Source organism: Corynebacterium sp. SCR221107, from assembly GCF_027886475.1.
Taxonomy (GTDB): domain Bacteria; phylum Actinomycetota; class Actinomycetes; order Mycobacteriales; family Mycobacteriaceae; genus Corynebacterium.
Window position 1 is genome coordinate 2,588,725 of sequence record NZ_CP115670.1, and the last position, 56,902, is coordinate 2,645,626.

Annotated in this window: 56 protein-coding genes and 3 pseudogenes (1 of these 59 cut by a window edge); 25 read left to right on the forward strand and 34 right to left on the reverse strand. The window is 61.0% G+C overall.

Annotated features, from left to right (window positions below; genetic code table 11):
- Positions 1 to 460 carry the 3' end of a glycosyltransferase 87 family protein gene (locus tag PAB09_RS11320; protein ID WP_271033750.1) on the forward strand. 827 nt of this gene lie to the left of the window's left edge, so the window shows 460 of its 1,287 coding nt (coding positions 828–1,287); the start codon falls outside the window, past its left edge; the stop codon is at positions 458 to 460.
- A gap of 4 nt (positions 461 to 464) precedes the next feature.
- Here PAB09_RS11320 and PAB09_RS11325 read toward each other — a convergent pair whose 3' ends face one another.
- The 4 genes from PAB09_RS11325 to PAB09_RS11340 form a co-directional block, all read right to left on the reverse strand.
- Positions 465 to 1,589: a glutamate--cysteine ligase gene (locus PAB09_RS11325; protein ID WP_271033751.1), complete on the reverse strand. Its 1,125-nt coding sequence runs from the start codon at positions 1,587 to 1,589 to the stop codon at positions 465 to 467.
- Between the two features lie 237 nt (positions 1,590 to 1,826).
- Positions 1,827 to 2,480, reverse strand: a complete 654-nt coding sequence (locus PAB09_RS11330) for a LytR C-terminal domain-containing protein (RefSeq protein ID WP_442873671.1) — start codon at positions 2,478 to 2,480, stop codon at positions 1,827 to 1,829.
- A gap of 95 nt (positions 2,481 to 2,575) precedes the next feature.
- Positions 2,576 to 2,857: a DUF3263 domain-containing protein gene (locus tag PAB09_RS11335; protein WP_271033752.1), complete on the reverse strand. Its 282-nt coding sequence runs from the start codon at positions 2,855 to 2,857 to the stop codon at positions 2,576 to 2,578.
- 152 nt (positions 2,858 to 3,009) lie between these two features.
- Positions 3,010 to 3,249, reverse strand: coding sequence for a hypothetical protein (locus PAB09_RS11340; protein WP_271033753.1), 240 nt, complete (start codon positions 3,247 to 3,249; stop codon positions 3,010 to 3,012).
- A gap of 422 nt (positions 3,250 to 3,671) precedes the next feature.
- On the opposite strand from PAB09_RS11340, the gene PAB09_RS11345 reads away from it, so the two are divergent.
- The 4 genes from PAB09_RS11345 (at position 3,672) to cls (ending at position 7,688) form a co-directional block, all read left to right on the forward strand.
- A complete protein-coding gene (locus tag PAB09_RS11345) occupies positions 3,672 to 4,319 on the forward strand; it encodes a peptide deformylase (RefSeq protein WP_271033754.1) in 648 nt (215 codons plus the stop codon).
- Positions 4,319 to 5,332, forward strand: coding sequence for an N-acetylglutamate synthase, CG3035 family (locus tag PAB09_RS11350; protein ID WP_271033755.1), 1,014 nt, complete (start codon positions 4,319 to 4,321; stop codon positions 5,330 to 5,332). Before PAB09_RS11345 ends, PAB09_RS11350 begins: the two co-directional genes overlap by 1 nt.
- Before the next feature lie 62 nt (positions 5,333 to 5,394).
- A complete protein-coding gene (locus PAB09_RS11355) occupies positions 5,395 to 6,186 on the forward strand; it encodes an exodeoxyribonuclease III (RefSeq protein ID WP_271033756.1) in 792 nt (263 codons plus the stop codon).
- Positions 6,187 to 6,191: 5 nt separating this feature from the next.
- Positions 6,192 to 7,688, forward strand: a complete 1,497-nt coding sequence (cls, locus tag PAB09_RS11360) for a cardiolipin synthase (protein ID WP_271033757.1) — start codon at positions 6,192 to 6,194, stop codon at positions 7,686 to 7,688.
- Between the two features lie 93 nt (positions 7,689 to 7,781).
- Here cls and PAB09_RS11365 read toward each other — a convergent pair whose 3' ends face one another.
- Entirely contained in the window at positions 7,782 to 8,984 is a 1,203-nt protein-coding gene (locus tag PAB09_RS11365) for a multidrug effflux MFS transporter (protein ID WP_271033758.1), read from the reverse strand.
- Between the two features lie 427 nt (positions 8,985 to 9,411).
- On the opposite strand from PAB09_RS11365, the gene PAB09_RS11370 reads away from it, so the two are divergent.
- Positions 9,412 to 10,635: a hypothetical protein gene (locus tag PAB09_RS11370; RefSeq protein WP_271033759.1), complete on the forward strand. Its 1,224-nt coding sequence runs from the start codon at positions 9,412 to 9,414 to the stop codon at positions 10,633 to 10,635.
- Positions 10,636 to 10,900: 265 nt separating this feature from the next.
- On the opposite strand, the gene PAB09_RS11375 is transcribed toward PAB09_RS11370, so the two are convergent.
- From PAB09_RS11375 to PAB09_RS11385, 3 genes are read right to left on the reverse strand one after another with little or no spacing between them, the layout of a single operon-like run.
- Positions 10,901 to 11,662 carry a multidrug ABC transporter permease gene (locus tag PAB09_RS11375; RefSeq protein WP_271033760.1) on the reverse strand — a complete coding sequence of 254 codons (762 nt, stop codon included), beginning with the start codon at positions 11,660 to 11,662 and terminating at the stop codon, positions 10,901 to 10,903.
- A gap of 29 nt (positions 11,663 to 11,691) precedes the next feature.
- Complete coding sequence (locus tag PAB09_RS11380) at positions 11,692 to 12,633, reverse strand: ABC transporter ATP-binding protein (protein WP_271033761.1); 942 nt, start codon at positions 12,631 to 12,633, stop codon at positions 11,692 to 11,694.
- 52 nt (positions 12,634 to 12,685) lie between these two features.
- A complete protein-coding gene (locus tag PAB09_RS11385) occupies positions 12,686 to 13,213 on the reverse strand; it encodes an NUDIX domain-containing protein (RefSeq protein WP_271033762.1) in 528 nt (175 codons plus the stop codon).
- Positions 13,214 to 13,307: 94 nt separating this feature from the next.
- On the opposite strand from PAB09_RS11385, the gene PAB09_RS11390 reads away from it, so the two are divergent.
- The 5 genes from PAB09_RS11390 to PAB09_RS11410 all read left to right on the forward strand — a co-directional run bounded on the left by PAB09_RS11390 (position 13,308) and on the right by PAB09_RS11410 (position 20,256).
- Positions 13,308 to 14,885 carry a phenol hydroxylase gene (locus tag PAB09_RS11390; RefSeq protein WP_271033763.1) on the forward strand — a complete coding sequence of 526 codons (1,578 nt, stop codon included), beginning with the start codon at positions 13,308 to 13,310 and terminating at the stop codon, positions 14,883 to 14,885.
- Positions 14,885 to 15,916 (forward strand): glutamate ABC transporter substrate-binding protein, encoded by a 1,032-nt coding sequence (locus tag PAB09_RS11395; protein WP_271033764.1) that lies wholly within the window; start codon positions 14,885 to 14,887, stop codon positions 15,914 to 15,916. The genes PAB09_RS11390 and PAB09_RS11395 overlap by 1 nt, the downstream gene beginning before the upstream one ends.
- Before the next feature lie 291 nt (positions 15,917 to 16,207).
- Positions 16,208 to 18,487 carry a serine/threonine protein kinase gene (locus PAB09_RS11400; RefSeq protein WP_271035384.1) on the forward strand — a complete coding sequence of 760 codons (2,280 nt, stop codon included), beginning with the start codon at positions 16,208 to 16,210 and terminating at the stop codon, positions 18,485 to 18,487.
- Positions 18,488 to 18,598: 111 nt separating this feature from the next.
- Positions 18,599 to 19,486: a DNA-processing protein DprA gene (locus PAB09_RS11405; RefSeq protein ID WP_271033765.1), complete on the forward strand. Its 888-nt coding sequence runs from the start codon at positions 18,599 to 18,601 to the stop codon at positions 19,484 to 19,486.
- 17 nt (positions 19,487 to 19,503) lie between these two features.
- Positions 19,504 to 20,256, forward strand: a complete 753-nt coding sequence (locus PAB09_RS11410; RefSeq protein ID WP_271033766.1) for a ComF family protein — start codon at positions 19,504 to 19,506, stop codon at positions 20,254 to 20,256.
- Positions 20,257 to 20,272: 16 nt separating this feature from the next.
- Here the strand turns inward: PAB09_RS11410 and PAB09_RS11420 are convergent.
- The 3 genes and pseudogenes from PAB09_RS11420 to pta form a co-directional block, all read right to left on the reverse strand.
- A pseudogene (locus PAB09_RS11420) lies at positions 20,273 to 21,862 on the reverse strand (cation:proton antiporter domain-containing protein).
- 189 nt (positions 21,863 to 22,051) lie between these two features.
- The gene (locus PAB09_RS11425; RefSeq protein WP_271033769.1) at positions 22,052 to 23,257 is read right to left on the reverse strand and encodes an acetate kinase; all 1,206 of its coding nucleotides are present in this window, start codon (positions 23,255 to 23,257) and stop codon (positions 22,052 to 22,054) included.
- A gap of 1 nt (position 23,258) precedes the next feature.
- Positions 23,259 to 24,653, reverse strand: a complete 1,395-nt coding sequence (gene pta, locus PAB09_RS11430) for a phosphate acetyltransferase (protein WP_271033770.1) — start codon at positions 24,651 to 24,653, stop codon at positions 23,259 to 23,261.
- A gap of 486 nt (positions 24,654 to 25,139) precedes the next feature.
- On the opposite strand from pta, the gene PAB09_RS11435 reads away from it, so the two are divergent.
- Positions 25,140 to 26,504: an FAD-dependent oxidoreductase gene (locus tag PAB09_RS11435; RefSeq protein ID WP_271033771.1), complete on the forward strand. Its 1,365-nt coding sequence runs from the start codon at positions 25,140 to 25,142 to the stop codon at positions 26,502 to 26,504.
- A 136-nt stretch (positions 26,505 to 26,640) separates the two neighbouring features.
- Here PAB09_RS11435 and PAB09_RS11440 read toward each other — a convergent pair whose 3' ends face one another.
- The 3 genes from PAB09_RS11440 to pdxS form a co-directional block, all read right to left on the reverse strand.
- Complete coding sequence (locus PAB09_RS11440; protein WP_271033772.1) at positions 26,641 to 28,095, reverse strand: Abi family protein; 1,455 nt, start codon at positions 28,093 to 28,095, stop codon at positions 26,641 to 26,643.
- Between the two features lie 381 nt (positions 28,096 to 28,476).
- On the reverse strand, positions 28,477 to 29,043 hold the full coding sequence (pdxT, locus tag PAB09_RS11445) for a pyridoxal 5'-phosphate synthase glutaminase subunit PdxT (RefSeq protein ID WP_271033773.1): 567 nt from the start codon (positions 29,041 to 29,043) through the stop codon (positions 28,477 to 28,479).
- Positions 29,043 to 29,945, reverse strand: coding sequence for a pyridoxal 5'-phosphate synthase lyase subunit PdxS (gene pdxS, locus PAB09_RS11450; RefSeq protein WP_442873672.1), 903 nt, complete (start codon positions 29,943 to 29,945; stop codon positions 29,043 to 29,045). The genes pdxT and pdxS overlap by 1 nt, the downstream gene beginning before the upstream one ends.
- 127 nt (positions 29,946 to 30,072) lie before the next feature.
- Between pdxS and pdxR the strand changes: the two genes are divergently transcribed.
- Positions 30,073 to 31,434 (forward strand): MocR-like pyridoxine biosynthesis transcription factor PdxR, encoded by a 1,362-nt coding sequence (pdxR, locus tag PAB09_RS11455; RefSeq protein ID WP_271033775.1) that lies wholly within the window; start codon positions 30,073 to 30,075, stop codon positions 31,432 to 31,434.
- A 90-nt stretch (positions 31,435 to 31,524) separates the two neighbouring features.
- Complete coding sequence (locus tag PAB09_RS11460; RefSeq protein ID WP_271033776.1) at positions 31,525 to 32,055, forward strand: GNAT family N-acetyltransferase; 531 nt, start codon at positions 31,525 to 31,527, stop codon at positions 32,053 to 32,055.
- Between the two features lie 9 nt (positions 32,056 to 32,064).
- Here PAB09_RS11460 and PAB09_RS11465 read toward each other — a convergent pair whose 3' ends face one another.
- Entirely contained in the window at positions 32,065 to 33,183 is a 1,119-nt protein-coding gene (locus PAB09_RS11465) for an ATP-grasp domain-containing protein (protein ID WP_271033777.1), read from the reverse strand.
- The gene (locus PAB09_RS11470) at positions 33,184 to 34,473 is read right to left on the reverse strand and encodes an adenylosuccinate synthase (RefSeq protein WP_271033778.1); all 1,290 of its coding nucleotides are present in this window, start codon (positions 34,471 to 34,473) and stop codon (positions 33,184 to 33,186) included.
- 73 nt (positions 34,474 to 34,546) lie between these two features.
- Between PAB09_RS11470 and PAB09_RS11475 the strand changes: the two genes are divergently transcribed.
- The gene (locus tag PAB09_RS11475) at positions 34,547 to 34,993 is read left to right on the forward strand and encodes a YbjN domain-containing protein (protein WP_271033779.1); all 447 of its coding nucleotides are present in this window, start codon (positions 34,547 to 34,549) and stop codon (positions 34,991 to 34,993) included.
- Positions 34,990 to 35,772, forward strand: coding sequence for a hypothetical protein (locus PAB09_RS11480; RefSeq protein WP_271033780.1), 783 nt, complete (start codon positions 34,990 to 34,992; stop codon positions 35,770 to 35,772). Before PAB09_RS11475 ends, PAB09_RS11480 begins: the two co-directional genes overlap by 4 nt.
- Positions 35,773 to 35,801: 29 nt before the next feature.
- Here PAB09_RS11480 and PAB09_RS11485 read toward each other — a convergent pair whose 3' ends face one another.
- The 9 genes and pseudogenes from PAB09_RS11485 to PAB09_RS11525 form a co-directional block, all read right to left on the reverse strand.
- Positions 35,802 to 36,926, reverse strand: coding sequence for an FUSC family protein (locus PAB09_RS11485; RefSeq protein WP_271033781.1), 1,125 nt, complete (start codon positions 36,924 to 36,926; stop codon positions 35,802 to 35,804).
- 271 nt (positions 36,927 to 37,197) lie between these two features.
- Positions 37,198 to 38,060 (reverse strand): annotated as a pseudogene (locus PAB09_RS11490) (class C sortase).
- Positions 38,061 to 38,166: 106 nt separating this feature from the next.
- The gene (locus PAB09_RS11495) at positions 38,167 to 38,544 is read right to left on the reverse strand and encodes a hypothetical protein (RefSeq protein WP_271033782.1); all 378 of its coding nucleotides are present in this window, start codon (positions 38,542 to 38,544) and stop codon (positions 38,167 to 38,169) included.
- A 17-nt stretch (positions 38,545 to 38,561) separates the two neighbouring features.
- Complete coding sequence (locus PAB09_RS11500; RefSeq protein ID WP_271033783.1) at positions 38,562 to 38,990, reverse strand: hypothetical protein; 429 nt, start codon at positions 38,988 to 38,990, stop codon at positions 38,562 to 38,564.
- A 139-nt stretch (positions 38,991 to 39,129) separates the two neighbouring features.
- A complete protein-coding gene (locus tag PAB09_RS11505; protein ID WP_271033784.1) occupies positions 39,130 to 39,957 on the reverse strand; it encodes a class C sortase in 828 nt (275 codons plus the stop codon).
- A gap of 38 nt (positions 39,958 to 39,995) precedes the next feature.
- Entirely contained in the window at positions 39,996 to 40,490 is a 495-nt protein-coding gene (locus PAB09_RS11510) for a hypothetical protein (protein WP_271033785.1), read from the reverse strand.
- A 2-nt stretch (positions 40,491 to 40,492) separates the two neighbouring features.
- Positions 40,493 to 41,221 (reverse strand): hypothetical protein, encoded by a 729-nt coding sequence (locus PAB09_RS11515; protein WP_271033786.1) that lies wholly within the window; start codon positions 41,219 to 41,221, stop codon positions 40,493 to 40,495.
- Entirely contained in the window at positions 41,214 to 41,384 is a 171-nt protein-coding gene (locus PAB09_RS11520; protein WP_271033787.1) for a hypothetical protein, read from the reverse strand. The genes PAB09_RS11515 and PAB09_RS11520 overlap by 8 nt, the downstream gene beginning before the upstream one ends.
- Positions 41,381 to 41,611 carry a hypothetical protein gene (locus PAB09_RS11525; RefSeq protein WP_271033788.1) on the reverse strand — a complete coding sequence of 77 codons (231 nt, stop codon included), beginning with the start codon at positions 41,609 to 41,611 and terminating at the stop codon, positions 41,381 to 41,383. Before PAB09_RS11525 ends, PAB09_RS11520 begins: the two co-directional genes overlap by 4 nt.
- 243 nt (positions 41,612 to 41,854) lie before the next feature.
- Between PAB09_RS11525 and PAB09_RS11530 the strand changes: the two genes are divergently transcribed.
- Positions 41,855 to 42,283 (forward strand): Hsp20/alpha crystallin family protein, encoded by a 429-nt coding sequence (locus PAB09_RS11530; protein WP_271033789.1) that lies wholly within the window; start codon positions 41,855 to 41,857, stop codon positions 42,281 to 42,283.
- Positions 42,284 to 42,389: 106 nt separating this feature from the next.
- Here the strand turns inward: PAB09_RS11530 and PAB09_RS11535 are convergent.
- From PAB09_RS11535 to PAB09_RS11555, 5 genes and pseudogenes are all read right to left on the reverse strand, one after another.
- Positions 42,390 to 42,509, reverse strand: a pseudogene (locus PAB09_RS11535) (IS6 family transposase); the annotation flags it as partial.
- Positions 42,510 to 42,581: 72 nt separating this feature from the next.
- On the reverse strand, positions 42,582 to 43,568 hold the full coding sequence (locus tag PAB09_RS11540; protein WP_271033790.1) for an LPO_1073/Vpar_1526 family protein: 987 nt from the start codon (positions 43,566 to 43,568) through the stop codon (positions 42,582 to 42,584).
- Positions 43,569 to 44,127: 559 nt separating this feature from the next.
- Positions 44,128 to 44,766 (reverse strand): cadmium resistance transporter, encoded by a 639-nt coding sequence (locus tag PAB09_RS11545; protein WP_271033791.1) that lies wholly within the window; start codon positions 44,764 to 44,766, stop codon positions 44,128 to 44,130.
- A complete protein-coding gene (gene cmtR, locus PAB09_RS11550; protein ID WP_271033792.1) occupies positions 44,724 to 45,083 on the reverse strand; it encodes a Cd(II)/Pb(II)-sensing metalloregulatory transcriptional regulator CmtR in 360 nt (119 codons plus the stop codon). The genes PAB09_RS11545 and cmtR overlap by 43 nt, the downstream gene beginning before the upstream one ends.
- A gap of 347 nt (positions 45,084 to 45,430) precedes the next feature.
- On the reverse strand, positions 45,431 to 46,033 hold the full coding sequence (locus PAB09_RS11555) for a recombinase family protein (RefSeq protein WP_271033793.1): 603 nt from the start codon (positions 46,031 to 46,033) through the stop codon (positions 45,431 to 45,433).
- 376 nt (positions 46,034 to 46,409) lie between these two features.
- On the opposite strand from PAB09_RS11555, the gene PAB09_RS11560 reads away from it, so the two are divergent.
- From PAB09_RS11560 to PAB09_RS13380, 7 genes are all read left to right on the forward strand, one after another.
- The gene (locus PAB09_RS11560; RefSeq protein WP_271033794.1) at positions 46,410 to 46,601 is read left to right on the forward strand and encodes a hypothetical protein; all 192 of its coding nucleotides are present in this window, start codon (positions 46,410 to 46,412) and stop codon (positions 46,599 to 46,601) included.
- Between the two features lie 587 nt (positions 46,602 to 47,188).
- Positions 47,189 to 47,383, forward strand: coding sequence for a hypothetical protein (locus PAB09_RS11565; protein WP_271033795.1), 195 nt, complete (start codon positions 47,189 to 47,191; stop codon positions 47,381 to 47,383).
- A complete protein-coding gene (locus PAB09_RS11570) occupies positions 47,340 to 48,056 on the forward strand; it encodes a Fic/DOC family protein (RefSeq protein ID WP_271033796.1) in 717 nt (238 codons plus the stop codon). Before PAB09_RS11565 ends, PAB09_RS11570 begins: the two co-directional genes overlap by 44 nt.
- Positions 48,057 to 48,549: 493 nt before the next feature.
- Entirely contained in the window at positions 48,550 to 49,131 is a 582-nt protein-coding gene (locus PAB09_RS11575) for an abortive infection family protein (protein WP_271033797.1), read from the forward strand.
- Positions 49,132 to 49,270: 139 nt separating this feature from the next.
- On the forward strand, positions 49,271 to 50,878 hold the full coding sequence (istA, locus tag PAB09_RS11580; RefSeq protein WP_271033410.1) for an IS21 family transposase: 1,608 nt from the start codon (positions 49,271 to 49,273) through the stop codon (positions 50,876 to 50,878).
- 16 nt (positions 50,879 to 50,894) lie between these two features.
- Positions 50,895 to 51,653, forward strand: coding sequence for an ATP-binding protein (locus PAB09_RS11585; RefSeq protein WP_271033409.1), 759 nt, complete (start codon positions 50,895 to 50,897; stop codon positions 51,651 to 51,653).
- A gap of 147 nt (positions 51,654 to 51,800) precedes the next feature.
- Positions 51,801 to 51,932 carry a hypothetical protein gene (locus PAB09_RS13380; RefSeq protein WP_442873756.1) on the forward strand — a complete coding sequence of 44 codons (132 nt, stop codon included), beginning with the start codon at positions 51,801 to 51,803 and terminating at the stop codon, positions 51,930 to 51,932.
- A gap of 85 nt (positions 51,933 to 52,017) precedes the next feature.
- On the opposite strand, the gene PAB09_RS11590 is transcribed toward PAB09_RS13380, so the two are convergent.
- From PAB09_RS11590 to merA, 3 genes are all read right to left on the reverse strand, one after another.
- Positions 52,018 to 52,947 (reverse strand): S-4TM family putative pore-forming effector, encoded by a 930-nt coding sequence (locus tag PAB09_RS11590; protein ID WP_271033798.1) that lies wholly within the window; start codon positions 52,945 to 52,947, stop codon positions 52,018 to 52,020.
- Between the two features lie 9 nt (positions 52,948 to 52,956).
- Positions 52,957 to 53,781, reverse strand: coding sequence for an SMODS domain-containing nucleotidyltransferase (locus PAB09_RS11595; RefSeq protein WP_271033799.1), 825 nt, complete (start codon positions 53,779 to 53,781; stop codon positions 52,957 to 52,959).
- A 454-nt stretch (positions 53,782 to 54,235) separates the two neighbouring features.
- Positions 54,236 to 55,657, reverse strand: a complete 1,422-nt coding sequence (gene merA, locus PAB09_RS11600) for a mercury(II) reductase (protein ID WP_003859023.1) — start codon at positions 55,655 to 55,657, stop codon at positions 54,236 to 54,238.
- A 98-nt stretch (positions 55,658 to 55,755) separates the two neighbouring features.
- Between merA and PAB09_RS11605 the strand changes: the two genes are divergently transcribed.
- Positions 55,756 to 56,145 carry a heavy metal-responsive transcriptional regulator gene (locus PAB09_RS11605; protein ID WP_271033800.1) on the forward strand — a complete coding sequence of 130 codons (390 nt, stop codon included), beginning with the start codon at positions 55,756 to 55,758 and terminating at the stop codon, positions 56,143 to 56,145.
- A 104-nt stretch (positions 56,146 to 56,249) separates the two neighbouring features.
- On the opposite strand, the gene PAB09_RS11610 is transcribed toward PAB09_RS11605, so the two are convergent.
- Entirely contained in the window at positions 56,250 to 56,642 is a 393-nt protein-coding gene (locus tag PAB09_RS11610; protein ID WP_231839041.1) for a hypothetical protein, read from the reverse strand.
- Between the last annotated feature and the right edge of the window lie 260 nt (positions 56,643 to 56,902).

Below are 56,902 nucleotides of genomic sequence, written 5' to 3' on the forward strand. Positions count from 1 at the left end.
GCGCAATCACAGCCCCGGGTGGGCGCTGGGGCTAGGTGGCATAGGTGCGTGCCTGGTCTCGCCTTTTACGTGGTTCCACCATTGGGTGTGGCTGGTGCCGGTGCTGGTGTCCTTGCTGCTTAGCCTCGATGGGCTGGGCAACGCGGTGCTGGGGCGTGCGGGGACCGGGGTGGTATCGGGCACGGCATTATCCCCGCTTGCGCGCGGGTTGTCTCAGCTGGTGGGGCTTTTGGCCCTTGGGGTGTGCGCGGTGGTGGCGTTGCCGCAGGTGACCGCGGCGCTATCCCCCGACTGGAGTTTCTTCGCGCATGCGCAGACCCCCACCGACCCACGCAACGCGCTGTTCGTCGGCGTCGGCGTGGTGCTGTTGGTCGGCTATGTGCTTGCCGACGTCGCCCGCGCCGCACTTCGCCGCGGTACGCAGGCGGCCGCAGCCTCCGCCGTGGCCGGGGCCGTGTGAGTTTTTAAGGCAGCAGCTCATCCATTTCCTGGCAGGTGGCATCCACCGCATCCTCCCAGGAGCCGGTCTCGCGATAGATCGAGCGCTGGCGCTGATAGCCCGCGCCGCGGGCGATGATCTCGTTGACGCGCGCCAGCTCTTTCTCGCAGCCGAATTCGGCCGCCAGCGGCGCAAGCTTGTCCAGCCAGTCCTTGAGATCCTCGGTGACCAGGCGCTCATCGGTGGCGCGGGAGGTAATGACGATGGCCTCGAGGCCGTAGCGAGCCGCGCGCCACTTATTTTCGGCCACGTGCCAGTCCTGCAGGGTAGGCAGGGGCTCGCCCGCATCGATCATGCGGTCGAAGTACACCACGAGCAGGTGTGTCAGCGCCACGATGGCCGAGAGCTCGCGAAGGTTGCTGGTGGCATCGGAGACGCGCACCTCGATGGTGCCCCACTTGCCGGCGGGGCGGATATCGAAGTGCATGCTGCCGGTGTGGTTGATGACCCCTGAGATGTCCTGGTCGCGCATGTAGGACTCCCACTGCTGCCAGTTGTCAAACTGGTAGGGCAGGCCTGCGGTGGGAAGCTGCTGGTAGAGCATGGTGCGGTTGGAGGCATAGCCGGTGTCGATGCCGTCCCAGCCCGGCGAGGAGGCCGACAGCGCCAACAGGTGCGGATACATGGTCAGCATCGCGTTGATGATCGGCCAGACCCGGTCCTTGTCGGAGACGCCGACGTGGACGTGGATGCCCCAGATGAGCATCTGGTTGCCCCAGTACTGGGTGCGCTCGATGATCTCCTTGTAGTGTCCCTTCTCGCTGACCGGCTGGGTGCGGAAATCGGAGAAGGGGTGCGAGCCGGAGGCCCACAGGCGCAGGCCCTTTTCCTCCACGACGGGGCGCAGCGCGTCGATGCAGGTCTCAAGGTAGGCGGTTGCCTCGCCGGCGTTGTGGCACACGGGGGTCACCAGCTCGATCGTGTTGGCCAGGAACTCCCGCTCGAAGTGCAGGTCGGGGTGGGTGGTTGCCACCTCGGAAAGGACCTCCCCCGCGCGCGGGACGAGGTCCCTGGTCTGCGGGTCGATGAGCGCGATTTCCCACTCCACTCCCACGGTGGGGTTGGCGGATGCGTTAAACGGCTGGGTCATGGGGACCACCTTTGGGTGCGGGACGAACGGGCGTTATGAACCGACAAAACCAGTGATGAGCATAACCCCGAGCCGCATGTCAGTGGCCTTGAGCTATACCCTCAAAAGAGAACTTTAGGCCACCCGCTCAGCATCGAACGAGAGGCCGTGGGCAAAACCCTCGACGAGTGCGCAATTAAATTCAGCGCGTATCGAATGTGCGTGGCGCGGCCGACACCTGTGCGATGCCGATCCTGCCTAGTTGACGGTGGTTTCGGTCGCCAGGACCAGCACGAGGGAGTTCGGCGAATCGGTGCCCGCGGGCAGGTCGTCCGGGCGGACAGCGGCAACGCCACCGACGCGGTCGGCCAGTTCACGGGCGGCCTGCTCGGCGGCGGCGTTGCCCGCCGGGAAGTACACGGTGTTTTCCGGGACCACGTCGTCGGCGTAGTTGCCGACCTCGCCCGGGGTGAACCCCTTCGCCTTGAGCTGGTCTGCCACATCGGCCGCCAAACCTTGGACGGTGGAGTTATTGAGCACGTGGACGGTGGTGTAGTCGCTGGCCTGGCCGGCGGTGGCGTTCGGGGCGGCCGCAGCCGGGCTTGCCGACGCCGCCGCGCCGTCAGTGCTTCCTGCCGAAGCGGCCGCGGCGCTAGGCGCTGTGGCCGGGGCTGATGCACTGCCCGTAGCCTGCTGCCCGGCGGCCGGGGTGGCTGCGGCCGGGGTATTGGTGGCGTTGACGGTCACGTCCTGGGCGTTGTCATCACGAGTCATGGAGTAGGCACCCCATGCGGCCAGCAACAAGGCGACGGCGATTAAGATCATCGCCATCCCGCGCAGGGGCAGACCCTGAGCCTGGTCCGGAGTCTGTTCAGGATTTTGGTCAGTCACATCAGTCACACTGGTTATCATAGTGGGTCGCCGCCATGGTTTCGCGCTGCGCCACCTCAAGCATCCCATTGTCTTTTTGTTTAGGGCGCGCACGCTTTACCCAGCGCAATGTAGCGTTACGAGTCCACGCCCCGGTTTTCCCGCGAATCTCGCAACCTGCGCAACCTGGCCGTGAGGTGGGGAAATTGCTCCATCGCCATCGGGTCATCGATGGCCTTGTTGAGCTTTTGATAATAACGAATCGGCGAGATTCCCAATTCGGCGCGGATGAGGTCTTCCTTCGCACCGAGCGCACGCGGGGCGTGCTTCTCGAATCGCAGCAACTGCAGCGCGCTAAGCCGGTCTTCCACAGCGGAGGCCAGCTCCGAGCTGTCATCAAGGTGGCGGGCATCGGTCATGGCTTTCAGCTTAGAGCACCGCCCAGCCCAACCCTGGTCGCTTGTCGTCGCCTACGGCCTCCCGAGCGCACCACCTTTAATTCAGGCGATGACACCAAAGACGCAGAGCCTAGGAATCGATGCAGGCAGCCCCGTCTGCCGACGTAGCTCATCTAAGGCGGTGACCCACTCCCAGTCCTCGGCCAGATGCCGGGGCAGCGGGGCAGGTGGTGTCCCGTTGGTTTTCCGGCGGTCACCCCGATGACCCCGGAGTCGTAGATCGGGTGGATGTGCAGCGTCTTTTGGGAAATCAGTGTGGTGGCGGTGACGGCCCCGATGACGGGAATCTCGCGCAGCACGGCCTCGGGCGGCAGGGGTGCGATGCGCTGATGATCGGACGGGCCCTTTCTCACTACTGGGTGAGGTCAATGCACCATCGACCTCACCCGGCCAGAAGTAGAGCGCGCATTCTTCGTATCAACGGGCAAGCAGTTCGCTTAGCTGTGTGGCGCTGGTGTAGCAGCTGACGCATTGCCTGCGATGGGACGGAAAATGCTAGGCAGGCTCGCTGCCACGATGTCTTTCATCCCACAGTGTGGCTTACCGACGAATCTGCAGTAGGTCGCCCCAGCGATTACGGGAGGTGCCGACGAAAGACGAGCCCTGGCTGCCTCAGCGAGCGGCATCATAGCGGCGCCAAACTCATCGCCTTTGCGCCGCTCGCGTTCGTGTGAGGCGGGAATAGACACGCTCATGCGCACCGCTGTCGTGCCTATTCTGTTTAAGTCGGGCACCGTGGTCGTCGGAAAGCAAGCGCGGTGCTTACACTGTCATTATGACCGTTCGTCCCATCGTCATTTACGGCGACCCAGTACTGCACAATCCCACCGAACCCGTCACCGAGCCGGTTTCCGAGCTGCGCGAGCTCATCGACGACATGTACGAGACCATGGACGTCGCCAACGGCGTGGGCCTAGCCGCCAACCAGGTCGGCGTGAATAAGCGCCTGTTCGTGTTCAGTTGCCCCGATGTCGAGGGCCCGAACGGCGAGCCGCTGCCCGAAGACCAGCAGGTCATCCGCCGCGGCTGCGTCATCAACCCGGTGCTGGAAACCTCCGAGATCCCAGAGACCATGCCCCGCGTCGACGGCTCCGACGAGGAAGGCTGCCTGTCCCTGCCCGGCCTGGGCTTTCCCACCTCCCGCGCCGACTGGGCGCGCGTTGTCGGCCTCGACGAAAACGGCAACGAGGTCTCCGTGGAGGGCTACGGCTTCTTCGCCCGCTGCCTGCAGCACGAGGTCGGCCATCTGGACGGCTTCGTCTACGCCGACGTGCTCCAGGGTCGCTGGAAGCGCGCCGCCAAGAAGGCCGTGCGCCGCAACGGCTGGACCGAGGCCGGGTTGACCTGGCTGCCGGGTGTGGATCCGGATCCCTTCGGCCACGACGAGGTCGAGTCTGCCGGCGAGCACCCGCAGGAAAGTTAATGGAACAACACCCCGCCTCTCCCCGGTCGCGCATCTTTCGCTCCGATGATGTCCACCCCGGCGAGCGGGTGGTCATCCGCCGCGTGATCGACGGCCAGCACTCCGATGTCATCGGCCACGTCGTCGACCTCAACGAAAAGGAGCTGGTGGTGCGCCCGCAGGCCGTCGGCGGCTTCCCCTCCGCGCTGGCCGAGGTCCGGATCCCACGCGCTCAGGTCTACGTGGTCAAAAAGCTCAGCCCGCGGCGGGTGCGTAACTCGGAGATCCGCGACATCGAACTCGCCTATTCGGAGGCCTTCCCCGGCATCGAGCACACCTGGGCCAGCGATGGCCAGTGGCTGCTGCGCGCCGGCGATGGCATTACGGAGCGTTCCAATTCGGCCGCGCCGCTGGGCCGCTCGGCGGTGTTTACGCCGGTGCCGGTGGCCGAGATTAAGGCGTTCTACGCCCGCCACAAGCTGCCGCCGAGGGTGCTCATCCCGGAGCGCATCGGCAAGCAGGCCGAGCAGCTAGCCAAGGATCACGGCTGGGAGCTGGGCCCGGAGATCATCGTGATGACCCGCGAGCTCACCGACTTGCCCACACCCGATGAGCGCGCGGAGTTTCGCATCGATGAGCAGCCGGATCGCGCCTGGCTCGGCCTCTATCACTTCCGCGGCAAACCGCTGCCGGAGCACGCGCTGAACCTGCTTCGCGAGCGCATCAATGGCCAGATGGGCTTCGGCCGCCTGGTCGATGAGACAGGCGAGACCATCGCAATTACCCGCGGCACGATTACCTCCGCAGGCAGCAGGCAGTATTTGGGGTATTCCGCGGTCGAGGTTGCGCACGCTTTCCGACGCCAAGGTTACGGGACCCAATTAGGCATCCACATGTTGTCCTGGGGCGCTGCCTGCGGTGCGACCACCGCGTATCTCCAGGTCATCGCCAGTAATTCCGCTGGCATCGGCCTCTATGAGAAGCTGGGCTTTATCGAGCACCATCGGCACCGCTACGCAACGATCACCACCTAGCGTCCGCGCGGGGGTGCCAGCGATGCCGAGATGAATGGGCCATGAAAGGTAATCTGTAACGCATGCGCATTGTGAACTGGAACGTCAATTCGATCAGAACTCGCGTCGAACGCGTCGAAGCATTTCTTACGCGCCACGATGTTGACGTGCTTGCGGTACAGGAAACGAAGTGCCGCGATGACCAGTTTCCCTTTGCCACTTTTGAGAAATTGGGCTATGAGGTCGCCCACTTCGGCCTCAACCAGTGGAACGGCGTGGCCATCATCTCCCGCGTCGGAATCGAGGATGTTGCCACATCCTTCCCAGGTCAGCCCGGTTTCAATAAGGATCCCGACGCGGACCAAGCCATCGAGGCGCGCGCCTTGGGCGCTACCTGCGGCGGGGTGCGCATATGGAGCCTGTACGTGCCCAACGGGCGCGAGATCGCCGATCCGCACTACGACTACAAGCTGCGCTGGCTCTACTCCCTCGCCCGTTATGTGGAGGTCACCGCGGAACACAACGTCGACCCGGCGATGGTGTTGCTGGGGGATTTCAACATCGCGCCGCGCGACGAGCACGTGTGGGACATCCGCGCCTTCGATGGCGCCACCCACGTCACCGAACCAGAACGTCAGGCATTCGAGGCCTTGCTTGACGCAGGCCTTCGCGTGACCAGTCCCTTCGAAGGATTCTCCTACTGGGACTACAAGGCCGCTCGCTTCCAACGCGGCCAGGGCATGCTCATCGATTTCCAGCTTTCCCGCGGGCTGGAGGCCAAAGAAGGCTTCATCGACGTCGAGGAGCGCGCCGGCAAGGGCGCTTCTGACCATGCGCCAGTGATCGTGGACTACCTATCACCAGAAAAGGCCTAGAGATCTTGTCGTTTACTTGGAGCCTCGACCTCAGCACGTGGCAGACGATCGGCCTGATTGTCGATTACACGGTCAAGATCATCGCCATCGGTTTCGTACCCGAAGGCCGTCGCCCCAGCTCCTCGACCGCTTGGCTCCTGGCGATCTTGTTGCTTCCCTTCTTAGGACTTCCCCTGTTCTTGCTCATGGGCAGCCCTTATATCAATCGTCGCCGCCACGCCATCCAGCAAGAGGCCAATTCCGCCATCACCGACGTCCAGGCGATCGAGCCGGACTTTCCGCCCGGCACCATCTCCAACCCGGAGATCGCCTCACTCATCAAGCTCAACCGCAAGCTGACGGGCATGCCCGCAGTTTCCGCCACCAGTCACGGCGTCTACACCGATTACCGGGAAACCATCCGGCAAATGGTCCGCGCCGTCGACGAGGCCACCCGATACGTGCATGCTGAGATCTACATCGTAGCTTGGGACCCAACCACGGAGATCTTTTTCCGCGCGATGGAGCGGGCAGTCAAGCGCGGCGTGGAGGTTCGCCTCCTGTTTGACCAGGTGGGAAGCTGGAAGTACCCGGGCTACCTCAAGCTGGGCAAGCGGCTGGACGCGATCGGCGTGAAATGGGAGCTCATGCTGCCGCTGCAGCCGCTGCGCTGGCGCTTCCGACGCCCCGATCTGCGCAATCACCGCAAGATGCTCATCATCGACGGCGAGCGCGGCTTTCTAGGCTCCCAGAACCTCATCGACTCCAGCTACCTGAAAAAGGGCAATCAGAAGGTGGGGCGCGAATGGGTCGACCTCATGGTCGAGCTCACCGGCCCAGTGGTCTCCTCCATGAACATGGTTTTTGCCGTGGACTGGTATCTGGAATCCGACGAGCTGCTGCCGATTGATGAGGACATCTTGGGCCCCACGATGCCTGATACCCACGACACCTCCGCCAACATCGTCCAGTTGGTTCCCTCCGGTCCTGGTTATAGCACCGAGCCGAACTTGAGGATGTTTAATTCGATCATCCACCACGCCAAAAAACGCCTGGTGATGTGCTCCCCGTACTTCATCCCGGACGAGTCCATGCTCGAGGCCGTCACGAGTGCCTGCTATCGCGGGGTTGAGGTGGAGCTCTACGTCTCCGAGCAGGGGGATCAGTTCATGGTCCACCACGCCCAATCCTCCTACTATCAAGCACTGCTGGAGGCAGGCGTGCGCATCTTTATGTACCCCAAGCCGTCCGTGCTGCACTCCAAGTACATGCTCGCCGACCCGGAGGCCGGCCACGCCGCCGTGGGCGTCGTGGGCTCTTCCAATATGGACATGCGCAGCTTCGGCCTCAACTACGAGGTGTCCCTCATGATCACCCGCGGAAACCTCATTCGCCAGCTCTCGGAGGTCACCGACACCTACCGCGCCTGCTCCATCGAACTGACCTTGGAGGAGTGGAACAAGCGCGGATACGCCCGCCGCTATATCGACAATGTCATGCGCCTTACCTCGGCGCTGCAATAGCTGACGTGAAAAAGCGGGTGCGCCACCTGCCGGGGCGCATTCATAGATGCACCCCAGTCGCACGGCGCTCCCGCTTGGCTTAACAACCGCGTGTTAACGCGTGGATTTCAAAGCGACGACGAGTCCTACTGCGGCGATGACGAAGGCGACAATCATGCACACGGACATCGATACGGCATGGTTGGCGTCGATGCCTACCAGCGGGGATACGATGGCTGCCAGCAAGAACTGCGTAAAGCCCAGCACGGCAGAACCAGCGCCGGCGCGCTCGCGCACCAGCCCGGTGGCCAGCGCCGTGGCGTTGCCCATCACCATCGGCATCGGTGCCACCACGAGGAATAATGCCGGAAGCACCAGCCACGGCGTCAGCGCGAACTGTGCCGCAAGAGCCAAAAGCACCACGGCCACACCGATGACCACGATGGCCACCTTGATGATCTGCTCAGGGGTGTGACGATCCATGAGACGGTTGTTGACCGCACCCATGGCCATCATGCCCAAGGCGTTGACCGCGAAGATGACCGAATACATGGTGGGGCTAAAACCCAGCTGCTGCTGGATGACGAATGGGGAGGCGGAGATGTAGCTAAACATCACCGCAAAGATGAAGGAGAAGGCGATGCCGTAGCCCACGAAACCGCGGTTTTTCAGCACGAACGGGTAGCCACGCAGCGTGTTGGAAAAGGATGCTCCCTCGCGAAGGTGCTTCGGGTGCGACTCCTTGACCTGGAAGACGGCCACCAGAAGCTGCAGGGCGCAGATGCCGCTGAGCACCCAGAAGATGCCGCGCCAGCCGATCGGCTCGACCAACAGCGCACCGAGCACCGGCGCCAGCACCGGGGCGATGCCTTGGATAATCATCATGAGGGTAAAGGCCTTCGCCGCGGCCACGCCCTTGGCTAGGTCCGGGATGACGGTCCTGGCCAGCACCACGCACGCACCCGAGCCCAGACCTTGAACGAGGCGGGCTGCAATCAGGATGCCAATCGACGGGGTCATCGCGCACACGATAGAGGCCGCCAAGGCCAGCACGGCGCCGCCGATCATAAGGCCGCGGCGCCCCAGGGAATCGGAGAGGCCGCCGATGACCAACTGGCCGATGGCCATGCCCACCATGAATCCAGACAAGGTCAGCTGCACCATCGTCGCGGTGGTGCTGAGGTCATCGACGACCCGTGGCAGCGCCGCGAGGTACATGTCGGTGGCAAACGGCCCCGATGCCGACAACAGGGCAAGGCCTGTCAGCAGAGCCGGGGTGAGCTTTTGCGGCTGGTAATTGGTCTCGTTAATGGCCATCAGTGATGTTCGACCGCTTTCTGGTATCGGATTACCGGGGTTAGTGCCAGCGCATTGCCTGGCCACGGCGCGTGTGGCGCCATCGGTTGCGGCGCCGACAAGGGATTGTACTCCCCCACTTTGTTGATCAATCCATGATTGTTTTCTAGCGTTTCCACAAACGCTAGAAAACAATCCCTTAATATACGGCGCACGCCTTAGCCTTCGCTAACCTAAGCCACACCCGTAAGCGTTACTGTCTAGCGGGTTTGGCAGTGGATACGGGAAATTTCTTCACGCTTGAGCGCTGGGATAAGTTTGAATCAATAGGCAATCGCTTTTCCAACCCCGCCGACACACGGCAGCCGTGCCCGGTTCCTACGGCCGCGGTGGACGTCGGAAAGCATGCTCACTCAAGGGCAATTCGGGCAGAAAGGAGCAGGTATTCATGTCGTATTCGACGTCGCGGACCGAGGCTCTTGACCCCCATGCCCCCGAGCAATCCGCGGATATCATCCACGGTGAGCACGGCGATGTCATCGACATCGACCCGGCCGAGCTCAAAGGCCAGGTTGCATGGACCCGGCAAGGCGCGGCCGCCAACTGGGTGGCCATCCTAGCCATGTTCGTCTGCATGGCCTTCGGCCTGCATTTCGTCGTCGACTCCCTGGCCACGCTTTTTCCTGCCGTCCAGGCCTTCATTAACACCAGCGAGATGTCCTCCTTCAAGGCGCTGGCCGCCGGCATGCTGGCCACCACCTTGCTGCAGTCGTCCTCCGCGGTCACCGTGGGCTTGGTCTACAGCACCGCGATGGGGCTGATTTCCCCGCAGGAGTCGATCCCGGCGGTGTTCGGCGCGAACATCGCCACCACCTTCACCCCGATGATCTTGGCCTTGTGGATCAGTGGCCGCCACAAGCGCCGCCATTCCCGCCGCGCCTACCAGGTGGTTTTTACCCATGTGTGGTTCAACATTTTGGGCGTTGCAAGCCTCCTGCCCATCGAGCTGCTATTTCATCCGTTGTCAAAGATCGCCTCCCGGCTGGTTCAACCAGTCAACGCCTTTGTTGCCTCCGAGCAGATTCTCCAGACGCTTTCCGTCCATTACTGGGGCCAACAGCTGACCATGAACTCCGGGTTAATGTGGGTGGAATTGATCGGCGGGTGCGTGCTCACCGTAGTTGCAATGAAGGCATTGCAGGAGCGCTTCCATGCCCTCGTTCGCGGCACCGGCTTCCCCATCCTTGCGCGCAGCGGTGGGCTTTCCGACGTCGCTGGCCTCACGTTGGGCGTCGGCGCCACGATGGCCACCGGCTTTTCCTCAGCCACCGTCACCGCCACCGCCACCGCCCGAGCCACCGGCTCGCTGTATCGCCCGGCGGTCATGCCGATAGTCATGGGCGCCAACATCGGCACCACCCTCACCGGCATCTTGGTGGCGCTGGGCATTGACGATCAAACAGGCGCGCTAGCCCTGCACGTGGCCCTGGTGCACCTGCTGTTCAACCTCACCGGCACCCTTCTTGTGCTGCTGTTGCCCTTCCTGCGCCACTTCATCGCCTGGCTTGCCGATCACTGCGCTGCCTCATTTTCCCGCCACCCCATCATGGGCATCGCGCTCATGTTGCTCATCGCCTGGGTGCTCCCATACCTCATTATCCGGTTTGCTTAGGCAGATCCAGTGTGGGCTTCACGTGCCCGCGTTCCCACGTGCCCACCTCCCTAAGGGCTTCACATTTGCGGTCGAATAGGCGTGGTCGAATAGGCCCGGATTTTATACCCCCTCAGGGTATTTTTGGACGCCTTTTCGACGGTTTCCTTTCGACCGCAAATGTGAAGCCTCCGCGGCCAGGCCAAAGCCATCCATGAAAAAGAGGGTGCCGAAGCCAAAAAGCTTGGGCACCCTCTCGATTGTCGGGGTGGGATGGTGGACCCGGCTAGGCGTCGCGCTTTGCCAGCAACACCTGGCCGATCGCATAGAGGGCTACGACCCAGGCCGCGAAGTACCAGCCGGAACCATTGACCCCCCAGGAGGCATCGTCAATGGGGCTATTTAAGATGAATGCGTTCATGTTGGTAAACGGGCCGTACTTTTGGACGTACTCGCCCACCTTCGGGATCAGCGAGCCCACACCCTCCAGGGTGGTCATCCATATCAGCACCAACGCCATCGCACCTGCGGTCTGCCGCACGATGAAGGCGATACCCTGGGCGAAGACGGTGAGCAGGAAGCTGACCAGGGGATATACCCACATGATGCGCAACGCGATATCGTCATTCCACACGTCTAGGGTCTTAGATTGTTCCGGGGTGGCCACCATCTTGGCCAGGTAGAAGCACACGATGACGGTCACAAACGTCAAGGCGGCGGACAGCAGCCCGTAAAGCGCCAACTTGGCCGCCGCCACCACGTGGCGGTTCGGGGTGGCCATGAAGGTGACCGACTGATACTTGTGGCGATATTCCGCGGTCACCACCATGATCGCCTGAATAGCCACCACAATGATGGAAATGCCGGCCACGCCCGAGACCACGTTCGAGGCCGAGAGCACGCTATAGCCCATGAAGGACTGTTCCACGTTCTTGCCGGCGAAAAACGCCAGCAGCAAGCCGAAGAACACGATCAGCGCGCTGGTCCACCACAAGGCCTTGGTGGTGTAGAGCTTGGTCCACTCCGCGCGAAGGGTATTGAAAAACACGATGAACACCTAATCCTTAAACTATTCTTCTAACCTGCGCGGTGGGCACCAGGGGCAACGGTGGATTGATACTGGACTGCGTCCCCGGTCAGCCGCATGAAGGCCTCCTCCAGGGAGGCGTGGCGCTGTTCGAGAAGGGCGAGCTTGATTCCCTTGTCGAAGGCAATCGCGCCGATCTCGTCGGAAGTACGCTCCATCACCGTAAGGGTAGGGCGCTGTTCCTCGTCGACGCCGATGGCCGACTCGATCCCGCTGGCCTGCAAAGCGGCGTGGAGCCCCTCGAGGTTGTCGGCGCGCACCACCACGGAGGTGCTGGCGTGCTCGCGGATGAAGTCGTAGGTGGAGGCGTGAGCCACCAGCTTGCCGCGGCCGATGACCACCAGTTCGTCGGCGGTCTGTGCCATCTCGGAAAGCAGGTGGGAGCTGACCAGCACGGTGCGGCCCTGCTGGGCAAGCGAGCGCAGGAACTCGCGCACCCAGCGAATGCCCTCCGGGTCAAGGCCGTTGACCGGCTCGTCGAGGATGAGCACCTCCGGATCCCCCATCAAGGCGGCCGCCAGGCCGAGGCGCTGGCCCATACCGAGGGAGAAACCGCCCGCCTTCTTCGAGGCAACACTAGTCAGACCCACGAGTTCTAAGACCTCGTCGACACGGGTGGTGGGAATACCGTTGGTCTGAGCGATCCATTTCAGGTGATTGGCCGCCGAGCGGTTGGGGTGGACCGCCTTGGCATCGAGCAGCGCGCCGACGGTGCGCAGCGGGTTCTTCAGCTTGCGGTAGGCGGTGCCGCCGATGGTGGCGGTGCCCGCTGTGGGATTATCGAGGCCGACGATCATGCGCATGGTGGTGGACTTCCCGGCCCCGTTGGGTCCTAAGAATCCTGTGACCACTCCGGGTTTGACGTCAAAGGTGATGTCATCCACGGCGCGCACGGCACCGTATTGTTTTGTCAATCCACGCACTTCAATCATGCCAACCAGTGTGACATATTTTCGCCCCTGGTGCCTTGGAGAGCCGGGTTCCTTAATTGAGGTAGTCGAGCAACAGCTGTTTGACCTTAGGCCACGAGGCCGCGAACGCCGGCATGAGCTTCAACTGCGCCACCTCGTCTAAGGCGACCCAGCGCAGCTCGTGGGACTCCTCGTTGGGATGGGTTTCCAACTGATGCGGTGCGCGTGCGAAAACGGTGGTGTAGGTCCACTGCCCGGCAAGCTCCGGGCGGTCGGGATCGGCCGGAAACGGGCCCGCCGTGACCGCTTGCCCCAAGACTTCATAGGAGTCGGGGTAAATTTCAGTCTCTTCTGCGACCTCGCGCCCGGCGGCCTGGCGGGCATCCTCGCTCGCCTCCCGCGCACCACCGGGCAGCGCCCAGGTGTCCCCGTGCGAGGTCCACGCGGCGCGGTGCTGCATGAGGATCGTCCAGGAATCGCCAGCCCGGGCCACGAGGGCGAGTCCGGCGGCGCCGTGGCGTCCCCACATGCGGGTACCGCCGGGCCCTGCCGCCCACCCCTCGCCGTGGCTAGCCGAGTGAAGACTTTCGATTCCAGACATACCTTTAGCATAAGCTGCCCACGACAAAGCCACCGCGATATGCTTGGTGAGAACCTATTAACGCACCTTTTAATTCAGCCAAGGCTATAAATACATGCCCGAGATGCCTGCAATACCCGATATCCCCGAGGATGCGGAGGACGTGGAGTACGGTCAGCGCGTTTCCCGCGAGGACCGCAATAGCTTCAGCCCCGGTGTGGGCACGCCCACCGGGGACTTCATCCTGCACACCTTGAGCCCGGTGCGTGCGGTGCCCACCAATGCCGAAGACAATTGGATGGATCGCATCTCGGAACGTCGGCAAGCAAGACGCAACTTCTGGCAAGAGCTCTGGCACGACTCCATCACCATGCCGGTGGAGTGGGCGCTGCGCTTCGGCCGCTTCCTGCGCACCACCCCGGGGCGGATGACGCTGATGGTCGTAGTGGTCTCCATGGCCGTCATCGCCGCAGGAATCTCCATGTCACAGACCTCCGCGCAACGCCGCGCGGACCTAGAGACCTTGATGAATAACACGGAGCCGGTGAGCTTTACCGCCCACCGCCTCTATACCTCCTTGTCGCTGGCGGACACCACGGCGACGGTGGGGTTTGTGCGCTCGTCGGTGCAGTCGGAATACACCCGCACCCGCTACAGCCTGGCCTACCAGGATGCCGCCGCGGCGGCCGCCGAGACTGCCTCGGGTATCTCCACCGACAACGAGCACGCCCTCGCGCTTATCACCAAGATCAATAAGCTGCTGCCCACCTACACCGGCCTAGTGGAGACCGCCTGGGCGAATAACCGCCAGGACAACCCCGTGGGCGTGGCCTACCTGTCCGAGGCCAACGCGCTCATGCGCAACGAGATCCTGCCCGCGGCCAACGAACTGTATTCGATGATGTCGCGGGAGGTGGTCACCAGCCAGCGCTCGCTGACCACCCCGCTGTGGATCCCGTTGTCGGGCATGTTTGCCGCGCTGGGCTTTTTGGTGCTGGCGCAGTTGTGGCTGGCGCAGGTCACCCACCGCCGCCTCAATCGGGGATTTTTGACCGCCACCATCCTCATGGCTTTCATCACCACCTGGGTCACCACCGCCAATGCGATCACCTGGCGCACCGGCTCGCAGGCCTACGAGGAAGCCTCCGCGCCGCTGGAGATGCTGACCAATGCGAGGATCCAGGCGCAGCAGGCGCGTACCGATGAAACGCTCGCCTTGGTTCGTCGTGAAGCAGACGATGCGGGCACGTTCACAACGGCGGCCAACGCAGTCGACGACGCCCTCGATGCCTTCGACGCCTCCTTTTTGGCCGACACGGGTGAAAACCCGCAGCAGCTGGCCAACGCGCGGCTGGCACTGGAGCAATGGCGCTCAAGCCACATGCAACTGGTGGAAACGCTCAATAACGGAGACTATGACACCGCGCTGACGTTGACGCTCGGCGAGGGGCAAGGGATCGACTCCGCCGGGGTTGGCACCACGCAAGCAGGTGAGAGTTCAGCGACCGCCTACGCGAAGATGGATGATGAGCTCGCCAGCATGGTCGGTGATACCCGCTCCACCCTGCGCGCGTATATCGACAAGGGCGCCAACGCCTCCCGGTTTGTGTCCATGGTGATGCTCATCTTGTCCTTCCTCTCCGTGATTTCTATGTGGGTAGGCATCCGCCCCAGGCTGCAGGAGTACCTCTAATGAGCACCAGACACTCTTTTCACCGGTATGTTTCGCCAGCAGGCCTTATGCGTGTAGCTTGCTTGACGACGGCCACCGCGCTGCTTCTGACAAGCTGTGCCGAGCCCGAACCGGCCGCACCGGAACCGGCCCAGGAAACGCAGGCCTACCTGCCGCTTCCGGACGGCTCCAGCATTGAGAAGGCCGGCTCGGTTGCACCCGAGGAGGTCATCACCACCGGGCTTTTGGGATCGCTGCGCCCCGACGAGCGCACCCCGGAAGAACGCGTGCCCGAGATCGTGGCCAGGGGAAGGCTCATCGTCGGCATCGACCAGTCTCAGTACCTGCTTAGCTTCCGCGAGCCCTCCACCGGGGCGATCAAGGGCTTCGAGGTAGACATCGCCCGGCAGATCGCCAGGGACATCTTCGGCGACCCCAACAAGGTGGAGTTCCGCTTCGTCGACAGCAGCAACTGGCTCAAATCCATCGAGGACGAGAAGATTGACCTCGCCATCCGCGGCATCTCCATCACCCGCGACCGCCAAGACCAGGTGTTCTTCTCCGCCTCCTACCTCACCGGGCAAACCCGCATGCTCGTGGAGAAAAATACCGGCATCGACTCCATCGACGACTTGGCGGGCGGCACGGCCTGTGTTACCTCCGGCTCCACCGGGCAGCAGCGCACCCGCGCCCGCGCCCCGGAGACCGATCTCCTCGTGGCTAACTCCGCCGCCGACTGCCTCGTGGCGCTGCAACAAGGCCAGGTGCAAGCGATCATCTCCGACGACACCATCTTGTCCGGCATGGTCGCCCAAGACCCCTTCACCGAGATTGTCGGCGATCCCCTGGGCACGGAAAGCTACGGCATCGCCATCGCCAAGCCCGGCACCCGGCACGATACCGACGGGCTGATCCGGCAGGTCAACTCCACGCTAGAAAGGCTCACGTCCGACCGCACCTGGGCCGGGCTCTACCTCAACTGGTTCGGCCCCTACCTGCCCCTGCAGCAACCGCCGGCAGCCGCGTACCGTGAGGAGCAAGCACCTCACTAACGCAAGCACCTACCCTCGTGGGCACGCTGACCCACACGGGGGATCGCACACAGACACCACACCAAGGAGGACACCATGGCCGACAAGCTGCCAGACCCCGACCACCCGGACGGCAACCCCGGCACCCAGGCTGTCTTCTATGACCCCTTCGCCGACGAAGGCGACGAGGATCAGGCCCCCACCGACCCCAGCCTGCGCGCGCTCCTGCACAACCTCGAGCACCTGCGCTACGACGCGCCAGCCACCGCCCCAAGCATGTTCTCCGACGGCAGCGTGCGCACCGACACCTCCATGCTGGTGCCCACCAACGTCGGCGGAACCGAATCCCAGGCCACCGGCGCCGTCATGTTCGACCCCTTCGCCGACGATGACGATGATGACTTCCTCGAGATCGACGTCCCCCTCCCGAGAGATGCGGCCACCCACACTCCCACCCCAGAGGAGGTAGGAAACCGCGCCCGCGAGCAAGCGCTATCCACCTTCCGCTCCCGTCGCGGCACCACCCGCAAGTCCCGCGCGGTGGCCAACGGCATGGTCATGCTGCCGTTTATCCCGCTCATCCCGGAAGACCTCGCCCTGCGCGACCCGTCCAAGGAGCCCCCCGGGGTGGAAGAACCCGCCCTTCATCCCGGGGATGTGGTCGCCGACCAATACGAGATCGCGGGCGTGATCGCCCACGGCGGCATGGGCTGGATCTACCTGGCCAACGACCGCAACGTCTCCGGCCGCAGGGTCGTGCTCAAAGGCATGATGAGCAACTCCCAGGGCTACGGCGCCGCCATCGCCGAGCGCGAGTTCCTCGCCGACATCACCCACCCGGGCATCGTGAAAAGCTACAACTTCATCGACGACGAGCGCGTCTCGGGCGGGCTCATCGTCATGGAGTACGCCCCCGGCCCTTCGCTGCGGGATCTGAAGATGCAGCAGCCCGGTGGCGTGTTCTCCATCGACATCGCCATCGGCTACATCCTCGAGGTGCTGCCCGCGCTGGAGTACCTCCACGCCCGCGGGGTGGTCTACAACGACCTCAAGCCGGACAACATCATCGCCACCGAGGACCAGGTCAAGCTCATCGACCTCGGCGCGGTCTCCGGCATCGACGCCTACGGTTATATTTTTGGCACCAAAGGCTTCCAGGCCCCGGAGGTAGCCACGAAGGGCCCGAGCGTGGCCAGCGACATCTACACCATTGGACGCACCCTGGCCGCGCTGACGGTGAACCTGCCGGTGACCGACGGCGTCTATGACCTGGGCCTTCCAGGACCCGAGGCCGAGCCGCTGTTTTCCCAGTATCTGTCCTTCTACCGCCTGCTCAAGCGCGCCACCGACCCGGACCCGGCGCGCCGGTTTAGCTCCGTGCGTGAGATCGAAACCCAGCTCTATGGCGTGCTGCGCGAGTATCTGGCTGTGCGCTATGGGCGCCAATTTCCCGCGCAGCATTCGCTGTTTTCCCCCCAGCGTTCCACCTATGGCACCAAGCACGTGGTCTTTCGCACCGATCAGCTCCTCGACGGCATCGAGCGTTCGGTAAGGATCACCGCTCCCGAGATCGTGGCCGCCTTGCCGGTTCCGCTGCTCGACCGCGACGACCCAGGCGCGATCATGATCTCCGGTTCCTCCTACACCGAGCCGTCGGAGGCGTTGGAGACGATGCGCCAGGCCATGGCCCAGGACGAGTTCCGCGACTCCAAGGAGATCCCCTTGGGTGTGGTTCGTTCCCTGTTGGACCTGGGCTTTACCTCCGAGGCCAGGGAGTGGCTGAAGACCTTGGAACCCAAGCTGGGCAGAGATTGGCGTTTCCAGTGGTATTCCGGCATCACGAGTTTGCTTCTCGACGACTACCCCACGGCACAGGCGGACTTCAATCGGGTGTTTACCCTGCTTCCTGGGGAATCTGCGGCCAAGCTGGCGCGCGCCGCAGTCTCGGAAATGCTCCTCCAGCAGCAAGGACTCGCCGACAAGTGCCTGCTCAAGCCGGAGGTCGCCATCGCCGCCGCGAGCCTCAGAGGCGATGTGGTGGATACCTTCGCGGGCATGTGGAACAAGCTTTCCCAGGATCCGGCGTCCTTGAGGTTTAAGACTTTGTACCTCTATGCCCTGATCTGGGCGACCAACCCCACCACCGTCTCCTCCGCTTTCGGGCTGGCCCGCCAGCTCATCGCCGAAAACCAGGTTGAGTTGGCGGTCAAGGCGCTCGACCGGGTGCCGCAGTCCTCGCGGCATCACCGCATGGCGCAGCTGACCGCGATCTTGTACCTGCTCACCGGCCAGCTATCGGAATCACGGGTGCGCCGGGCGGCGCGCCGGCTCGAGGAGATCCCCACCAACGAGCCGCGCTTCCAGCAGATCCGCATCGCTATCCTCAATGCGGGCCTGACGTGGTTGCGCGATTCTCACCTGCAGGAATCAGCCTCCTCCAACGAGCTGTTTGATTACCCCTTCTCCCAAGAGGGATTGCGCACGGGATTGGCGGAGTCCCTGCGCATCCTGGCCCGCTCGACCACCCACGCTCACCACCGCTACCAGCTGGTGGACATGGCGAACAAGGTGCGGCCGACCACCTGGTTTTAAAAAAGAGTGCTGCCCCAACCAACAAACGATGTGCACCTTTTGTCGAACATCGAGGAAGAAAACAGAAGCGAAGGAAAACATCAGCTTTCCGGATAGACCTAGAATTGCACCATGACTACAGCCACGGATCTTGAGTTTCGGCCGGAGGAGTCTCGGCAATTGCCGGCTCTTCTTTCCTTGACCCGCGCCGATCTGGAACTTAGCCTCAGCGAGCGGGTCAACGAGGTTCTTCGGTGTGGCGATGCGATGGCGGTGCTCCAAGAGTATGGGATTGATCTGGCGGACTCTGCCACCTGGGACCTCCACAGATGGGCTTCCCGTGGAATTTCTTTCCTTAGCATTCTCGATCCTGATTACCCCCGTTTGCTCACGGAGGTGAAAGAGGCACCGGCGATACTTTACTATCGCGGTACTCTCAGCCCGGAAGAAAAAGGAGTCAGTATCGTCGGTTCCCGATCGGCAGACGATTCCACGCTCTTGGCTTGCTATGAGCTGTCGCAGGCCTTGGTGAGACAGGGAATCCCAGTTATTTCTGGATTGGCGCGAGGAGTCGACACGGCAGCCCATGAAGGTGCTTTGGACGCGGGCGGCAGGACTGTCGCGGTAGTAGGAACGGGATTGGATCAAACTTATCCCCCAGAAAACAGTTTGCTTCAAAAACGCGTCGAGGCAGAGGGCGGTCTTGTGCTCTCGCAGTTCGAACCGCAAAGTACAGTCCGTAAGTTCAACTTCCCGATGCGTAACGCGGTCATGTCTGGCTTGGGGGTAGCCACCATCGTCATGGCCGCAACTGAGAACTCTGGTACCAAGCACCAGGCACACGCAGCAGTCAAGCATGGCAGGAAAGTGATAGTAACAAACCGTGTGCGAAACACGGTTGCGTGGGCAAATAGGTTAGTAGAGCAAGGTAAAGCTCAGGAAGCAAGGAGCCTCGATGACGCCGTCATGTTAGCCATTGAAGCTCGCAAGTCCCGTCTAGAAGTTCCGACCTTGTTTTGATAGGGCCAGGATCTCAGATGATGGATGCCACGAGTTTTCTGCAAAGTCGTAGGGATTTCCTCTTCCCTGCCATCTTGGTCCCCGAGTTTGGTTGCTTAAGATGCCGTGGCGCTAAGAAATCCAACCAATATGACATCTGTTATCAATGTGGTCAAGCCTCAGAGGAGGCCTTTCCAGAACACCTCGGATTTGGCATTTACAATTTCGAGGACGAGCAATCGGCCGCTGTTATGGCCAGATACAAAAGCGAAAATGTGGATGGCTCTAGCCTGAAGTCCATAATTCGTGCCCTCGCCAACCTGGGGATCAAAGAGGCGCTCGACAAGTTTGACGTGGATCTCATCACGACGATCCCCAGCTTAAGCGGCAGGAAGGGACCTCACCCGCTACTCCTTCTCGTTCAGCAGACTGCCGAGACTATTCCGGATTGCCCGCCAGTGAGCGAAGTTCTCCTTCCAACGGGTAGGGCCATGAGAAATGAGGTCAGTGAAAAAAGTTTCACCAGCTGCATTTCCGGGGAAGGCTTCAACGTCCTCGTCATTGACGATACCTACACTTCTGGCAACCATATGCGATCAGCAACACTGCGCCTACGCAAGGCCGGCGCAGCCAAGGTGTATGGACTAGCGTTGGCACGGCGCGTAGGGAAGGCGCAAGGTTTTGGTAATTCGGAAGTAAGGAGATTTGCTAAGGAGCACCGCCCATCCTTCGCCGACTACGAGTTTTTCGACAGCCAACCTACGCAGGTGCAGCTGGCCCCTTGGTTGTAAGGGCGTCACCTGCTGATTAGCACCCTTTTTGTCGCATCAAAGCTTGCACCGCTTGATCGGCCAACTCCTCCCCGGCGCCGTCGTAGAGGTAGTCCGTCACGTCGGCGCCAGCCTCCAGCAGCGCCTCATTGTGCGCGCGGATCTGGGTGGTGCTGGCGATGATGGCGCGGGTGTTGTGATCGCGGATGCGGCGCAGGACCTTGACCGCCGCGTGGTGCAGCGGCAAGGCCACCACGATCATCCGCGGCGGGGAGTCGAACTCGATCTTGCGCCACAACTCCATGTCGGTGACGTCACCGGCGATGATCTGGTGCCCGCCCAAGCGCAGCGCGGCGATGCGATCCTCGTCGAACTCGATGCATTAGACGTTGAGGCCGTATTCCTCCTTCAGGCGGTGGTACACGCCCTCACCCACGCGCCCCATGCCCAACACGAGGGCATCGGCGTCCGTGACCTGCACCGGGCGCTCGTCGGGGGCCAGTCTTTCGACGGGACGATCGGGAAACAGTCGCACGAGGTGTGGCAGGATGCGCTGCTCCTGGGCGCTGCATACGGCGCCGAGGACGAAGCTGCCCGCCACCGCGATCGCCATCACGGACGTCCAGTTGGGGTCAAGGACCCCGTTGCCCACGGCCACGGAGGTGATGATGAGGCCAAACTCCGAGTAGTTGGCCAAGGTCACCCCGGACAGCGCCGAGGTGCGCGCGGACATGCCCACCTTGAACAAGATCACCATGAAGATCGCGGCCTTGGCCACCAGAAACAGCAAGAGCACGCCCGCGATGACGAAGCCGCGCTCGTCGGGAAGCCCGCCTAATCCGATCTCCAGGAAGAAGGCGACCAACAACAACTCGCGCACGCTCATCAGCGCATCGTAGAAACGCTCCGCGATCGGATGCCCGGACAACACGATCCCCGCGATGAGCGAGCCCAGGGAGCCGGACACACCGGCGAGCTCGAACAGGGAGTAGGCGCTGACCGCGATGCTAATGCCCGTGATCACCAGCATCTCAGTGCGAAACATCCGGTCCGGCATGCGCGTGACCAGCGGGCGCAGCAGCAACAACAGCGGCAACAGCAAGGCCCAGGCATGCGGGGTCTTGCCGGTGGAAAAGACCAAGACGCCGACAGCCATGATGTCCTGGAGCACCAATACCCCGATGGCGATGCGGCCGATCGCTGAGGAGGAGCGGTTGTGCTCCGCCAGCTGCGCCATGACGAACACGGTGGAGGAAAAGGAGGCGGCAATACCCACATAGGCCAGCGCCTTCGGCTCCAGCACGCTGATCGGAACCAGCGGCATGAGCCCGGCCAGCCCGAATAGGGCGGCGAAGATGAGCGTATTGGCCACCGCATGCCCGGCCGCCGAGCCGACCACCCGCAGCCCTGCGATCTCGCGGGGACTGAGTTGCAGCCCGATGGTAAACAGCAAGGTGGTCACGCCCAGCTCGCCGATGACTTCTATGAAGGGGATTTCTTCCAGCCCCACCGCGCTCACGGCAAAACCTGCCCCGAGGAAGCCGATGAGCGGGGGCAGGCGCAGCAAGGAAGCCGCGATGCCACCCATCATCGAGAACAACAACGCGGTCAGGTATAGGGAGTCCACGTGTTTACTTTACAAACCGGCCGCGACAATTCTCGGGTTAAATCCGCCCTTTTGGCAAGCCCACGCCACTTTTGCCGCCGCTGTGCGCGCGAATGGCCAAACAACGTTTGGCAAAAATCTAGACCCGTAACTTCCGCGGGGGTTGTTACGGGTCTAAGGGTGTGATGTCTAGGAGCGTGATGGCACTGCCTAGCCGAGCGTGTCGGCGATGGCCTTCGCCTTGCGGGCGATCGCCAGTTCCTCGTTGGTGGGGACCACGAAGACCTTGATCTGAGACTTGTCCGTGGAGATCTCGCGGGGGCCGTCGTTCGGAGCGGCGTTGCGCTCCGGGTCGATCTGGATGCCGAAGTTCTCCAGGTCGGCCAGGGCATCGGCGCGCACGAAGCGGTCGTTTTCGCCCACGCCTGCGGTGAAGGTGATCGCGTCGATGCGTCCCAGGGCCACCAGGTAGGAGCCGATGAAGCGGCGCAGCTGGTGGATGTAGACGTTGTAGGCCAGCCAGGCGTCCTGGTCCTCGTTGTGGATCATCTCGCGCAGCGTGCGGAAGTCGTTGACACCGGCGATGCCCTTCACACCGGAGCGCTTGTTGAGCAGGTTGTCGATGTCGTCGATGCTCATGCCCGCGGTGCGGTACAGGTGGAAGATGATGCCCGGGTCGATGTCGCCGGAGCGGGTGCCCATGGCCAGGCCCGCCAGCGGGGTCATGCCCATGGAGGTGTCCACAGGCTGGCCGTGGCGGATCGCCGCCGCCGAGGCGCCGTTGCCCAGGTGCAGGGTGATCTGGTTGACCTTCGCCGGGTCCTTGCCCAACAGCGCGGGCACGTGCTGGGAGACGTACTCGTGGCTGGTGCCGTGGAAGCCGTAGCGGCGGATGCCGTGCTGGGCGGCCGTGGCGTTATCGATGGCGTACAGCGCGGCGGCAGGGGGCATCGCGTGGAAGAAGCCGGTGTCGAAGACGGCGACATGGGGGATGTCGGGAAGCATCTCGCGGGCGACCTCGATGCCGGAGATGTTGGCCGGGTTGTGCAGCGGGGCCAGCGGGATGAGCCCGCGGATCCACTCGACAATCTCGTCGGTGATCAGCTCCGGCTGAGAGAAGATCTGCCCGCCGTGGACCACGCGGTGGCCGACGGCCTCGATCTCCACGTCCAGCGGGCCGCAGCCGTGCTCGCCCATGAGCGCGAAAGCCATGTCGAGGCCCGCGGAGTGGTCCGGGATCGGGGCCTGGGTGACGTACTTTTCGCCGTTGTGCTTGAGGGTGACCGTGCCCTGCGGCTCGCCGATCTGCTCCACCAGGCCGGAGGCGAAGGGGGTGTCGGTGGCATGCTGGGTGGGGTCGACCAGCTGAAACTTGATCGACGAGGAGCCGGAGTTGAGAACAAGGATGAGCGACATATCAGTTTCCTCCAGCCTGGATAGCGGTGATGGCGACGGTGTTGACGATGTCGTCGACGGTGGCGCCGCGGGAAAGGTCGTTGACCGGCTTGTTCAGCCCCTGCAGGATGGGCCCTACGGCCAGCGCGTGGCCGGTGCGCTGCGCGGTCTTGTAGCCGATATTGCCGGCCTCGAGGTCGGGGAAGATGAATACATTCGCTTGACCTGCCACCGTGGACTCCGGCATCTTCTTGGCAGCGACCACGGGATCGACGGCGGCGTCGAACTGCAGCGGGCCGTCCAGCTTGAGCTGCGGGGCGCGCTCCTTGGCGATGCGCACGGCCTCGGCGGCGCGGTCCACATCGGGTCCGGTGCCGGAGGTGCCGGTGGAGTAGCTCAGGATGGCCACGCGCGGGTCGATGCCGAATTGGGCGGCGGTCTCCGCGGAGACGATGGCGATCTCGGCGAGCTGCTCGGCGTTCGGGTTGGGGTTGACGGCACAGTCGCCGAAGGCCCACAGCCGCCCGCGCATGACCATGAGGAAGATCGAGGAGACCACGGAGGTGCCGGGCTTGGTCTTGATGATCTGGAAGCTCGGCTTGATGGTGTGCGCGGTGGTGTGAGCGGCACCGGAGACCATGCCGTCGGCTAGGCCCAGGTGAATCATCATGGTGGCGTAGTAGGAGATGTCCTTCATGGTCTCCCGCGCCTGCTCCAGGGTGACCCCCTTGGACTTGCGCAGGCGGGCGAACTCCTCGGCGAAGGCCTCGGCCTGCGGGTCGGTGTCCGGGTTCTTCAGGTGCGCCTTGGAAAGGTCCAGGTCCAGCTCGGCGGCGCGGGCGGTGATCGCCTCCGGGTCTCCCAGGATGGTCAGCTCGCAGATATCCTTGGCCAAAAGCTGGTCGGCGGCGGTGAGGATGCGGTCGTCGTCGCCTTCCGGCAGCACGATGTGCGAGCCCTTCTCCTTGGCCCGATCGAGCAGCCAGTGTTCGAACAGCGGGGCGCTCATGACCTTGGCCACATCGCAGGAAAGGCTGGCGCGGATGCGCTCCATCCCTTCTGCTGTGGTGGCCTCCTCCGCGGTGAAGGTGGCCGCCACCACGGAGCCTAGGGCCTTGCACTCCTCACAGGCGAGGTCGATGTGGATGCCGGGCCCGTCGGCAAGCAAAAGCAAAGGAACCCCGAGCGCGGATGCGGCCTTGGCGTCAAAGTTCACGTTGCCGGTGCCAACCAGCAGGGCGGGTCCGTCCGCGAGCGGGTCTTCAGCCAGGATGGTGGAAAGATCGGCCTTGGAATTGACCAGCTCACGGACCGGTCTTTCGAGGCGATCGGCGAAGCCGGCGATATCGAAACCGTCAAAGTTTCGACCAGCGCGCGTTAGCAGTACGGCGCGGGGGGCTGCGGAGGAGTCACTCACTGCTCAATAGGTCCTTTCACGTAACAAGCGCTCACCTGCGCGGCGAGCGGCACCAGCATGGGGGCACAGTCATGTGTGTTGCCTCACGATATGCCACGGGGCTGTGATTCACCACATAACTCTACCTGCTGTGTGGCGATTTAACAGCACTCAGGCAACCCCGGTTGCACTTTTCGGAAACACCACCCCATGCATCGGATGAAACCGCAGGTGATTTCCGTATTTTTCCACCCCCTGTGGAATAGCCCACAGATGCATAGATTGCTATTTCACCCTTGGCAATCTTAACAAGTGTGCGCTTGCCGACGTTCCCACTGCCGCCACCCCCACAGGTTGCCCTTTCGCCCTCCGCGCTGCACGTGTGCACCTTGGTAACCGCTGCACACACGGCGTAAAGTGGAGGGTTGATTCATGCCCAGCCACGTCTTCCTGCGGCTGGGACACTTGCAAGCACATACGTTTTTGACCTAAGGGATCGATCACTTTATGAACGCACCGTTGCGCGTCGCCGTTGTCGGCGCAGGCCCGGCTGGCATCTACGCCTCTGACCTGCTTATTAAGTCCGGCGTGGAGGTGAGCATCGACTTGTATGAGCGCATGCCCGCCCCCTTTGGCCTCATCCGCTACGGCGTGGCCCCGGATCACCCGCGCATCAAGGGCATTATCGCCTCCCTGCACGCCGTGCTGGACAAGCCGGAGATCCGCCTGCTGGGCAACATCGACGTCAGCCACGACATCACCATCGACGAGATGCGTGAGTATTACGACGCCATCATCTTCTCCACCGGCGCCACCGGCGACCGCAACCTCAACATCCCCGGCGCGGACCTTGAGGGCAGCTTCGGCGCGGGCGAGTTCGTCGGCTTCTACGACGGCAACCCGGACTTCGAGCGCACCTGGGACCTGTCCGCCAAGCAGGTCGCCGTGATTGGCGTGGGCAACGTCGGCCTGGACGTCGCCCGCATCCTGGCCAAGACCGGCGACGAGCTGCACGTGACCGAGATCCCGGACAATGTCTACGAGACGCTCAAGACCAACCAGGCCGAGGAGATCCACGTCTTCGGCCGCCGCGGCCCGGCCCAGGCGAAGTTCACCCCAATGGAGCTCAAGGAGCTCGACCACTCCCCCACCATCGAGGTCATCGTCAACCCCGAGGACATCGACTACGACGCCGCCAGCGAGCAGGCCCGCCGCGACTCGAAGTCCCAAGACCTGGTCTGCCAGACCCTGGAGGGCTACGCCATCCGCGAGCCCAAGGGCGCCCCGCACAAGCTCTACATCCACCTGTTCGAGAACCCGGTGGAGATCCTGGGCGAGGACGGCAAGGTGGTTGGCCTGCGCACCGAGCGCACGGAGCTGACCGGCGACGGCAACGTCCGCGGCACTGGCAAGTTCACCGACTGGCCGGTCCAGGCTGTCTACCGCGCGGTGGGTTATCGCTCGGAGCCGGTCACCGGCGTGCCCTTCAACGACCACAAGGCGGTCATCCCCAACGACGGCGGCCACGTGCTCGATGCCGCCGGTGAGATCGTGCCGGGTCTGTATGCCACCGGCTGGATCAAGCGCGGCCCCGTGGGCCTGATTGGCAACACCAAGTCCGACGCCAAGGAGACCACCGGCATGCTCGTCGAGGACTGGCAGGCCGGCAAGCTCACCCCGGCCAAAAAGCGCGACCCGCAGGCCGTGGTCGACTTCCTGCGTTCCCGCAACATCGCCGTGACCACCTGGGACGGCTGGCACCAGCTCGACGCCGCCGAGAAGGCGCTCGGCGAGGCCGAGGGCCGCGAGCGCAAGAAGATCGTCGAGTGGGACGAGATGGTCTCCCACGCCGCGCCGGAGTACGACATCTAGGTTCATACTCCGTAGGCGTCGTCAAGCAGCTGCTTGTCGACGCCTACGGTGTATCTCTTCTCACCACAGCACATGTATGCCCCTATTGGGGGGGCGCGGAATGAGAACGCCAGGTGCCAGCGGAAGGCTTCTGCTCTCAGAAACGCTGTGGGTAGCTTTCCGAAAACGTTTCAAAGAGGCTTTCCATGCCTCCGCTGCCGAGCACCCCCTTCTCGAGCGCCTCTAGCGGCGAGAGGGCTTTCCCATCCTCTTTACTTGCAGTAGTTGAGTTGGCAGAACTCCACCACTGCAGCAACGATGCCGCTTGGTAGGTTTCATCGGTGGCCGTGCACTTTCGCCATAGACGAGCATTGATTTCGGCGACTCGTTCACGGACGACACCACCATGGAACTGGAAAACGGGGTAATAGCGGGTTCCACCAAGCTTGAACGAGATTGCCGCTCCATACTTTCTATAGGTCTTTAGCATCTGGCGTGGGGGCGGGTTCTCGCGCATTTTCTCGGCCGGGTAGCCCTCGGGATAGAACTTTTCAGGGTCCAAGAGCTTATGAATCTCCTGTGAGCGGGCCGCCTCAATTCGGTCTAGGAGGCTTCCCGCAAGCATCGGCCTCTCGTCCAATCGGAATGTTTCCGTCCAAATTGGATTAGATTCCCACCCCTCGGGAAAGCCCGCATCCCCCACATCAAGCCCCAGCTCTTTGCATTTCCTACTCACAAACCACGTGAGGCTCAGTACTTGGCGATCTTCTGGAGCCACGCTCAACATCACGAACCGAAGTGCCAAAAGCAGCCCGTATAGCCTGTTACTGACCCGAGCATGGGTGAGGGATGCCAACACGTGGCTCGGGTCTTTCGATGCAACGCCGGGGACCTTCAGGATTGTGTCGTACACACGATTCCACATGCGCGAATAGTGAAAGCAAAGATTACGAGCGTGTCGAAAGACGTTGAGCCAGTTGCTCATCACCTCAACTTCTCCCACAATCTCGCCGAGCTCATTGGGAGTACCAATCTGGAGTCGATCTGCTACCGTTCGACGATCTGTATGAGGGATGAGATTAAAAAGCTGACTCAGGGCCCCAAAGGTCATGACCTCAGTTGCCACCCACACCGGCAGACGATCACCGTACTTCGCTCGGAAGTGCTGGACGAAGGATCCTTTTGCATTTCTCTCAAGGCGATCGTATTCTTCAATCCATTCCTTATACGCCTGTGAGGGCATAAAATCGCCATTTGCGTCGTAGGCTCCTACCCCAAGAAGCATGGGTTCTCGATGTATGAACGGGTCAATCTTGCCGATTTTATGGCTAATAAAAAACCGAAACGCGACCTCCACCGAGCTGAGGACCCGCCCCAGGAGTGACCGCAGCTCTGCATCGAATTCATATATTTCAACGATCCTTGAGAGAGTTATTCCCGGTTCGAACTCCTCTAGTCGGCGTTCCCTGCCTTCGTCGTCTACCCTCGGATTATCCAATATGCGGAAAGGATACCAGTAGCCCGAAAGGCGATAGTAACCATAGCGTTCCAAATACTCATAGGCTTTGGTTTCTTCCCCGCAATCCATACCCCGGGACTTGAGCTGCTCCACTTGTTGAGTCAAAGTGAAGTATGGCTTGGAGTAGCTACTATGTGTGCCCACCCACCCATAATATCCAAGCCGATATCTATAGCGAAGAAAAAGAACAATGCTCGCGTCCTCAACCTAGAGGAGCGAGCCTGTCATGTTGACTTCAGGATACAAACAATGTGTACCCACGTCAACAAATTCGACGAGGACCACAACACATCTTTCAGTGTGGATTCGATCGGCTGTGGTTGCGCGTGAACGGGAAGCTGACACAGCGCGCCACCCAACCATGCCTTGTCGATATCCTCCCATTAGAAGGACTGAACGCAGCTGGCCATTGCAATAAATCGTGTCCAAAGCACCCATCAAGGCTCGGGCCAACCTACTAGCACCTCTGGGCACTCACAGCATTACCAAAAACTGCTGATGGATCGTGCTGTCCCCAGTCAGCTCCGGATGGAAACTGATGCCGATGGCATGCGGCGTCCTCACGCCGACGATGCGGCCGTCCACCCGGGCGAGGACCTCGACGCCCTCGCCATCGCGGATCACCTCCGGTGCGCGGATGAAGGCGGCTTCGACCACCCCGAAGGTGGTTTCGATGCGTTCGACGGCGGAGTCGCGCTGCGGTCCGAAGGCGTTGCGGCGCACGTCGATGTCGAGCACGTCGAGGGTCTGCTGGCCGGGGGCGGGATCCTCAAGGTGGTGAGCGAGCATGATCAGCCCCGCGCAGGTGCCTAGGACCGGCAGGCCGTCTTGGAGGCAGGAGGCCAGCTGCTCGCGCATGCCGAAGCGGCGCAGGATGCGATCCATCGTGGAGGACTCGCCACCGGGCAGCACGATGCCGTCAAGCCCGCTAAGCTGGGCGGCCTTCTTGACCAGCACCACCTCACAGCCTAAGTCGGTGAGCATGTCTGCGTGCTCACGCACCCCTCCTTGGAGTGCGAGGACGCCGATCGTTTTCGCCATTACCAACCACGCTCGGCCAGGCGGTGCGGTGCGGGCAGGTCGGAAACGTTGATACCTACCATGGCCTCGCCCAGGCCGCGGGAGGCCTCAGCGACCACGGCGATGTCATCGAAGGCGGCGGTGGCACGCACGATGGCCTCCGCACGCTTGGCGGGGTTGCCGGACTTGAAGATGCCGGAGCCCACGAACACGCCGTCGGCCCCGAGCTGCATCATGAGCGCGGCATCGGCCGGGGTGGCAACACCGCCGGCGGTGAACAGCACCACGGGCAGCTCGCCGTGCTCGGCAACGTAGCGCACCAGGTCATAGGGGGCCTGCAGCTCCTTGGCGGCGACGTAGAGCTCGTCGGGCTGGAAGGCGAAAAGGGCCTGCAGGCGGGCGATTTCCGCGCGGATGGTGCGGATGTGCTTGGTGGCCTCGGAGACGTCGCCGGTGCCGGCCTCGCCCTTGGAGCGGATCATGGACGCGCCCTCGTTGATGCGGCGCAGGGCCTCGCCGAGGTTGGTGGCGCCGCAGACGAAGGGCACCTTAAAGCCGCGCTTGTCAATGTGGTTGACGTAGTCGGCGGGTGAGAGGACCTCGGACTCGTCGATGTAGTCCACGCCGAGGTGCTCGAGGATCTGGGCCTCCACAGTGTGGCCGATGCGGGCCTTGGCCATGACCGGGATGGAGACGGCGTCGATGATGGACTCGATGAGGTCCGGGTCGGACATGCGGGCCACACCGCCCTGGGCGCGGATGTCGGCGGGTACGCGCTCGAGTGCCATGACGGCGACGGCGCCGGCGTCCTCGGCGATCTTTGCCTGCTCCGGGGTGACCACATCCATGATCACACCACCCTTGAGCATCTGGGCCAGTCCTTTATTTACCACGTTTTGTTCAGTCATGGGGATTATTCTCATCCACCCAACTGGACGATTTCTAGAGCCGGTACTAGCCTTTCTTTTTGGTCCAGTTTTGTCCCCCTAGGAGCCCACCGTGCCCATGTCGCGCGCCCACGTTCCCCTCAGTATTAATAAGAAACAAAAGGTGGCGCTCCCCCAGCAGATCGCCGCCCAGATTCGCCAGCTCATCAACGACGGCGCCCTCCAGCCGGGCGACGCACTGCCGGGCACCCGCCGCATCGCCGCACAGCTAGGCATTGCCCGCGGATCGGTGACCACGGCCTTCGACCAGCTCACCGCCGAGGGCTACCTGTACTGCTCGCCCGGCGCACCCACGCGCGTGCACCCCGATTTGGTCGCAGCCGCCTCGGTGGTTTCCCCACCTGCCCAGCTGGCCCTGCCCAGGCCGAAGATCCGGATCTCGCTCAAGCCTTCCACCGCCACCGCCCAGAACGTGCGCCCGGCGGCGTGGCGTGCGGCCTGGCGGCAGGCCTCGGGCGTGCCGGAGCGCAAACTAGAACCGGCAGGTCAGCCGGAGCTGCGGGAGGCGATCGCCGAGCATATTCGCCTCAGCCGTTCGATGGCCGTTGCCAGCAACAGCGTGCTGGTGACCGGCGGTTCGCGCGAGGGGCTCATGCTCATCGTCATGGCGCTTGCCGACGCCTACGGCCGCAGGCTCACCATCGGGGTGGAAAACCCAGGGCATCCCGGGCTGCGCGCCATCGTGAAGCTGCTGGGACACAGGCTGGTCGAATGCCCCATCGATCTCGACGGCGTGCTCATCGAGTCCCTGCCGCACGACATGGATATGCTGCTAGTTACCCCTTCTTATCTCTATCCGCTGGGCTCGACCATGCCCGCGTCCCGAAGGTCCGCACTGCTGCGCTGGGCACAGGAGACGAAGACGGTAATAGTAGAAGACGACTTCAACGCCGAGCTGCGATACCGGCTGGCCCCGGAGCCGGCCCTGGCCGCCCAGGCCGGCAGCCAGGGTGTCAACGTCATCGTGCTGGGCACCTTCTCCACGCTTTTGGCACCGAGCCTGTCGGCGGGCTACGTGCTCGCCCCACCACTGTTGATTGATCCCTTGCTCGACACGCGCGCGAAGTTGGGCATGCCCGTGGCAGGGGTGACCCAGCGTGCGATCGCTGAGCTATTGACCAACGGCTATGTCCGCAAACACACCCGCGCGATGCACCAGCGCATGGGTCGTCGGAAAGCACACATCGAGCGCGTTTTTGCGCGCGCAACGGCCACGCCGGGCGTGGAAATTTCGACGATGGGTAGTGGCGTAGATTACTTTTTGGGGTTTGCCGATAGCGAACGCGCCACCGCCTTTGAGCAACTTTTGCAAAAATCGGGCATAGGTGTGGGACATGCGGAAAAACTGTGGTCCGCTATTAGCCCGGAACACGGGTTTATCTTGAGTTTTGCCCATTTGTCGGACCCCGATTTCGCCTTCGTGCTCGACGTCCTTAGCACCGCTTTAAAAGCAACGACGCAGTGAGTTGGGCAACACTATTTCTTCGCCTGTGTGAATAATCCCAGCGTGTTAGGACTTGGCGGCGTGGGCAATCTGCGGTTATTATCCACTGCCATGAACGCAATGTACCAAGTTTCAGCCCTGAACGAACTCAGCCCGATGGAGGTTCACCGCCTCTACAAGCTTCGCGTGGACGTTTTCGTCAACGAGCAGAAGTGCCCCTACGCGGAGATCGACGACATCGACGCCACCCCGTCCACCCTGCACACCCTGGCGTGGTCGGCAGACCCGGAGGAGCGCCACCACCTGCTCGGCACCGCGCGATTGTATCCGGACCAAATAGGCGGCAAACCCGTCAGCCACCTCGGCCGGCTCACCCTCCTACCCGAGGCTCGCGGAACCGGCCTCGGCCACGACCTCATGTTCAACGTCCTACGCTTGGCCCTGGAGCGCTTCGGCACCCAGGACGTCTACCTGACCGCCCAGACCCCGCTCGTGGGCTACTACGAGGGCTACGGCTTCACCGTCGCCGGTGAGGAATTCGACGATGAGGGCGTGCCCCACACCCCGATGATCCTGACCGGCAACAAGCTGGCCACGACCATCGAACGCATGTCTACCCGCGGCTTAGCCCCAAGCCACTAAGGTCAGCCACTAGGGTCGCGGGCGCACGGCCTGGGCCACAGCCCGGGCTCTCGTGAGGGCCTCGTCGGTCGTCTCGGCGGTGGCCAGGCCTACCGCCTGATGCGAACCCACCGCCAGCTCGGACTCTGGCTGGCTTAACGCCGCCGCCATCTCCGCGTAGCCGATGGTGTCCTCGTAGTCCACTACGCAGGCGGCGCCGGGGCTAATCAGGGTCGCATCCAGCGGCAGGCCCAGCACCGCGCGGGCAAAGATCTCGCAGTCGCTGAGCCGCTGGGTCACGGCGGTGACCGCACCCACCCGGTGCGGGAAGGGGGTCACGCCGGAGAAGTAGACGTCATCGCCGGCCACGGATAGTTCCACGCCATAGATGCCCCGGCCGCCGATCGCGCCGGCGATCCTGGCGGCCACCGAGCGGGCGTTGTCCAGCGCGCGCTCGGAAAGCTCGCAGGGCTGGAAGGATACCCCATCTTCGTAGCCGATCGGCTCAAGGTACCAGGTGGCCAGCTTGCCGGTGCGGGGATCGATGGAGCGCGCAGCGCACAACACGATCTCCGCATCGGCTTCTAGTTTGCGCTCCACGAGCACCGACTCCCCGGCCGCGGAGAATCGCGCCATCACGGCATGTGCTTGCTCATGGGTTGCGGCGACGTGCCCGTCGAGAAGCGAAATGCGATTGAGCGGGCTGATCACCACGGGCAAGCCCACCAGGTCGAGGGCCGCCTCCAGCTGTTCGGGGGTTGAGGCGGTGCCAAAGCGTGGGGTGGGAAGGCCTAATTCACGGGCGGCCACCGTGAGCATCTTGGACCGGTCGAAGACGAAGTCCATGCACGCCCCGCTGGGGACAACCGAGCCGGACTCCTGCGCGAAACGCGCCAGAACCTGCGGGTGAGGCTGCTCGTTGCAGGGGACGACGAAGGTGGGATCCACCTTGTCCAGCAGCGCCTGCAGCAGCCTTTCATCGCCTAGATCGAAGGCGAAGGACTGCGGGGTCACCTGCGCGGCAGGGGCGTTGACGAAAGAATCTGCGGCAAACACGTGCGCGCCCAGGCGGGCGAAGGCGGAGACGATCTCCTTGCCCCGCTCGCCCGCGCCGAGCACGAGCACCCGAGGTGCGTGGGACTCGGGCATTTAGCTTTCCATCACGTCGTGGATGACGATGGTCTGGTCGCGGCCGGGGCCGACGCCGATATAAGAGATGCGGCAGCCGGATAGCTCCTCGAGGCGCTTGACGTAAGCCTGGGCCTTCTCGGGCAGCTCCCCGAAGGTGGTGCAGCCGGTGATGTCCTCGTCCCAGGCGGGCATGGTCTCGTAGATCGGGGTGGCGTGGTGGAAGTCCGACTGGGTCATCGGCATTTCGTCGTAGCGCACGCCGTCGACGTCGTAGGCCACGCAGATCGGGATCTCGCCGATGCCGGTGAGCACGTCCAGCTTGGTGAGGAACAGGTCGGTGAAGCCGTTGACGCGGGAGGCGTAGCGGGCGACCACGGAGTCATACCAGCCGCAGCGGCGCTTGCGGCCGGTGTTCACGCCGATCTCGCCGCCGGTGGTCTGCAGGAACTCGCCCCACTTGTCAAAAAGCTCGGTCGGGAATGGGCCGGCGCCCACGCGGGTGGTGTATGCCTTGATGATGCCCAGCGAGGAGGTGATCTTGGTAGGTCCCACGCCGGAGCCCACGCAGGCGCCGCCGGCGGTGGGGTTGGAGGAGGTCACGAACGGGTAGGTGCCGTGGTCCACGTCGAGCATGGTGGCCTGGCCGCCCTCGAACAGCAGGTGCTTGCCCTCGTCGAGGGCGCGGTTGAGCTCCAGCTCGGCGTCGATGACCATGGGGCGCAGGCGGTCAGCGTAGGACAGGAAGTACTGGACCATTTCCTCGGCGACGATGGCCTTGCGGTTGTACATCTTGATCAGGATCTGGTTCTTGACGTCGAGGGCGGAGGTGATCTTCTGGCGCAGGATGGACTCGTCGAACACGTCCTGGACGCGGATGCCCACGCGCGAGACCTTGTCAGCGTAGGTCGGGCCGATGCCGCGGCCGGTGGTGCCGATGGCGCGCTTGCCTAGGAAGCGCTCCTGGACGCGGTCGAGCACCTGGTGGTACGGGGCGACCAGGTGGGCGTTGGCGGAGATCTTCAGGCGGGAGGCGTTGGCGCCGCGGGCCTCGAGGCCGTCGATCTCGGCGAACAGGGCCTCGAGGTTGATGACCACGCCGTTGCCCAGGATGGGAAGCGCGTTCTCGGAGAGCACGCCGGCGGGCAGAAGCTTGAGCTCGTACTTCTCGCCGCCGACGACGACGGTGTGGCCGGCGTTGTTGCCGCCGTTAGGCTTGACCACGTAATCGACCTGGCCTCCCAGGATGTCAGTGGCCTTGCCTTTGCCCTCGTCGCCCCACTGGGCACCCACGATCACGATCGCTGACATTTTTTACACGTCCTTATATGTGGAAGAAAACAGACGTTGTACCATTCTACCTTGATAGAAAGGGGAAAAAAAGATGAATCCACCGCCCGAGCCAGGTCTGGAGTTTTCCATCGCGCGCCTCGAAGCGTTGTTTAGCGCCAAGGATTGGTATTACGCCCTCGACTCGGACGGGGATCTGCGCGCGATCTTCGATCACTATGACTTCATCTTCGCCGCGACCGGGCGCCGCGGGGAGCTCATGCACGTGCGCTGCCGCTGGAATATCGTCGCCCCTTTCGATGCCCGCGAGCAGCTGCTGGATGCCTGCAACGATTGGAATCGCACCAAGCTATTTCCCAAGGCGTATGTGGGTGTCGAAGACGATGGCGATGTGCTCACCTTCGGCGAGTTCGTCCGCGACTATGAGCTTGGTGTCACCGATCCCGCCCTCGCCTATGACGTCGAGGTCGCGGTCAACACCAGCCTCCTTTTCTTTGACTTCCTTAATGAACGCTTCCCAGAAACCCGCTTCCAGGCATGATTCACGTACTCGATTTCGGCACCGTAGTCCCCACCCAGCGCGATCTCAAAGGCTTGCAGGACCTCCTTCATGAGGCCTTGCCGTCCGATCCCACCCCCAGCCTCGATGACATCGCCCGCTCCCCCGGGGTCGAGCACCTCGGCCACCCCAAGCCCGCCCCGCAGGCCCCGCATCTGGTTCACCCGGTGCGCATTCTGGTCAAGGGTACAGACGCCGCCGCCTCGGCCGTACTGACCCGCCTCATGCGTGCCGACGCTTGCTGGGCCGAATTCGCCTATCTTCCCCTTGCCGCTTCGCCGCTGCAGCGTGGCTGGGGTTTAAAAGATGTTGACGAGGACTTCCTGCGCGAAGCACCCGCCAAGCCCACCCCACTTATCCGCGATGACGCCGGCGTTGCCGTGGCTGGCGAGGCGACCGTCACCGCCTGGGATGGCAAGGAGCTCTACGGCGAGATCATCGTCGATTCGCAGCGCCTGTGCGCGGGCTTTGAGAAGGACAAGCACCGCACCTACGGCACCTATGGGGCACGGCTGGTGCCCATGCTCGATGCCCCCGGCCTGCTCGCAGCCCCCGTGGTCACGGCCGAAACCCCGCGTCGGCGGCTTTTTAGCAAGGTGGCTCCCCTGCTTGCCGACGACCAGGGCATCCTCACCGGCCGGGCCCTCCAGGCCGGTGGCGCAGGCCTGAAGGTCACAGTCGATGGGGTGACCCGCAAGCGTCCTGTGGACTCGGCGATCTTCTACCGTCACCTGCGCGATACTCAGGTGGTGCGGCCCTAACACGTGCTCATGCCGGCACGCACTCGGGCCTATTCGCCGTCGTTCCACAACTCCTCGATGTGTGCCGGATCCTCGGCGATCGGTACGAGGGCCTCGATGGCGCTGCGGCGCGAGAGGCCACAGATCTGCATGAAGTCCACCACGAGGGAACGGGTCTGGGCCAGCACGGCATGAGCGCTGAGCCCGCCGCCCTCGGCAACGCTCAGATCGGCCGCGCCCGCGATGTCGCGCAGGGTGGCCACCAGCTTCGGGATCTCCTGTGATTCGTTGACCTCGCCCTTGCCGTAGTAGAGATCCGACAGGCCCGTGGCCACGCCCGCCAGCTTGGTGATGAGCTCGATCTGGGCCGGGCTTGCAGTCTCGTGGTCTTCGGTGAGAACCAACGCCTTGCGCGCGAGCACGCGGGTATCGCGCATCGCATTATCCACCGGGTTGAGCACGCGCAGCATGGACTTGATCCTTCGGCGCTGCCCCCACAACAGCGGCGAGACGGTGATGGTCTCCTTGCCGAACTGCGCGGCGGCGATCATGTTGTTGATCCCTGCCTGCGAGCCGCGCGCCGCGGTAAGGGCCTGGGCCAGCGCGTCCGCGTCCCGGGCCTTCAACGCCGTGGCGACCCGGCCGAGCACATCCCCGGTCAGCCCCAAGACCTTGGCGATCTCCTGGCGCCCGGATCGCAGCGGGGACTCCGGGAAGAGGCTGATCACGGCCAGTCCCACTACGCCGCCGATCAGCGCGTCAAGCATGCGGTCGAATCCTCCGGAGGTGCCCGGCGGCAAGATCGTGGCGATCAGCACCGCGGCAAACGAGGCCTGGTTGGCCACGAGGACACCCTTGTCCACGAAGGTTCCCAACGCGATGGAGGCCGCCACCGCCACGGCGATCTGCCAAGTGCCCGACCCCACCAGGGAAATGAGCAGGTCGCCCATCCCCACGCCGAGGCTTACGCCTAGGACAAGTTCCACGGAGCGTCGGAAGCGCTCGCCGCCGGTGGTGGACAAGACGATGACGGTGGCCATCGGGGCGAAGAAGGGCTCCTCGTGACCGAAGACGTCGCGGCCTACCCAAAAAGAAAGCCCCGCGGCAAGACCTGCCTGCAGGATGTACATCCAGTTCGCGCGCAAGCGCGCAAGACCTTGTTTGAAGCGATTCATTGAGCGAATCTGCTGCCACGTCGAAGCCACTTAACTACTCACCCCTAGCCGTTGCGTCCCAAAGACCTTGCTCCCCTTAAGCTTAGCGGCCGGGCAGTATCCACACCGCACTTGAGGTATGGCCACAGGGAGGGCGACGGCAGGCGCTGGCGCCCACACAGATGCTGGTTGCTTAGCCTAGCCTGTGCGCAAGCCGTGACTTGCCGCAGGCTAGGCCCTAGGAGAGGGTACGAGCGGACAGAATTCATACCTAGGCAAGGGACCTATCCGCCTAGTTGCCGCTTTCTTCCTGCTGCTGCGCCGCCTTCTTTTGCTTGGACAGCTTGCGCAGCCACAGCACGAACAGGAGCAAGATCAGGATGGCCGCGGCTAGGATCGCCCACATCCACCACTGCAGCTGCAGACCGGAGCTGGCCTCAAAGAATTGTTCGTCGCTCGGGTCCATCGGCACCTGGTGGGCACGAACCAGGATGCGGTGGGTATTGATGCCGTAGGGGGTGCAGGTCACCAGGGTCAGCAGATCCTGATCCGGCACGCGCTTGAGGTCATCGGTATCCTCCGGCAGCACCACCTTGATCTGGTCCACGAGGTACTTCAGTTTGTGGCCGGCGACCTGAAGGTAGACGACATGGCCTTCTTTCACGTTGACTAGGTTGTCCCACAGGGTTGCATTGGGGATTCCGGTGTGCGCGGAGATGACCGCATGTTTGCCGACGCCGCCCATCGGCAGGTCCGTGCCGTATAGGTGCCCCACGCCCTTGGCCAGAGCTTCCTCGGAGGTGCCGTGAAAAGCGGGAGATCAGAGTTGATCGCGGGGATGATTACACGTCCCATCGCGTCGGCCTCAGACAGCACCGATAGGTACTGCTTGTAAAGCTTGTACCCCTCGGAGTTTTCGTCAGCATGGTCGTTCCATGCGTCCATGATGCGCGTTTCTTGCAGCGCGTCGTTGTATGCGTGCGCCTCGTTCCACGCGGTGTCCAAGACCTCTTGGGGGACGGATTTTTCCAGCTTGGAATACTCGTCGGCCGCGCGGGTTTGGGCGAAGTTATTCCACTGCGTGGCAAGCACCGGATACAGCAGCACTTCCACGGCGGCCAGGATTAAAATGACCGCGATGACGGCGTTGGTCATCTTCTTGCGCGGGTTGGCCGCCGCCTTTGAATCCTGTGCAGGGGCGGCCTTAGTGGTACCCGTTCGTGATCCCACGAGCTTCTTTCCTTTGATTATCTACTGGAGATTAGTTGTCACGCTGCGAACGGCGATTGCGCACAATCATCACTATGCCGAGTCCGATCAGCAGCGCCGAGGTGGCCAGCAATCCGACAACCTGAGCACCGGTCATTGCCAGCGTCGTGCGCAGCTGCTTCAGGGGCGAATCCGCCCCACCCCCGTTGGGGTTGTTGGGATCCGGCGAATTGTTCGGATTGCTCGGGTCATTGGGGTTGCCTGGATCATTCGGGTCGTTGGGATCCGTAGGCTGTGGCGCCGTGGTGGGTGCCGAAGGGCTTGGCTCCTCGGAACCGCCGACGTCTGGGGTGGATGCACCTGGTGTGGTGGTCTCCCCGCCGTTGTTCGGGGTCGGCGGGGTTGAGGTCAGCTCCTCGCCACCGGCCACGGCCGCGCGCGCCTTCGCTAGATCTGGCCCTCGATCTGGTTTTCCTCATACGAGCCAGCATGGAAGGGGACGGCAACGAGGAAGGGGTTAAGCTCGCGGTATTCGCCGCTGTCGTTAGGTGCGGTGGAATTGACCACGTAGACTCCGTTGGTCAGGCCTGAGAAGTACGCCGATCCATTCGCGTTGGTGACCTGCTCATAGTGCTGGTTTGTCGGCCAGCTCGACAAGATGTCATTAAACTGCGCGTTCGCGATTTTTTGCATGTCGGCTTCCACGAGCGGGTCGATGCCGGTGAGCTTGTCGAGGGTGATGGTAACCCCTGCAACGCTTCCGCTCGCGGGGGCACCGGTGGAGTCGGTGCCCTTCACGATGGTGATCCACAAGATGTTGGTGCCAGCCTGGGATGCGCCGATGTTACTTGCCGCACCCACCACAGGGGCTGCCACTGCGGGCGGCATTCCTACCACACCGCCGCCGAGGGCCAAGGCCAGCGCGAAAGCCGCGCTCAGCCGCTTGACGTGGCCTTTCGTTTAACGTGGTTTCATCGTTGGACCTTCCGTGATTAATGAATTATCGATTGTGATGTTAGCCGAGGGTTTCATTGTCATCACCATCGTTTGCTTCCCGACGCTTTGCGGCGCGCATCACCCTCCACAGCCACCATAGGAGGCCAAGGGCAACGAGAACCACAGCTGCTATGAGCGCGTACATCCACCACTGAAGCCCCGGTGCCATTGTGTTTTCAAAGACCGCGTTATCATCGTCATCCAGCGGCACCTGGTGTCCGCGAACTAGGATGCGGTGCGTGTTGATTCCGTAGGGGGTGCAGGTGATCAAGGTGACGTAGTCCTTGCCGTCTTGGACCTTGAGCTCGGCGACGTCCTCGGGCAAGACTACCTTGATCTGATCGACCTGGTATTTCAGCTTATGCCCTGCGACCTGAATGTAGAAGAAGTCATCTTCTTTGACATCTTTGAGGTGGTCGAAGAGGGTGGCATTAGGCAGGCCTGTATGGCCGGTCAATATTGAGTGCGTGCTTTCTCCGCCCACGGGCAGATCGGATCCGAAGAGGTGTCCGACGCCCTTTTGCAGGGTGTCTTCCTCCGTGCCGTGGTAGATGGGCAGGTCACAGTTGATAGACGGGATGATGATGCGTCCCATTTGCTCGGTCTCGTTGAGCTGGGCGAGGTAGGCCGCGTATTCCTCGTTCGAGCTATCAATGTTCTCCAACCACGGATCCAAGATGGGTCCGCGCGCGTTCCTCGTTATACTTGTGCGCGTTTTCCCACATGGTGTCCTTGACCTCTTGCGGGATGGACTTTTCCAGCTTCGCGTATTCTTCCGCAGCCTTCGTTGTTCCGTAGTTGTTGGGCATGGTGGATACCACCGGATAGGACATGACGAGCATGCCAACGATCACCAAGATCGCCGCAAGCATACTCCTCTTGCGGTTATACTTCGGTGCTTCGGTGCGGGGCGATCGCACACATCAGATAGGTACCATAATCAAATTCACGGGCGTTGAAATCGACGGGGTCATTATGGATAATCCGCATCTCAATACCGAAGATTTCCACCGGGGCGTGCTCGTGTGGCATCCCAACTCGGCGGAGATAGTTTGCAGCACTAACCCCCACTGATCCCCAACCCACAAAATCCCTACCTACTTTTCGCTGGTCCAGGCCACCGATAACCGCAGTCCACTCCGAGTTTGCACACCCGATCACCAGGTATCTGGTTTTATAATTTTGCATCAACAACCATTCCGGCCAGGACGCCACGTCTATTTGCCCTAGCTCGGTATGGTGTAGGGGAAGTTCATTAATGAGATGACCTGGCTGGCTCCGGAAATCTTGGAAGTACAACAACACATCATCCAACGATGCGTGAACAAATGTCAGCTGGCCACCAGCCGGCAAGAGTGCACCTTCATATAAAAGCGCCACAGTTATCTCTTTTCCTGATTAGGACCAATGATCGCAATGCGGCCGTGATACAACTCCGGGTTAGTAATATCTGGGCCAATGCGTTCGCAGTACTCAATGAGGATGTCCCGGTTAAATTTCTTTCTCGCCCCGCGCCGCTGGTAATACTCCGGGTTTTCAAACCATTCCGGAGATTCCCCCCACTGGCCGTAGTTGGTCTGCCAAAACTCCCACTTGCCTGATTCTTTGGTGCATAGCAGTCCTCGGCTTTCTTTATCAGGGTAAATAAGCGCGGTTGTTCTATCGGTTTGGACTTCCTTGTATCCCAGGAAACACGTGTCTTCACTAGCATTGAGACCGACTTGTACTGTACGTGCCCCGGGGACCCGGGGCACGTACAGTCCTTGCCGTAAATCGCGAATGCCGCTGATGGTGCTGCCTGGTTCATGTTGGTCATAAAACTCGGTGATCACGACCCAGTTCGGGTCGGTAGTCTCTGATACCAGTTGGCAGTCGGAATCACGTCCTTTCAGCAGATCCGGCCAGGCAAAGATAGTTCCCTTGGTATGGTGGCACTGAACCGGATCATGGTGCATCTCGGTGGCATGCGCCCACTGGTTTTCCACTACCAATTCAAACGGCCAGGAGACAAAAGCCATCAATCGACACACTCGACCATCAGCATTTTCTACTAACGGGATGTTCTGCGCCTTTTCTTTACTGCTAGGCACAATCAACCTTTCATTAACCATTTTCCTCGGGAAAGTTTTTCTTCACCCATTCTTTCGTAACCTTTTGAGAAATATTTTCTAGAGCAAGTCGCTGACTACTTTCCATCAAATCGCTTTCCATTTCGAATAGCACAATAATCCCATCTGGATGAGCAGCAAGATAATTCTGAATATGGTCCGTCACCCGTGCATTCGGGGGCGATCCAACTCATATGAGATATTGGCACCGGGCTTATCTAACTCCCATTGAGTGACCTGTATATCTGGGCGAGTTTTGTTAGCTTTTTCCCATTTATCTTCTTTAACTCTCCGAACAACAGCATGATCCATACGCACTTCATTGCCCCTGAACTCTGCCTGCCTCATTGCGATTAGACGGGCGAATTGATTTTGTGCTTTATCTTTGCTCACTTTTCTCCATATGCGTTTACTGGAAAAAGCACCCATCTCTCCTAGGGCCTGTCCTGTAAGTGTCCACGGGTCGTAGACAACCCGCAGTGCAGCGTGGTACCCCTGATCATATGGTGGACACACAGGGTGATTGCGGGGGCCTAAATATCCTCTCCGGTCAGGCTAGACAGCAATAAACATTGTGGTTATAATCGCGATTGCAAGGTTGATCCACCTAGACTCAACTTTAGGAGGTAGCAGACTATGCCCATGATGCGTATTGACCCGTTCCGCGAGCTTGATCGCCTCTCGCAGGAACTGCTGCGCGGAACCCTTGCCCGACCGGTGGCCTTGACGATGGACGCCTGGAAGGACGACGAGACCTTCGTCCTCGAATTCGACATCCCCGGCGTTGACTCCGACAGCATTGATCTCGATATCGAGCGCAACGTCTTAACAGTCACTGCTGAGCGCCAGTCCCGCACCCGGGAGGATGTGGAGGTCATCGCGGAGGAACGTGCCACCGGTAAGTTCCGTCGCCAGGTCATGCTCAGCGATAATCTCGACCCGGATGCCGCGCAGGCGCAGTACACCAACGGTGTACTCACGGTCCGGATCCCGGTAGCGGAGAAGGCTAAGCCCCGCAAGATCGAGATTTCTTCCAGCCCAGACCAGAAGGAAATCAGCGCCTAACCCCGCATAAGCGGCGCTGACCTAACCGGGCGGGTGGCTGCTGACCAGCCCCACCCGCCCGTGTCCTGTCTTTTGTAGGACACAAGACCCGTGCCCTGGCAGGCCCCACGCCCCGCTCGGTCATCATTTCCTCCAGATCGCGGTAGCTCACCCCGTAGCGGCAGTACCACCGCACTGCCCACAGAATGATGTCACGGGGGAAATGACGACCGGAGAAGATACCCATGGCTGTGATTATTTCACGTCGCTCTTCCTACTGCCCCAACTTTGCAACAGCACCGCTCTGATCGCTCTCTCGTCAATCGATCGGCGGCAAGACTTTCCTCACATCTAGGCGAAGTGCATTGGAACGAGCCAGCACCCTACCAACCCCTGTGATTTGCATGGCATGTGGGATCTGGTCCCACCAGGTTTCAATTTTTGCAAGGGTGGGTCGTAGTCGTAGTCTCTCTAGGAACAAATCGACAAGCTCGGGATCGATCGCTCCGAAGCCTAAGCGATCTTCTGCTTGCTCAATTAGTTCTGAATGAATGTTTTCGGCATTAGGTAATGTGTGCTTGAGCGTATCGGTATCGGCTACAGCGAAGCGCCAGTATCCGGGTCGTAATTCATGCTGCACCAGCAGAGCTGGTCCGAATTGTGGCCTGTCACAGATTATGAATGGTAGTTGAGGACTACCTATGGGCGCTCCCGATGCGAGATAGCCAGGCATTATTGTGGGGTAATAGTCCCGAAAAGACTTAAGTCCAGAGACTTGGTTGATACGTAACGCATCCAATATGTCTAAATGGTCTAGCCATTCTGCGCCTTCTGGCAGCGGGCCATCGAGCAAGTCTACGAAGAGATCCTCCATCGTATCTAGGCCATCATCCAAACGTGAGCCAAGAGGGCGATACTGCTGAATAGCCTGAATTACAGTAAGACCACGAAGAGCTTCATCATCGATTTGATCAACTATCTCGATCGAGCGCTCAATTCCTGCCTTAATATTGCGGGAAGCCCCTCGCTTGACGCGATCAACTAGCAATCCCGCCAACAGATCATAATCACTGTCTTTATCCGATACAGCGGCACCCGATTGTGCCTTCGTGTAGGAACGCTGAAAACCAGGATCTGCAAAGACCTCCAGTCGTCCCTCCCTCACAAGGGATGCGATAACTCGGTCATCAAGTTTGGTTATGCGTTCCTGAATTACTCGTACGCTTTCATCCGCATATTCTGCAACAACCGATTTCGCTGCTTGCTCAGCAATTTCGCGAGCACGGGGTTCCGTCAGGCCAATCACTACGTCCCTAGAGGCCAGTACTTGGGTCGAGTTGTCCCCAGCCGACTGAGACTGCCGACTCATTTAATATCCCGAATGTCCCGGCCCGCCTGAATCTGGCGAGAGTTATCTCCTGCGCGCTGACGCTGGGACTCATCATTCTTTTTCACCATCACTCGCCAGGTAACAGCGCTGCCACCCGTCCCGCCTACCAGCAACCCGATTAGAAAAGTTCCTATTCCGCTAAACAGCCATTCCAACTCCCCCACCTCCATAATCTCTCGTCAGCAAAAATTATACGGGAACCCGGTCCAAATTCTTTCCAACCGACCGGCCCGGATAGCTCCTGGTATTCACAATAACTCTATCCTCCAGAACCCGATATGGGAGAAGGGGGCATTGGGAAAACGGCCGGGAAATGTCTTACTAGGGTATACCCCAGAGCAACAGGTGGCACACACCCTAAAACCGCTGTGACTTGCAGCTTCGTTTGGCGGTTTTTCCGCGGCTTCGAATGGCGGTTCAGTCGACGCCGATGGCAACACCTGGATAGGCCACCCGGGCGCTCGGGATGGGCTTATTAGAGGCCGAAGGCGCCGCCGCTGACGAGGATGAAGATGCCCAGGCCGATCAGGACGATCGGGAACAGCACGTGCTCCCAGCGCTCAAGGACTTCTGCGATGGGCGGGCGGGTGGCCACGAACTTTGCCAGCAGGACCAGGCCTGCCACCAGGACGAGGAAAACGATGCAGTAGATGATGACGGCGGCAGTGTCCACGTTGAGGAATACCGGGACGTAGACGCCGATATTGTCGCCACCGTTGGCAAACGTCACACCGGCGACGGTCAGCACACCCACCTTTTTCCCGGCGATCTTCGCATCATCATCGTCGTCATCATCGCTTCGCCAAGCCTGCCAGGCCGCCCATAGTCCCAGGGCCAGGGGAATTAGTCCGAAGTACGGGATCGCCTCAGCAGGTAGGAATGCTCCTGCCCCCAGCATGACCAGGACTGCGGCCGCGAGGATGCCCATGAAGCCGAGGTACTGGCCAGCCAGAATCCGAAGCGTGGTCCCTTTTTGCCCCGCCCCGCGGGCAAAAAACAGCGAGAGCACGATGATATCGTCGATATTGGTGGCGATAAACAGACCAATCGCCGACAGTAGACCGGTTACCACTACGCACTCTCCGGTCCAGTGGCACACCCAGGTACGGCGCATCCGGCGTCGATGCATTCGGCGTTGTCATCGACTGCCAGGGTGATATCCAGCAACGCGTTCAACGCCTGCGCCAGATGAGCATCAACGATCTCGTAGCGGGTCTGTCGCCCCTGCGGTTCGGCGACAACAATTCCGCAGTCCCTCAGGCAGGCGAGATGGTTCGACACGTTCGAGCGCGTCAGTTCCAGATCCTGGGCGAGAGTGGCCGGGTAGGCCGGCCCCTCCAGCAGCGCCAGGAGAATGCGGGAACGAGTCGGATCCGCCATGGCCCGACCCAACCGGTTCATCACGTCTAGACGAGAAGCAATAGTCAGCATGTGCTGAACTATACAGCTGTTACTGAACTAACTTCAACATGGGGTGGCGTCGTTGCCAGAGGTCGCCTGCACTTTCAGGCTGAGGCCTTCACTGCGCAGGAAGGAAGCAGCTGCCTAGTTGGCGGTGTTCCCGACGTGATTTAAAGGTGAGGGCTATTACCGGCAGCTTCCGGCCCAGACCAGCGGTGTCGAAGTCAGAAGGCGATTGCACAAACATGGCCTGGTGAGCAGGGCTGTGCAAACGCCTTCTGACTACTATCTGGTCACTACCCGCGTGCACAAAGCGGAAAATGTCAGAAGTCCCGTTCACAAACCGTCACTACAGGCTGGGGCCTGAGCCTCAGGGGTCAGGCTTTGCCTTCGGCAGTGTGGGTCTCCACCGGCCGGGGCGGGAGGTGTCGGTAGAGACTGGAGCGGGTGATACCGGTCTTCTCCACGATCTTGCTCATCGAGAAGCCCTCGTTGCGCAGGTGCTCGGCGTAGCGGAGCTTGTCCGGGTCCACGACACTGGGCCGGCCCACGCGTTTTCCCTTGGCTTCGGCCACCGCGCGGGCATGGGCCGCGCGCTCGATGGCGTAGGTGCGTTCCATCTGTCCGAATAGCGAGAGGATCACTACCGATAACTGCGCCATCGGATCGTCCGGATTCGAGGAATCGACCTTGATCGGATCGGCCAGGGTGCGCACCCCGACCTCGCGCTCCTGAAGGTCATGGATCAGATTTAACGTATCCCGCACGGTGCGCCCCAATCGGTCGAGCGTGTGGACGACGATGACGTCTCCCGCGCGAGCTTGATCCAGTGCCTTGTGGAGTCCGGGGCGGTTGGTGGTGGACCCGGATTTCTTGTCGACGTAGATGTATTTGCTCGCAATACCTTCCTGGCGCAACGCGTCGATCTGGCGGTCGAGGTCTTGTTTGGCGGTCGAAACCCGGGCGTAGCCAATATCCATGACCGGTATCGTACCGGAAGTCTATTCTGCAGCAGGTTTGGCGGGACGGTTGAGTTGAATAGCTTGTGGAACGGTGTGTCCTGGGACTATGCATTTTCATTAAGTTTTCATTAAGGGTGTTCCACTTCCTTGGAAGTGGGACACCTTAGTTTGCACCCTGATTCCGTCCCCAATTTTTCGATGGCAGTAATTTTCCACCTCTCCGTCAATTCCGGATCTCAGGCCCTAGCGGAACGAAGGGCGCACACCGGGGAGAATGGGGGCGGTATCGTTTTCAGAAGTCATCTGCGATTTTTCCCCTATCTCTGGGGCAAAGTGACTTGATGCCCTTTGGTAGAGCTGGGCTGTAGGCAACGTAGAGATGAAGAGGATAAAGATGGCCGAACATCAAAATGAACGTGATCCCATGGCGGGTCAGACCTTTGGCGGGATAGGCGGGAACCCCATGGCCCGAATGCCCGATCCGCCACCACTACCCGGTGAGGGAGGGAAAAGGGGTCAATGGATTGGCTCGGTAATTTCCATTTTGATTCTTCTCGCCGTTATTACAGTGATCATTATCTTCTAATGTGCTCGAGCCTTCATCTGCATGCGAGTTAAGCGTGAATGCCGATTTCAAAAGTCCTCTGAGCCCCACCCGCAGATGCGCGAGCAGGGGGCCGTGCAGACGACTTCTGACATTTGCGCAAACGCCTTCTGACTTCGACACCGAAGTGTTCACGTCCACAAAAATTGTCACTTAACACGTTACTTTAACTATGTTACGTGAACGGCCTGAAAACTGATAAAAGTGACGAGAAGTTCGGGGAGATGCCTAGATCTTCAAAAGTATTTCGGATACTTTGGATATCCTTCTCATCTTTGCGATCACACTGCTGAGGTTCTGCCACCCTGAAGGGTGCCCTACCTACCTCCCGGGTGGGGAGCAGACGGCTATCGTCGGCGTCCGCCACAGAGTGGTTGAGTACCGCACCTATTCCTTATATATAGGCACACGTGAGGGTCTCCATCCTGGGAGGTGGAGATCCTAGTTCTTCGACTGAGGCACGGCAGGGGCACCCGGCTCGTGGTGGACGGATGACTTCCCGGCCTGTGGGCAGTGCCGGGACACGCGGTAGGATAGTGATAAGCAGAAATGACACGAGAGGGTGAGACATGACTACGTCAACGTCTACCGCAACCACGACGACTCAGCGTGGGCAACGGGTGGCTGAGGCCATCCACAGTGGCGAGATGGAGGGCCTGACCGTCACCCCGGCCGGCCGCACCGACGCCGAGGCCTACATCGCCGGCCGCATCGACTCCGATGAGCTCGTCGCCCGCGCCCGCGCCCGCTATGGACTCGACTGACTTCATCGACCCGTACCTCGACCCCGAGACGGGAATCCTGCGCAACACAGTCGGCGCCCGAACACAGATCGCCCTCGACGAGGCCGAGGGCGATCTATCCTTTGCCCGGCTCATCCAACTCATGGACCACCCACCGCAAGCAACGGGGGACCTCGAGGAATTACGCGCCATTCACCGGCACCTGTTCCAAGACATCTACGACTGGGCGGGAGAACTGCGCACCGTCGACATCCGCAAAAACGTCGAGGGCGGCGAACCTTTCCTGCCCGTGCCCATGATTGGTCACGCCGCCGCCCATGTCACCGCTGAGCTGCGCGCCGACCACCATCTCCGAGGCATAGCCCGGGACCGGTTTATCGACCGCCTGGCCTACCACTACGACCAGCTCAACTACATCCACCCCTTCCGGGAGGGCAACGGCCGGGTGCAGCGGGTGTTCTGGAACCGCGTGGCCCGCGACGCCGGCTGGCAGCTCGACTGGCGCGGGGTCCACGGGGCCACCAATGACCGGGCCTGTCGTATCGCCTCCGAGCGCCGTGACCTTAGCCCCCTGCGGGAGATGTTCGACCAGATCGTCACCGCTGCTCCCTCACCTGGAGCCCGCGACGAGGCGTGGCGCGCGGCTGAGCGTGCTCGCCTGTCGTTCCCGGCCAAGCACGACCCCCGCTCCTGAGGGCAGGGGTGGAGAAAGCCCTCTACGGTGGGCACGCTCACGGCGGCAATAAGGGTTCTGCGACACAATCGTGACGTGACTCCCTGAGTGTAGGGGTCTTCTGCCGAATTGTGTTTTCTAGCGGAAACGGCCGTTTTCGGCTCGCATGTAATCAAAGATTAAGTAAGAGCCTAGCCCACATGTATCCAGAGCAGACATTGCTTCGTCTGTCCGGGTTGAGTGGTGGTGTGAAAAGAGATATTGTGGTCGGCCTCCTCTAGGCCATCAACACCACCTTTTACCCATATGATCTCAGAAAATCATGGTTTAACTGTGTTATGCAGGGACTCCGATAAAGTTCACGAGGTGAGCGCTAGAGAATTGATCGGGCAACGTACTCGCGTTGCTATACGGGAAATGGTCAGCGGCATCGTATTGCGCGACATTCATGCGATGTGGGAAGCAGAAGGTTTCCCACCTCCTCAGGGAGATCGAGCCAGTAGGCGGGGAACGGGTGACGTTATTTGAGGCATATTTGCGTCAAGTGGACTGGACCTCCAGCCTTCAAGTGACCCGTGCTGCACGAGTTCTCCAGGACGCTCTTATAGCTGCATGGGAAGGGTTTCATCCAGACTATGCGGAGCTCCGAGACCAACAATTTGCAAAAATCAGGAGACAGATTGAACGAGATGGTCTGGAGATTTCGGATGATTGGCTGATCACCCCTCGGATCGAGTTCGGGTTTTCTTCAGAGGAGCTCAGCAAGATTCGAAACCCCGAATCCATCTACACACATCTGGATCGCTTGTCCCGGGGGTTCAGAGACTATGACCCTGAGTCTGTCATTGGTCAATCGAAAGAATTGATTGAGACAACTGCGAAGCTCATCCTTGACGAAGTCGGGGAAGATTACGATCCTAAAGCAGACGTAGGTCCACTGGTGAAGACGGCGCAACGGGCGATTGGCCTAGATAAGGGGAACCCCAAAAACGGTCCAGACTTCCTCCAGTCAGTCCGTCAGATTTTGAATGGGGCTCGAAGCGTCGCCACTGGGCTAGCGGAATTGCGAAATAGCTATGGTGTCGATTCGGGGTAGTTGGTACCGCGAGTCCGCGTAGTTGGTACCGGTGTTCCACGTATCTGGTACTGCAAGGGGTTTTCTTTCATAGTTGATGCTGGCGACACCGCAATCCGGTGGTGTCGCGTCAACTTTTACTTGGAAGGAGCCGGTCCTTGTGGCTAACTTCAAACAGATCATCGCGATGTGCCTTGATGGTGCTAGCTACGCGCAGATCACACACGCATTGGGATGTTCACGACGAGAAGTATCCCGCGCAAAGAAAGTCATCAACGATGAGGTACTAACTCCAGAGCGTTTCCGTCAGCTCCCACCGGGATGGTTTGATGATCGATTCAGTGATGGCCGGAGTAAGCGGACGATGTCCTACGACCAGCCTGATTTTCATGCTCTTGCACGCAAGCTGAAAAGTACGAAGCACGTGACCAGGCACAAGCTGTGGATGGACTACTTGTCGCAGCCTTGTCCGACGGATAAGGCAAAGTACCAGTACTCCCAGTTTTGCAGTGGGCTCAATGAATTTCTGCGTGCTAATGATCTTGTCGAAGTCGTCACCCATGAGCCCGGGCAAGAGCTTTATGTCGACTGGGCCGGTGACAAAGTGCCAGTGGTGGATCAGGCCAGTGGTGATACCGCATTCAAGGCGTCATTGTTTGTCGCGGTCAGCCCGTACTCAGGACTGATGTACGTTACTGCTGCTGTGAATGAGAAGATGCTGGCTTGGATTGAGTGCCATGTTAAGGCGTTGAACTATCTTGGCAAATTACCGGCGGTCATCGTGCCGGATAATGCTTCTACGGCGACTTATCGGCCGAAAAAGACCTCTACATATCGGATGGTCACTGACCGCTACGCAGCGTTTGCTGACTATTACGGGGTCACGATCGTGCCGACTCGGCCCGGCAGGCCACGCGACAAAGCGGCAGTAGAACGTGCCGTGAAAATCGCCTACACCAAAATCCTGGGTTACTTCAACGACGAGGTCTTCTATAGCCTTGATGAGCTTAATGAGGCGATCGCTGATCGGCTTGCCGATATCAACAGCGCAATGACGCGGCCTGATGGCTCAACACGGCGCATGCGCTTTGATAAAGAAGAGGCACCAGTGATGCGCGATCTTCCGCCGACGCCGTTTACGGAAGTGTCTTATAAGCGGCTTAAAGTCGATCGTAATTGGCACATCACCTGTGACTATCAGTACTACTCTGTGCCATTTCAGCTGGTAGGAGAATCGGTAACAGTCAGGCTCACCCCGCAACTGGTGAGCATCTTCAGCGGGGAGCAGCTTGTTGCTGAACACACGCGCCTTCACGGATTTAAATACCGGTATTCCACAAACCCTCAGCATGCACCGCGTGGCGATGATGAAGGCCACAAGGCGCTTACCCGTGATGAGCTTTTGGCCTGGGCCTCGTCGTTTGGGGCAGCAACGCACGCAGTCATAGCGATGATCCTCGACCGCAATAGTGCCGCCGTACCCCGCGGACTCATCCAGGCACGCAACGTGCTGGCCAACCTGGGCAAAAAGCACAACAAAGCCACCCTGGAACCTGCATGCCAGCAGGTCTTAGACAAGAAACTGGCCCCCACGATGGCAGTGATCAAACGCATCCAGACTGACATTGCCCACGTCCAACAACATCCCGGGTCACCAGGGCTAAAAACACAGCCTGTGGCCAAGCGCCAACCACGCCCAAGTACCCCGCTTACCGGCGAGGTGGCCGATGCCGTCTTTATCCGGCCTGCTGATCACTACGAAAACTAGAAGGAGTGTAAAAATCATGAGCAGCATCGATGACGAGATTGTGCGGGCGAAAATGCGCAAGCTTCGCGTATCAACCTTCGCTGACATCTTCTACGAGGTTGTCAACGACGAGGCCTATGCGGATGCGCTACCAGAAGATATCTTCCTCGCCGCAGTCGAAGAAGCCTACACACAACGCCAACAGCGCAACATTGCCAAGGCTATCACCCAGGCTAAATTCCGATACCCGGATGCGAGCCTTGCTGAAGTCACCCGGGCAGAACAACGCGGCATCAACATGCGCCAGCTGAAACGGATCGCAGCGACCAACTGGCGGGAAAACCCGACCAACATTCACATCCTCGCACCGACGGGAACAGGCAAGACATACATTGCCTGCGCCATCGGCATCGCCGCATGCAAGGCTGGATATTCCGTGGCGTATTACCGGCTGGATCAACTTGTAGATATGCTCGCGGTCTTCTCACCGACTGACCAAAACTACCTCGATAAGATGCGGAAACTGATCAACGTCGATGTCCTTATCATCGACGATTTTATGACCATGAGCATCAACCAGCGCGGGCAAGAAGACCTAACCAAGATCATATTCGACCGCGACGGTCGGCTCCCGACACTTATCTCCTCCCAATCGGCCGCCGCCTACTGGGTTGAAACACTGCCAGACAGAGTCGGAGCCGATTCACTCGTTAGCCGCCTCAACAACGGCCACCGAATCCGTATCGGAGACTTCGACATGCGCAAGGCCACCGCCCCAATAGAACCGGACGAATAAAGCAAACAACCAGGCCGACTCGGTCGGCCCGGCCCCGGTACCAACTACCCGGAACCCGGCAGTACCGGGTCTCCGGAACACCGGTACCAAAAACCCGCATCTGACAGCTATGGAACAGGACATGGCCCCGGCAAGCCTCGGACAGGGCTGGAGCCACGTCATGCGCAACTTGCAGTCAATTCCGCGAGATTGTGGTGCGACATGATGCTGTCTACTTATGCCTCGGAGACTGCTCCATGGAGACAAACGAAAGGCCAAGGGGCGGAAAAAGACGGTTAGATAGTCTTCCATTCACGAGGTGGTGAGCCCGAAGGCTTTTGGGAAGGCTCCATCTCTCCCTGGCTTTCGTAACAGGTCCTAGTCGTCATTCGTTCTCCTGACGAGCCCGCTTACTCAACTGCGCGGCGGCGGCTGACATCGCTGCCTCGCTCTTCGGACGCTGGAGTTTGTAAATGAAATCTGGGACTGCGGGCGTATCACGACGAAGCTCGAACAGCGCTTCCTGCCAGATACGCAAGTTCTCGCCGGTGATCCCCTCGTCCTTGTTTTCGATCTTGCTTTCGATTTCTCGGTAAAGCGCCTTACGATCGCTGGCTGAGCGCACGATACCAACAATGTAATCGGTCACATCGAGGAAGGCGGGAAGCAGTGGGAGAACGACCCCGAGCAGAAATATCGCGAGCGACAGACCGGCAACGATACAAATTATGATGAGCACCACTACCCAAAGCGCAGCAACCGCCGACCAGATGACCCCCGTGATCCTCAGGAGGCGGTAGCTGTAGGCAGCGTTCGAGCGTTGCGCGATCGCAACCGCCACTTCACCCGGATCATCTTCGTTCAAGACGTACCAGCCGAGCATCTTCTCCCGCTTGGCCACGGCGACAAACTCACTGTCAGGCCCAGCTACCAGAGAAATGTCCTCGAGGGGAGGCAGCTTTGGACGAGGAACGCCCGCGGGCATGTCGTAGACGTAGAGATCGAACTGCTCCTGCACGGCAGCGGCTTGCTGTGTGTTCTCCGTCTGAAGGTGCATCAGCAGAGTGCGTCCGAGGAAGAGCCAGGCTCCCGCGATACTCCCCATCACGACACTGCTCTGGGGCCAGATCACCGCAACTATGGGCGCGGCGAGGCCGATAATGAGCATCCCGAACCAACGAAACGCGACCCACCGCTTTGCGCGTGAGTACAGGCGTTTCTGGGCGATCAGAAGGCGCAATGCATCGAGTTCGTCCTGACGCTTCAGGAGGGTTGCTCCAGTTGCGGGTGGGGTGTAATTGCCGGTAGCTTTCATGGTCGGCCGTTACCTGTTGAAGAGCAGCTTCAACTGCTCTATTGCCTGGGCATGCTTTCCGTCGAGCTCAAACTCGCGGGCCTTATAGGCGCGGGCAACGGCTGTGCCAAGCTTGGAGAGCGCCTTTGTTCGATTTGCCTCCGACGAGCATGCCCCGAATCGCGAACCCAGACCGGTCGGGTCGTTCATCGCCGCCAGGTTCGCGTCATGCATCTTGTCGAGGGCACCATAGAGATCCCAGAATGACAAGTACGTTGTTTCATCCTCGAGATAGTGGGCGGCCCGCATCTCGAGGTAGCAGGAAGAGATCGGGACGTTGCGAAGGTACTTCCAGATCTTCAGCTGACGAGCGAGCTTCTTCGCTCCACCGTTGTGTTTTCTGTTGATCGTGTTGACGTATTCGTTGTGCTCTTCTGGATGGCTCTTCATCCAACCACCGGCGGGGTTCGGGATCCAATAACCGCTGTCGCTGATATATCCGGGCACAACCTCAACTACTCCATCGGAGAAGTAGCAGACGACGGCAGGTTGGCGGATGACGATGCTGGTCCTCTGAAAACGCTCTTGGAGTTCTTTTTTTACCTTAGCCAGCGTTGTCCACGGTGATGTGGGTTTGTCCCCCTTGAGGGATACAAGATAGTCGGCGTCGCTGTACTGCCAGATACCCGTGCCGTGCCGCAACGAACCGATCTCGAACATACGGTAGATGCCGATGGTGTCATCCAAGCGTGCCTCGATCGAGGCACGGTGGCTCTTAGCTGCATTGAACTGCGTGGAGGTGGGTGTGTAGAGACGCGTGAGGTCGTTCAGCCAGGATCGGGCAGTCTCACTCATTGCCGAGGCCTCCAAACGACATTGCTGCTGAATGTGTGCTGATCATATCCACCACGCTCTCGGAACCACTCACGCGTAGTCCTCAACGCTGATGGTGTGGAAGAAAAATGTAACGGCACTGCTCCATCCTACTAATCCTGGTTGGTCCTGCTGCGAGCTCACGGTTTGGGTCAAACCAAGGGAACTGACGCCTACCGTGCACTGCAAGCCACCCAGCGGGGAGTTAACAGAGATTTCTATTTGCATTAGCGCCGTCCCTGGCCATAACCCCATATCGATCCTATCCATCCTTCACCTCCTGATGAGTAGGAATTTTGGCTTTGAAAATGAATCGATAGGGCATGCCCTATCGATTCATCTTTATCTCAAAACCGACAGGAGCCACCAAGGGGGAGGGGCGCTCATCGTCTGAACCTCTTCAGGATGAGATCTCCCCGATTGCCTGCGTTGCCGTTCATGCGCAGCACGACAGCAGCGACGGGTCGGTGGTGAAGGCCTTCGCGGCGATCCGGATGCCCTCGGCCATGGTCAGGTAGGGGGCCCAGGCGTCGGCGACCTCGGCGACGGTCCTGCCGAGCACGTGGACGCCTGCGGCGGCGAGCTCCCCGGCGTCCTTGGCGACGGCGGTCAGGCCGAGGATCTCGTTCGTCTCGGCGTTCACGACGATCTTGATGAACCCGCGGGTGTCGCGGTTCACCAAGGCGCGGGGCACGTGGTGCAGGGGCAGGACGCGGCAGTCGCAGCGGATCCCCGCGGCGAGGACGTCCTTCTCGGTCATCCCGACCGCGCCGATCGCGGGCCCGGTGAACGTCACCCGCGGCAGGCGGGCGTAGTCGACGGACCGGTCGGCGTCGGCGAACGCGTTCTCGGCGACGAGGGTGCCGTGGTGGGCGGCGACGTAGACGAACTCGGGGTGCCCGGTCACGTCGCCCGCGGCCCAGATCCGCGGGTTCGAGGACTGCAGCCGGTCGGAGACGACCACCTCGCCGGAGTCTCCGGTCTTCACCCCGACCGCATCGAGGTTCAGGCCATCGGTGACGGGACGGCGTCCGAGGGCGACCAGGACCTGGTCGGCGCGGAACTCCTGCGAGCCGCCGGACACGGCGGCGGTCACGACGGCCTCGCCTCCCGTGCCGCGGGAGACCCGGGTGGGCACTGCGCGGCTGACGACGCGGATGCCCTCGTCGGCGAACACCTCCTGGAGCGCCTTCGACACCTCCGGCTCCTCCTTCGAGGCGAGCCGGGACCGCACGAGCAGCGTGACCTGCGAGCCGAGGCGGGCGAACAGCTGCGCCTGCTCCAGGGCGACGTAGCCGCCGCCGAGCACCAGCAGCGACTCGGGGACCTCCGTCAGCTCCATCGCCGTGGTCGAGGTCAGGTATCCGGTCTCCTCCAGGCCGTCGATCGGCGGTGCCCACGGGCGAGAACCAGTCGCGACCAGGTAGTGGTGGGCCTCGATGGTCTCGACGCTTCTGTCGGCTCCGGCAACATCGAGAACCGGCGCATCAGGGGTGCCCACGAACGAGGCGTCGCCGCGGAGGACCTGCCAGCCGTAGGAGTCGGCGACGTCGGCGTACTTCTCGCCGCGCAGCGACTCCACCAACGCTTGCTTCCCAGCGATCAGCGCGGGCATGTCGACGGGATCCGCCGTCGTCGCGATCCCGGGGAACCGGGTTGCGGCGTCGACGGCGACGTGCCGCGCGCCGGCCGCGGCGATGAGCGCCTTCGACGGGACGCAGCCCGTGTTCACGCAGGTGCCGCCGAGCGTCCCGCGCTCGATCATCACCACCGACTTTCCGAGCGTGCTGGCGCGGATCGCAGCGGCGAACGCGCCGCCTCCCGATCCGATGATGGCGAGATCGTACTTCGTAGGCATCGCTGCTCCTGTCAACTCTTGGCTTTCTGCTCTGTCTCAGCCATACTGGACCTTCCAGTACAGGGGAAGGTCAAGCGCGGCCACGGAGGGAGACAGCAATGCGGATCGGAGAACTCGCCGAGAGGGCGGGCACTACCGCGAAGACCCTTCGCTTCTACGAGGAACAGGGCCTTCTGCCCCCGACCGAGCGCACGCCGTCCGGATACCGCGACTACGCGCCCGAGACGGTCGCTCGGATCGACTTCGTCCACCGCGGCCAGGCCGCGGGCCTCACCCTCGCCCGGATCCGCCAGATCCTCGACATCCGCGACGGCGGCCATGTGCCCTGCGAGCACGTGCGCGACCTGCTTGACGTGCGCCTCGCTGAGATCGAGCAGCAGATCGCGCAGCTCTCCGTGCTGCGCGACACTATCGCGGACCTCAGACAGGACGCCGCGCACCCGGACCCTGAAACGTGCAGCACCGATCAAGTGTGTAGGTACTTGTAATCCGATTGGGCACACCTCCTTAGCAACCACGCTATGCGAGAGTTGCAGCTCGACGAGAGCAAAGATGGCAGGATTGATCACCAGGATCGATCTTTAAATAAGGACTATTTCTTACCTGGAAGTAACATTTTGGCCGTTGAGGATAATACCTTTGGTGCATTTTGAGCCAAAAAATTCTTGGCCTCTGGATTAATAGTTGCCACCACAGCACTCGCAACCAAAACTGAGCCTATAATAAATGCTTCTTTATTTATCTGCAGTGATTGCAGATTAAATCTTTTGTTGTTGACGTCATGCTCCATAAGCTTGTCGTCAAGGCGTTCTAGCCGATCGAAAGCATCTCGGCGACTTTCTTCTGATGAATTAGGGTCGCTAATAACTTGCGTAAGTATGCTTTTCGTCTTATCAAAACTGTCATAAAGCCTATCTGAGCTGTATTTATTGCTAGATAGGGCCTGTTGGAAAGAATCGGCCATTGCTTGAGACACTTTCACCATAGTGTTATGAGACACGCCCTAAGCCACCGTGGCCTCCGCTGCAATCATCAGGGGATCATCAGGGGATGACGGTGAGTATTCCACCTACCAACAACCGCAGTGAGGGCCTCCAGTGTCCAGGACGCGAGATGTTTTCCTGACCGCGTGTGGGAAGGCTGGTTTTATGAAGTCGTCGGCATTTTTCGCTTGGATGACCTGGGGGTGGCACTTCTTTCCGGTACTGGCAGGCCCTCCTTTCCGGGTGGGCGCTGATCTAGCGT

Coding starts and splice junctions, on each gene's coding strand:
- PAB09_RS11405 (WP_271033765.1), top strand. CDS start 18,599: ATGACTACAGCCACGGATCTTGAGTTTCGGCCGGAGGAGTCTCGGCAA.
- PAB09_RS11585 (WP_271033409.1), top strand. CDS start 50,895: ATGAGCAGCATCGATGACGAGATTGTGCGGGCGAAAATGCGCAAGCTT.
- PAB09_RS11435 (WP_271033771.1), top strand. CDS start 25,140: ATGAACGCACCGTTGCGCGTCGCCGTTGTCGGCGCAGGCCCGGCTGGC.
- PAB09_RS11545 (WP_271033791.1), bottom strand. CDS start 44,766: ATGCGCCGTACCTGGGTGTGCCACTGGACCGGAGAGTGCGTAGTGGTA.
- PAB09_RS11605 (WP_271033800.1), top strand. CDS start 55,756: ATGCGGATCGGAGAACTCGCCGAGAGGGCGGGCACTACCGCGAAGACC.
- PAB09_RS11570 (WP_271033796.1), top strand. CDS start 47,340: ATGAGCTCGTCGCCCGCGCCCGCGCCCGCTATGGACTCGACTGACTTC.
- PAB09_RS11345 (WP_271033754.1), top strand. CDS start 3,672: ATGACCGTTCGTCCCATCGTCATTTACGGCGACCCAGTACTGCACAAT.
- PAB09_RS11325 (WP_271033751.1), bottom strand. CDS start 1,589: ATGACCCAGCCGTTTAACGCATCCGCCAACCCCACCGTGGGAGTGGAG.
- PAB09_RS11565 (WP_271033795.1), top strand. CDS start 47,189: ATGACTACGTCAACGTCTACCGCAACCACGACGACTCAGCGTGGGCAA.
- PAB09_RS11485 (WP_271033781.1), bottom strand. CDS start 36,926: ATGAATCGCTTCAAACAAGGTCTTGCGCGCTTGCGCGCGAACTGGATG.
- PAB09_RS11400 (WP_271035384.1), top strand. CDS start 16,208: ATGCTGGTGCCCACCAACGTCGGCGGAACCGAATCCCAGGCCACCGGC.
- PAB09_RS11475 (WP_271033779.1), top strand. CDS start 34,547: ATGAATCCACCGCCCGAGCCAGGTCTGGAGTTTTCCATCGCGCGCCTC.
- PAB09_RS11590 (WP_271033798.1), bottom strand. CDS start 52,947: ATGAAAGCTACCGGCAATTACACCCCACCCGCAACTGGAGCAACCCTC.
- PAB09_RS11385 (WP_271033762.1), bottom strand. CDS start 13,213: ATGTCTGGAATCGAAAGTCTTCACTCGGCTAGCCACGGCGAGGGGTGG.
- merA (WP_003859023.1), bottom strand. CDS start 55,657: ATGCCTACGAAGTACGATCTCGCCATCATCGGATCGGGAGGCGGCGCG.
- PAB09_RS11610 (WP_231839041.1), bottom strand. CDS start 56,642: ATGGTGAAAGTGTCTCAAGCAATGGCCGATTCTTTCCAACAGGCCCTA.
- PAB09_RS11465 (WP_271033777.1), bottom strand. CDS start 33,183: ATGCCCGAGTCCCACGCACCTCGGGTGCTCGTGCTCGGCGCGGGCGAG.
- PAB09_RS11350 (WP_271033755.1), top strand. CDS start 4,319: ATGGAACAACACCCCGCCTCTCCCCGGTCGCGCATCTTTCGCTCCGAT.
- PAB09_RS11410 (WP_271033766.1), top strand. CDS start 19,504: ATGATGGATGCCACGAGTTTTCTGCAAAGTCGTAGGGATTTCCTCTTC.
- PAB09_RS11425 (WP_271033769.1), bottom strand. CDS start 23,257: ATGTCGCTCATCCTTGTTCTCAACTCCGGCTCCTCGTCGATCAAGTTT.
- PAB09_RS11470 (WP_271033778.1), bottom strand. CDS start 34,473: ATGTCAGCGATCGTGATCGTGGGTGCCCAGTGGGGCGACGAGGGCAAA.
- PAB09_RS11395 (WP_271033764.1), top strand. CDS start 14,885: ATGAGCACCAGACACTCTTTTCACCGGTATGTTTCGCCAGCAGGCCTT.
- PAB09_RS11460 (WP_271033776.1), top strand. CDS start 31,525: ATGAACGCAATGTACCAAGTTTCAGCCCTGAACGAACTCAGCCCGATG.
- PAB09_RS11555 (WP_271033793.1), bottom strand. CDS start 46,033: ATGGATATTGGCTACGCCCGGGTTTCGACCGCCAAACAAGACCTCGAC.
- pdxT (WP_271033773.1), bottom strand. CDS start 29,043: ATGGCGAAAACGATCGGCGTCCTCGCACTCCAAGGAGGGGTGCGTGAG.
- PAB09_RS11335 (WP_271033752.1), bottom strand. CDS start 2,857: ATGACCGATGCCCGCCACCTTGATGACAGCTCGGAGCTGGCCTCCGCT.
- cmtR (WP_271033792.1), bottom strand. CDS start 45,083: ATGCTGACTATTGCTTCTCGTCTAGACGTGATGAACCGGTTGGGTCGG.
- PAB09_RS11365 (WP_271033758.1), bottom strand. CDS start 8,984: ATGGCCATTAACGAGACCAATTACCAGCCGCAAAAGCTCACCCCGGCT.
- PAB09_RS11480 (WP_271033780.1), top strand. CDS start 34,990: ATGATTCACGTACTCGATTTCGGCACCGTAGTCCCCACCCAGCGCGAT.
- PAB09_RS11380 (WP_271033761.1), bottom strand. CDS start 12,633: ATGATTGAAGTGCGTGGATTGACAAAACAATACGGTGCCGTGCGCGCC.
- PAB09_RS11560 (WP_271033794.1), top strand. CDS start 46,410: ATGGCCGAACATCAAAATGAACGTGATCCCATGGCGGGTCAGACCTTT.
- pdxS (WP_442873672.1), bottom strand. CDS start 29,945: ATGAGAATAATCCCCATGACTGAACAAAACGTGGTAAATAAAGGACTG.
- PAB09_RS11330 (WP_442873671.1), bottom strand. CDS start 2,480: ATGATAACCAGTGTGACTGATGTGACTGACCAAAATCCTGAACAGACT.
- PAB09_RS11370 (WP_271033759.1), top strand. CDS start 9,412: ATGTCGTATTCGACGTCGCGGACCGAGGCTCTTGACCCCCATGCCCCC.
- PAB09_RS11355 (WP_271033756.1), top strand. CDS start 5,395: ATGCGCATTGTGAACTGGAACGTCAATTCGATCAGAACTCGCGTCGAA.
- PAB09_RS11515 (WP_271033786.1), bottom strand. CDS start 41,221: ATGGTTAATGAAAGGTTGATTGTGCCTAGCAGTAAAGAAAAGGCGCAG.
- PAB09_RS11595 (WP_271033799.1), bottom strand. CDS start 53,781: ATGAGTGAGACTGCCCGATCCTGGCTGAACGACCTCACGCGTCTCTAC.
- PAB09_RS11530 (WP_271033789.1), top strand. CDS start 41,855: ATGCCCATGATGCGTATTGACCCGTTCCGCGAGCTTGATCGCCTCTCG.
- PAB09_RS11390 (WP_271033763.1), top strand. CDS start 13,308: ATGCCCGAGATGCCTGCAATACCCGATATCCCCGAGGATGCGGAGGAC.